The following is a 57,671-nucleotide window of genomic DNA, read 5'->3' on the forward strand; positions in this document are numbered from 1 at the left end:
GGTCGGGGGCGCTTGCCGCCCCCGGGCCGGGCCCGCCCCCGCGCGGGGCGACGAGCCCCCGCTTTGCGGCCCGGCCCGCGGCCGGGACGCCGAGGGGATCGGTGACGCCCCTGGTGCTCCCCGGTGCCTTCCCGTCGAACGTGATCTCGCGCATCACCTGCCTGCGCCGCATCGACCGCCATCCGGCCCAACGGAAGCCGGCGTCGTCGAGAGGCAGTCCTGTCAGCCGTTCGACCAGCGCGACCGTGTCCTCGCGCAGCACCACGGTCCGCGCGAGCCGCTGTTCGTCCTTGCCCGGTCCCTCGTCGAGGACCACGGAGGGGACTTCCTGGCGGGCCAGCGCAAGGGCCAGCGTGAGCCCCACGGGCCCCGCTCCGACGATGATCACCGGGTCCACGGCGCGGTGCCCCCTGCACGGAGCTGTGTCCTGAGGGACGTACGGGAACAGGCAGGTGGAGCAGGGTGCACGATCACAGAACGTATGCAACCCATTGCCGCTGCTTGCGTCAAGTGACGGGGTCAGTGGCGGTCGCGTCACTGACCCCTTCGGTCACACTGATCGACTGATGTTCGGACGATACGTCAGAACGAGGGGGTGGCGTGGCCCCGCATTCCGCCGGCGAACCGCCCTCAGGCTCCGCCGGCACCCGTCGAGGCCGTGCCGGCGACGGCCGCGTCGTTCGGCGAGAGCACCGCGCCGGTCGACTTCTTGCCGCGGCGCAGGCGCCCCTCCAGCCAGGAGGCGAAGCTGGTGATCGCGAAGTTCAGCACGATGAAGATGACGGCGACCACGATGAAGCTCGGAACGACGTTGGCGTAGTTGGCCGCGAGAGTGCTGCGTGCGGTGAGGAGTTCGGCGTAGCCGATCATCACACCGCCCAACGCGGTGTCCTTCACGATGACGACGAGCTGGCTGACGAGCGCCGGGAGCATCACGGTGACCGACTGCGGCAGCAGGATGCTGGTCATCGTCTGGCCCTTGCGCAGCCCGATCGCGTACGCGGCCTCGGTCTGTCCTCTGGGGAGCGCGAGGATGCCCGCCCGTACGACCTCGGCGAGGACCGCGGAGTTGTAGAGCACCAGACCGGTGACGACCGCGTAGAACGGACGGTCCTCGCTCGCGATGTTCGCGGACTTGGCGTAGAGCTCGTTCGCGAACAGCATGAGCAGCAGGACCGGGATGGACCGGAAGAACTCGACCACGGCGCCGACGGGAACCCGCACCCACCGGTGGTCGGACAGACGCGCGATGCCGAGGGCGGCGCCCAGAGGAAGGGCGATCACCATGCTGAGCGCAGCGGCCTTCAGCGTGTTCCAGAGGCCCGGCAGCAGATAGGTGTTCCAGGCGTCGGCCGTGGTGAACGGCTCCCACAGGTCCCACGTGAGCTGGCCCTTGTCGTCCATCACCTGCCAGATCCACCACAGGAGCAGCGCGAGCAGGACGACGAACAGCACCGAGAAGACCACGTTGCGGCGCTTGGCGCGGGGGCCGGGGGCGTCGTAGAGGACGGAGGTCATCGCTTTACCGCCAGTCGCTTGCCCAGCCAGCCGAGGAAGAGGCCGGTGGGGAGGGTCAGGACCACGAAACCGAAGGCGAAGACCGCGGCGATGAGGACCGTCTGGGCCTCGTTCTCGATCATCGTCTTCATCAGGCTCGCGGCCTCGGCCACGCCGATGGCGGCGGCCACGGTCGTGTTCTTGGTCAGCGCGATCAGCACGTTGGCCAGCGGGACGATGACGGAACGGAACGCCTGCGGCAGCACGACGAGCCTCAGGGTCTGTCCGAAGCTGAGCCCGATCGCGCGGGCCGCCTCGGCCTGGCCGACCGGCACGGTGTTGATGCCGGAGCGCAGCGCCTCGCAGACGAAGGCCGCGTGATAGCCGACGAGACTGAGCACCGCGAGCCGGAAGCCCTGGACGTCGAAGTTGTCGGATGCGCCCATCGTCACACCGAAGATGTCCGCGAGGCCGAGCGAACTGAACACGATGATGACCGTCAGCGGGATGTTCCGGACGATGTTCACGTAGGCGGTGCCGAATCCGCGCATGAGCGGGACCGGGCTGACCCGCATCGCGGCCAGCAGGGTGCCCAGGACCAGGGAGCCCAGGGCGGAGATGACGGTGAGCTTCACCGTCATCCAGAACGCCCCCAGGACGTCATAACCTTGAAGAAAGTCGAACACGATCTCCCGCGCTTCCGGGTGGTGGCGTACGTGGCGGACAGGGGGCGCGGCACGCCGCCGCCGTGATCGCGGCGGGCGGCGGCACGCCTGCGCGACCCCGTGTGCACCGCGGATTCCCGCGTCGCCCGAGGTCCCTGCGTTACCTGGTGATGCCCGTGTCGCCGGGCGGTCCCGGCGTTACTTGACGATGACGCCGATCTTCGGGGCCTGCTCGTTCTGGTACTTCGCCGGGCCGAAGTTCTTGTCGACCGCCGCCTTCCAGGAGCCGTCGCTGACCATCTTCTCCAGCGCGGTGTTGATCTTCTTCTCCAGCTCGGCATCGCCCTTCTTGACGCCGACGCCGTAGTTCTCGTTGCTCAGCTTCAGGCCCGCGAGCTTGAACTGACCCTTGTACTTGTCCTGCGCGGCGAAGCCCGCGAGGATCGAGTCGTCGGTGGTCACCGCGTCCACGGCACCGCTCTGCAGGGCGGCGATGCACTCCGAGTAGCCGCTGTACTGCTTCAGGTTGGCCTTCGGGGCGATGGTGTCGTGGATGTTCTGCGCCGAGGTCGAACCGGTCACGGAGCAGAGCTTCTTGCCGTTGAGGTCCGTGGCCTTCGTGATGTTCGCGTCCTTCTTGACCAGCAGGTCCTGGTGGGCCAGCAGGTACGGGCCCGCGAAGTCGACCTTCTGCTTGCGCTCGTCGGTGATCGAGTAGGTGGCCGCGATGAACTTCACGTCGCCACGGGCCAGCGCGTTCTCACGGTCGGCGCTCTTGGTCTCGACGAACTCGATCTGGCTGGGCTTGTAGCCGAGTTCCTTGGCCACGTAGGTCGCGACGTCCACGTCGAAACCGGCGAACGAGCCGTCGGGCTGCTTCAGGCCGAGACCGGGCTGGTCGTACTTGATGCCGACCTTGATCTTGCCGCCGCCCGAGGACGAGGAACCGCTGTCGTCCTTGTCGTCCGAACCGCACGCGGTGGCGGTCGCGGCGAGAGCGAGTACGGCGACCGAGGCGGCGGCTGCCTTGCGGAGCTTCATGATGAACATCCTTTGAGTCAGGGCGAAGTACGGGCCGTCGAGGCGCGGGTGACGTGCGGGGTCCCCGTGGAGCGGGACGTGGTGTCCCCGCGTGGGGAGGTGGGCCCCCCGCACGGAGACATCAGTGGTGGAGGATCTTCGAGAGGAAGTCCTTGGCACGGTCGCTGCGCGGATTGCTGAAGAACTGGTCCGGCACAGCCTCTTCGACGATGCGGCCGTCCGCCATGAAGACGACTCGGTTGGCAGCCGAACGGGCGAAGCCCATCTCATGAGTGACGACGATCATGGTCATGCCGTCCCGGGCGAGCTGCTGCATGACCTCGAGGACCTCGTTGATCATCTCGGGGTCCAGCGCCGAGGTCGGCTCGTCGAACAGCATGACCTTCGGGTCCATCGCCAACGCCCGTGCGATGGCGACGCGTTGCTGCTGGCCGCCCGACAACTGCGCCGGGTACTTGTCCGCCTGGGTGCCGACGCCGACGCGGTCGAGCAGGGTGCGCGCCTTCTCCTCCGCCGCCTGCTTGCCGGTCCCGCGGACCTTGATCTGCCCCAGCATCACGTTCTCGAGCACGGTCTTGTGCGCGAAGAGGTTGAAGGACTGGAAGACCATGCCCACATCGGCGCGGAGCCGGGCGAGCGCCTTGCCCTCCTGGGGCAGCGGCTTGCCGTCGATCGAGATGTCACCCGAATCGATCGTCTCCAGGCGGTTGATGGTGCGGCACAGGGTGGACTTCCCGGACCCCGAGGGACCGATGACCACGACGACCTCGCCGCGCGTGATCGTCAGGTCGATGTCCTGGAGCACGTGCAATGCCCCGAAGTGCTTGTTGACGCTCTTCAGGACGACCAGTTCGTCGGTCCCGGCCATGGCGTCCTTGGCCACCGATGCATCGGTCATCGCTTGTGGGCTCCGTCCTCCTCGTTTCGGAGGACAGTAGTAACCCCTCACGACCAGCGTCATTACATCTGAGGGGAACTTGAGCATCACGATCGGGTAGCAATCGGACACGTGTCGTAGTGGTCGCACGGACGCGCGTACCGGCTGGATAACGGAAGCCCCGGGCAACCCGAAGCCCCTTGACGCCGTCCTTGTCCATCGGCGTGACTTCCATGGTGCACGCGCGCGTGCGCCGCGTTCTCGAAAAGGGACCCTTCGACCGATGAGACCCGAGACCGTACGACCGACCAGACCTGCACGACCGACCAGACCTGTACGACCGATGAACCGGAGGGGGCCGGAATGAGACTGCTCCTCGTCGAGGACGACAACCATGTCGCCGCCGCCCTGTCCGCCGTACTGGCACGGCACGGCTTCGAGGTCACGCATGCCCGCAGCGGCGAGGAGGCCCTTCAGGCCCTCGTCCCGGAGAGCGACGGCTTCGGCGTCGTCCTGCTCGACCTGGGGCTGCCCGACCAGGACGGCTACGAGGTCTGCGGCAAGATCCGCAAGCGGACCGCCACGCCGGTGATCATGGTCACCGCGCGCGCGGACGTACGGTCCCGCATCCACGGCCTCAACCTCGGCGCCGACGACTACGTCGTGAAGCCGTACGACACCGGGGAACTGCTCGCCCGGATCCACGCGGTCAGCCGGCGCAGCGCCCACGACGACGTGTCGGCTTCCGGCGAGACGATGGTGCTGCTCGGCCCCGTACGCATCGAACTCCCCAACCGCCAGGTCACCGTGGACGGTTCGACGGTCCAGCTGACCCGCAAGGAGTTCGACCTGCTCGCGCTGCTGGCCCAGCGCCCCGGGGTGGTGTTCCGCCGGGAGCAGATCATCAGCGAGGTGTGGCGCACGAGCTGGGAGGGAACCGGCCGAACCCTGGAGGTGCACGTGGCGTCGCTGCGCTCCAAGCTGCGCATGCCGGCGCTGATCGAGACCGTACGAGGCGTCGGGTACCGGCTCGTCGCCCCGGCCGCGTAGCGGGCACCCGTGCGTACCCGCCTGCTGCCGCTGCTCATCGTCCTGATGGCCGCCGTGCTGCTCGCGCTGGGCGTCCCGCTCGCGGTGAGCGTCGCGGCGGCGCAGCAGCAGCGCGTGGTCGTCGACCGCATCGACGACACCGCGCGCTTCGCGGCCCTCGCCCAGTACGTCACCGACTATCCGAGCCGTACCCGGGCCGGCTTCCCGGACGAGCGCGGCGAGACCCTGCGCGCCGAACTCACCCGCTACCACGAGGTGTACGGCATCCGGGCCGGCGTCTTCTACCGCGACGACGAGCCGATGGCCAACGCGCCGGAGAGCTGGCTCCTGCCCAGGACCGGCGCGGCCCGTGACGCCTTCAGCGAGGCGCTCGTCAGCCGCCGCAGCCACGACCCCGAACAGGTCTGGCCCTGGCAGGACCACCGTCTCGTCGTCGCCTCCCCGGTCATCAGGGACGGCGACGTCATCGGCGTCGTCGTGACCGACTCGCCCACCGGTCAGATGCGTTCCAAGACCCTGCACGGCTGGCTGGTCATCGGCGCGGGCGAGATCGCCGCGATGCTCCTCGCCCTCGGCGCCGCGCTGCGCCTCACCGGCTGGGTGCTCAGACCCGTACGCGTTCTCGACGCCACCACGCACGACATCGCGACCGGCCGTCTGAAGTCCCGGGTCGCGCCCGCCGGCGGACCGCCCGAGCTCCAGCGCCTTGCACGTTCGTTCAACGAGATGGCCGACAACGTCGAGAGCGTGCTGGAACAGCAGCGTGCCTTCGTCGCCGACGCCTCGCACCAACTGCGCAACCCGCTCTCGGCGTTGCTCCTGCGGATCGAGCTGCTGGCTCTCGAACTCCCCGAGGACAACGAGGAGATCGCGTCGGTCCGCACCGAGGGCAAGCGCCTCACCCAGGTGCTAGACGACCTGCTCGACCTGGCGCTCGCCGAGCACGCCGAGGCCGATACGCGCCTGACGGACATCGGCGCGCTGGCCGCCGAGCGCGTGGCGTCCTGGCAGCCGGTCGCCGACAGCAGGGGCGTACGGCTGGTGGGGACCTGCCCGCCCACGACCGCGTGGGCCGACCCCATCACGCTGTCCAGCGCCCTGGACGCGGTGATAGACAACGCGGTCAAGTTCACGCCCGAGGGGGAGTGCGTCCAGGTGACGGTCGCCTCGAACGGCGCGTCCTCGACCGTCGTGGTCACCGACGGCGGCCCCGGCCTCGGCGACGAGGACCTGGCCCGCATCGGCGACCGCTTCTGGCGCAGCGCGGCCCATCAGAACATCAAGGGCTCGGGCCTCGGCCTCTCCATCTCCCGGGCCCTGCTCGCCGCGGGCGGCGGCTCCATCGCGTACGGCCGCCACGAACCGCACGGCCTGCGGGTGACGGTGACGGTGCCCAGGTCGGAGCCGGTGGCCTGAGAGATCCGGGCCCCAGAGATCCGGGCCTGAGAGATCCGGGCCTGAGAGATCCAGGCTCGAGAGATCCAGGCTCGATGGATCCCCGGGCGCGCCCCGCCGGCGGGGACTCCGCTACGGCTTGATCGACCGGTAGTAGCGGCGCGCGCCCTCGTGCAGTGGCAGCGGGTCCGTGTAGATCGCCGTGCGCAGGTCCACGAGCTGGGCCGCGTGCACCACGCGCCCGATGCGGTCGCGGCTCGCGATCACCGTGCGGGTGAGCGCCTCGGTGAGGTCCGCGTCCGCGTCCTCCCGGGTGATCAGGAAGTTGGCCACCGCCAGCGTCTGCACGGCCGAGCCGCGCTGCGCCTGGGGGTAGGCGTCGGCGGGCATCACGGCCGACCGGTAGTAGCGGGAGGCACCGCCCTGTTCGTGCAGCTTCTCGACGAGGTCGCTGCCGATCGGCACCAGCCGGATGTCGTCGGCCTTGGAGAGCTCCTGGACGGCGTTCGTCGGCAGGCCACCCGACCAGAAGAAGGCGTCGATCTTGTGGTGTTCGAGCAGGCCGGGCATGGTCGCGATGCCGTCGTCGAGGGGCTCGACGTCCGTGTCGGGGTCGAGGCCCGCCGCTTCGAGCACATGGTTCGCGATCAGCCGCACCCCGGATCCGCTCGGCCCCACGGCGACCTTCATGCCCTTCAGATCCGCCACGGACTGAACGGGCGAGGAGCGCGGGACCACCAGGTGCACGTAGTCGTCGTAGAGCCGTGAGCAGCCGCGCAGCCGGTTCGATCCCGGCTTGCCCTGGAGGACGTACGTCTCCACGGCGTCGGCCGCCGCGACGGTGAAGTCGGCCTTGCCCGTGGCCACCCGGCTGATGTTCTCCTGCGATCCGTCGCTGTTCAGCAACCGCACGTTCAGGTCCGGCATGTCCTTGGCGATGGCGCCCTGAAGGAGCTTGCCGTACATCTGGTAGACCCCGGTGGGGGTGCCGGTGCTGAAGGTGATCGTCCCGCTCGGGGACTCCTCGCCCAGCGGCAGCAGCCACCACAGCAGCAGCCCGACGACCGAGAAGACGGCCGCCGAGCCGAACAGCGCGCGACGCCGGCCGATACGGGTCAGTGCCTGGAACATGCGCGCGATCCTGCCAGCCCGGGCCCGGTCCTGGCCAGGGCCGGACCCGCGAGGGGGCGCCGCGGATCGATAGGCTCGCGGAATGCAGTCGCCGTCGCCGTCACAGGTCCCGCCGCCCGGCTCTCCCGTGTCCACGGTCCCGCCGCCCGGCTCTCCCGTGTCCACGGTCCCGCCGCCCGGCTCCGCCGTGTCACAAATCCCGCTGTCCGGCACTTCTGTGTCCACGGTCCCGCCGTCGCCCTCCCCGGCCTCCCTGGTCCGTGAGTTCCACCTCGCCTTCGGCCTCGATGTCCGCGGCACCCCGGCCGAGGTCTCCCCGCAGCTCGCCGCACACCGGGGCGAGCTGCTGGCGGAGGAGGCCGCCGAGGTGGCCGAGGTCTCGGTCGGCGGCCCGCTCGACCGGCTGGCGCACGAGCTCGCCGACGTCGTGTACGTGGCGTACGGCACGGCGCTCGTCCACGGGATCGACCTCGACGCGGTGATCGCCGAGATCCACCGGGCCAACATGACGAAGCTCGGCCCCGACGGGCACGTCGCCCGCAGAGCCGACGGCAAGGTCCTCAAGGGCGAGCACTACCGGGCACCGGACGTGTCCCAGGTGCTGCGACGGCAGGGATGGAACACGCCGGACGCGTAAGACCGGGGCGCCCCCCGGGGGAGGCCGTACAGGCCGTCACCGTCCCACGGCCGCCCCTGGGGGAGGCCGCACAGCCGCCGCCGTGCGGGCACCAGCGATGACAGGAGAGCGCGTGAACGAGCCGGCCGAGCTCGATCTGCCCGTCGAGGGCGGAGCCCTCCGTGTCCTGAGGTTCGGCAGGGGGCCGCGGATCGCGCTGGCGGCACACGGCATCACCGGATCCGGGATGTCCTTTCGCGCCATGGCCCGTCACCTCCCCGACGAGTGGAGCCTGTTCGCGCCCGACCTGCGCGGACGCGGCGGAAGCGCCGACACCCCCGGCCCGTACGGCCTCGAACGGCACGCCATGGACCTGTGCCATCTGGCCCAGGACCTGGGCGGCGGCCGCCCGGTCGCCCTGACCGGGCACTCGATGGGCGCCTACATCGCGCTGAACGCGGCCGCGCTCGGGCCCGCGCTGTTCGACCGGCTGCTGCTCGTCGACGGCGGTCTGCCGCTGCCCGTCCCGCCCGGCACGGACCTCGACGCCGTCCTCGACACGACGCTCGGACCCGCGCTGGCCCGCCTTCGCCGGACGTACGGCACCGACGCGGCCTACGTCGAGTTCTTCCGCGCGCACCCGGCGCTCGGACCGCACTGGAACGCGGACATCGAGTCGTACGTGCGCTACGACGTCACGGGCCCCCGGGGCGCCAGGCGCTCGAAGGCACGGGAGGAGGCCGTGCGGCACGACGGACGCGATCTCCTGACGTCCGCCGAGGTGTTCGCCGCCGCTCTCACGGGACTGTGTGTCCCGGCCCTGCTGCTGCACGCGCCGCGCGGACTGCTCGGCCAGGAGCCTCCGATGCTGGAGGCGTCTGCCGTGGCCCGCTGGACCGGCGGGCGGGGGAACCTCCACGCCGAGCGGGTCGAGGACTCCAACCACTACACGGTCCTGCTCGGAACCGCCGCGAGGACCGTCGCCGAGCGGTTCGTCGCGCTGGCCGGGTGACGGAGGGGTGCGGGCGAGGGGTGCCGGGGGCGTGCGCGGGACGGGTGCCGGAGGCGCTGGGCCGCACGCCGGGTGCCGGAAACCGCACGCCGGGTGCCGGAAACCGCACGTCGGGTGACGGGCGACGGGTGGCCATGGCTCCGGCGTCCGGACGTACTCCCGGCACCGCCTACCCTTGTCCCATGAGCAGCGGCGACCGGAGTCAGGCAGTGGACGTTCAGGAATCCAAGACGTACGAAGTGCGCACCTACGGGTGTCAGATGAACGTCCACGACTCCGAGCGGCTCTCCGGGCTCCTGGAGGACGCCGGTTACGTGCGGGCGCCCGAGGGCGCGGACGGGGACGCGGACGTCGTCGTCTTCAACACCTGCGCCGTCCGCGAGAACGCCGACAACAAGCTCTACGGCAACCTCGGCCGCCTCGCCCCGATGAAGACGAAGCGCCCCGGCATGCAGATCGCCGTCGGCGGCTGCCTCGCCCAGAAGGACCGCGACACCATCGTCAAGCGGGCGCCCTGGGTGGACGTCGTCTTCGGCACGCACAACATCGGCAAGCTGCCCGTCCTCCTGGAGCGTGCCCGCGTCCAGGAAGAGGCGCAGATCGAGATCGCCGAGTCCCTGGAGGCCTTCCCCTCCACCCTGCCGACCCGCCGCGAGAGCGCGTACGCGGCCTGGGTGTCGATCTCCGTCGGCTGCAACAACACCTGCACGTTCTGCATCGTCCCCGCGCTGCGCGGCAAGGAGAAGGACCGCAGGACCGGCGACATCCTGGCCGAGATCGAGGCGCTGGTCGGCGAGGGCGTCTCCGAGATCACCCTCCTCGGCCAGAACGTCAACGCGTACGGCAGCGACATCGGCGACCGCGAGGCCTTCAGCAAGCTGCTGCGCGCCTGCGGGAGGATCGAGGGTCTGGAGCGCGTGCGCTTCACCTCGCCGCACCCCCGCGACTTCACCGACGACGTGATCGCCGCCATGGCGGAGACGCCGAACGTGATGCCGCAGCTGCACATGCCGATGCAGTCCGGATCGGACACCGTCCTGAAGGCCATGCGCCGCTCGTACCGCCAGGACCGCTTCCTCGGGATCATCGAGAAGGTCCGGGCCGCCATCCCGCACGCGGCGATCACCACCGACATCATCGTGGGCTTCCCCGGCGAGACGGAGGAGGACTTCGAGCAGACCCTGCACGCGGTCCGCGAGGCCCGCTTCTCGGCGGCGTTCACGTTCCAGTACTCCAAGCGCCCCGGAACCCCGGCGGCCACCATGGAGGGGCAGATCCCCAAGGAGGTCGTCCAGGCGCGCTACGAGCGTCTCGTCGCCCTCCAGGAGGAGATCTCCTGGAACGAGAACAAGAAGCAGGTCGGCCGCGTCCTGGAGCTGATGGTCGCCGAGGGCGAGGGCCGCAAGGACGGCGCCACCCACCGCCTCTCGGGCCGCGCCCCCGACAACCGGCTGGTCCACTTCACCAAGCCGGACGCGCAGGTCCGTCCCGGTGACGTGGTCACCGTCGAGATCACGTACGCCGCCCCGCACCACCTGCTCGCCGAGGGCGCCGTCCTGGACGTGCGCCGCACGCGCGCGGGGGACGCCTGGGAGAAGCGCAACGCCGCCGCCACCGCCAAGCCGGCCGGCGTCATGCTGGGCCTGCCGAGGATCGGCGCCCCGGAGCCGCTTCCGGTCGCCGCGGGCAGCGGCTGCGGCTGCGACTGACCGCGCCGGCCCCGAAGGCCGGCGCGCCCGCGTCGGCCCACGCGCGGGCCCGCCGCGCCGAAGCGGACCGGCGGTGTGCGGCGTTACGCTGCGGCTCATGCTTGTAGCCGCAGCAGTCTGTCCCTGCCCCCCGCTGCTCGTCCCCGATGTCGCCGCGGGAGCGGCCCCCGAGCTGGACGCCGCGCGCGCCGCGGTCACGGACGCGCTCGGCGTGCTCGCCGCGTCCCGCCCCGACCTGCTGGTCGTCGTCGGCCCGGCGGAGAAGAGCGGTCGCGGCCCCCATCCGGAGGGCACCCGCGGTTCCTTCACCGGCTTCGGGGTCGACCTCGACGTGTGCCTCGGCCGTCCCGACGCGGACGACGTGGACCGCGACACGGACGGTGCGGGTTCCGGGTCCCCGGAACGTGAGCTGCCGGCCTCCCTCGCCGTCGCCGCGTGGCTGCTGGAGCGCACCGGCTGGTCCGACGCCCCGGTGGAGGGGCTCGGGGTCGGGGAACCCCTGGAGGCCGAGCGGTGCCTCCAGGCCGGGGCGCGGATCGGCGGGCGCGCCGGGCGGGTGGCCCTGCTGGTGATGGGGGACGCCAGTGCGTGCAGGACCCTCAAGGCGCCGGGCTATCTCGACGAGCGCGCGAAGGACTTCGACGCGGAGGTCGCGCGGGCGCTCGGGGCGGCCGACGTCGGGGCCCTCAAGGCGCTGGACGCCGATCTGGCGTACGAGCTGAAGGCCGCGGGGCGCGCGCCCTGGCAGGTCCTCGCGGGCGCGGCCGAGGGCGCGGGACTCGGCGGCGCCCTGCTGTACGACGACGCTCCCTACGGGGTGGGATACCTGGTCGCGGCCTGGTCGTAGGCAGGGGCCGGATACCCGTCCGGACGCGGCGGACGGCCTGGGCTCGCTCCGCGGACTCCCCGCTTTCTCCGACCCGGCCGCCGGCACGCCGTCACCGGACGCGGCGGACGGCCGGAAGCAGCCTGAGCTCTTCGCGGCCGTCCGCCGATGCGCGGGTCGTTCAGGACGCCGGGGGAGGGGTCGGCATGTCCGGCGGGCTCGTGTCCCCGCCGCCGTCCTTGTGCGCGAGGCGGTCCACGGCGTCCTTCGCCTTGCCCGTGCCCGAGTGGATCTGGTCGCTGTACTTGTGCTTGGTCTTGTCGTCGACCACCTTCGCGGCCTTGTCGAGACCGTGAGCGACCTTGTGCCCGTGCTGCTGCGCGAGCCCGGAGACCTTGCCCTTGGCGGGCTCCAGCCTGGCTTTCAGATTGTCCATCAGACCCATGGTTCGCCTTCCCTCGCGGGACAGTTACGTGCGGGAGCCCTTGCCGGCCTCGTTGTCGGCGGCCTCTTCGGGGGTCTGCTGCCTGGGAATGCCGACGTCCTCCGCGGCCGCGGTCCCGGCGGTCTCGGCCGTCGCCCCGCCCTCGTTCCCGGACGGACCCTCGGTCTCCACCGCTTCCCGCGCCTCGACGGCCGGCGCCTCCTCGGTGGCCTTCGACCTCCTGAGAAGCCGTTCAAAAACGCCCATATCAGCTCCATACGTTACTCGTGAGGGCGAAATTCCGCGTTGCCCGGTGCGGCCCATTGCGTCAACCGGGTCACCGGTCCTCGGAACCGGCGACCGGAACCTCGCATGAGGGAACGAACACGGAAGCCCGGCGTCACGCGGCTCGTTGCCGTGAGAGGTCCCGGGGTTTGCGAGACTGGGACCGTGAGCAGCGCACCCCCCGCACCCCGGGTCATCGCCGTCGTCGGACCGACCGCCGCAGGAAAGTCCGATCTGGGCGTCTTCCTCGCCAGGCGTCTCGGCGGCGAGGTCGTCAACGCCGACTCGATGCAGCTGTACCGCGGGATGGACATCGGCACCGCCAAACTGACGCTCGCCGAGCGCGGCGGCGTCCCGCACCACCTCCTGGACATCTGGGACGTGACGGTCGCCGCCAGCGTCGCCGAGTACCAGCGGCTCGCCCGCGCCCGGATCGACGCGCTGCTCGCCGAGGGACGCTGGCCGGTCCTGGTGGGCGGCTCCGGACTGTACGTCCGCGGGGCCGTCGACAAGATGGAGTTCCCCGGCACCGACCCCGCCGTGCGCGCCCGCCTGGAGGAGGAGCTCACCCTGCGCGGCTCCGGAGCCCTGCACGCGCGGCTCGCCATGGCCGATCCCGGGGCCGCCCAGGCGATCCTGCCCAGCAACGGCCGCCGGATCGTCCGCGCCCTCGAGGTCATCGAGATCACCGGCAAGCCCTTCACCGCCAACCTCCCCGGCCACGACTCCGTCTACGACACCCTCCAGATCGGAGTGGACGTGGCCCGCCCCGAGCTGGACGAGCGCATCACCCGGCGGGTGGACCGGATGTGGGAGGCCGGGCTCGTGGACGAAGTGCGCACACTGGAGGCGCAGGGCCTGCGCGCCGGGCGCACGGCCTCCCGCGCGCTCGGATACCAGCAGGTCCTCGCGGCGCTCGCCGGGGAGTGCACCGAGGACGAGGCCCGAGCCGAGACCGTTCGCGCCACCAAGCGCTTCGCGCGCCGTCAGGATTCATGGTTCCGGCGCGACCCCAGGGTGCATTGGCTCAGTGGGGCTGCGGCGGATCTCACAGAACTCCCGGAACTCGCACTGGCGTTGGTCGAACGACCGGTCACAGCCTGATCACGTCCTGGCATCGGGACGCTCCGGCCGTCATCCGGGCCTCCGGCGCCGTGCCATCATCAAGCTTCGATCGACCAGTGAAGTCCGAGTTGGGAGGGCGCGTGGCGATGGAGGCCGGCCCTCGCGACACTGCACGAGGCACTGAGTACGGTGCTGATCGGGACGGAGTTCGTCTGAGCATCGATCCGGACGCCGACACCGGCGTCGAGCCGGAGCTGGGCGGAGAGCGACTGAGCTCCGACGGCCCCGAGGACACCCCCGACGGGGTGATCGCCGACGGCCCCGGTCCCGGCGAGATGTCCCCCGAGCCGGAGGTCGAGGTCGAGCTGCGTCCGCAGCGCCTGCTGCGCATCTGGCAGCTCGCGCCCATCGTGGCGCTGGCCGCGACGGGCTCCCTGATGTTCGCCTTCCCGCTCGCCTTCGAGTTCGGCGACGGCGGTGCCGTGGTCGCCATGCTCGGCCTGCTGATCTGCCTGTGCGCCGCGGGCTGGGGCATGATGGCAGCCCGCCGGGTCGGCTACGCGCTGCCCGGCTTCCCGCCGCGCGGCTCCGGCCGACGCGCCGACTGGCGGGTGGTGCTCGCCTACGTCGTGATCGTCGCCGCGGTGGCCGTGCTCGCCGTGGGACGCGTGGCCCGACTGCGCTGACCCCCGGGCCCGCTCCAGGAGGAACCGTCGCGGCCCTGTGCGGACGCCGTCCCGGTACCCGCACCGCGCGGGCGGGGCTGTCGCGGTGACCCCGTACGATCGAGGAATGAGCACGCGGATCGCCTTCCTCAAGGGGCACGGGACCGAGAACGACTTCGTGATCATCCCGGACCCGGAGAACGTCATCGACCTGCCTCCCGTCGCCGTCGCCGCCCTGTGCGACCGCCGCGCGGGCATCGGCGGCGACGGTCTGCTGCACGTCGTGCGGTCCGCCGCGCACCCCGAGGCCGAGGAGATGGCGGCCGAGGCGGAGTGGTTCATGGACTACCGCAACGGCGACGGTTCGGTCGCCGAGATGTGCGGCAACGGAGTGCGTGTGTTCGCGCACTATCTCCACCGCGCCGGATATGTGGCCGAAGGGGACACCGCGATCGCCACGCGCGGTGGCGTGAAGCCCGTCCACATCGCCAAGGACGGAGACGTCACCGTCGGCATGGGCAAGGCACGCCTCCCCGAGGGCGAGGTCACGGTGAGCGTCGGCGAGCGCAGCTGGCCCGCGCGCAACGTGAACATGGGCAACCCGCACGCGGTCGCCTTCGTGGAGGACCTCGCGCACGCCGGTGACCTCTTCACACCCCCGCCGTTCGCCCCGGCCTCCGCCTACCCGGACGGGGTCAACGTCGAGTTCGTCGTCGACCGGGGGCCGCGCCATGTCGCCCTGCGGGTCCACGAACGCGGCTCGGGCGAGACCCGCTCCTGCGGTACGGGTGCCTGCGCCGTGGCCGTCGCCACCGCCCGCCGTGACGACGCCGACCCCGCCGTGACCGGCACCCCGGCGACGTACACCGTCGACGTGCCCGGCGGACGCCTGGTCATCACCGAGCACCCGGACGGCGAGATCGAGATGACGGGCCCCGCCGTGATCGTCGCCGAGGGCGAGATCGACGCGGAGTGGCTGGACGGCGCCGCGCGCTGAGCCGCGCAGGACGGACGTCGTACGTCCTTGCCGTCCCTTCCAGAAAATCGAAACCGTAAACCCAAAAACCTTCGCTCGAATGAGTGATCCGTTTCACGCTCGGCGAGAGGCGGTCAACCGGGTGTGGTGGGGTCGGTAGCATCAAGCACCGGCCCGGACGGGGGATCGACACCATCCCCTGAGCCGAGTACGCCATGGGGCACCCGTCCGCCGGTCTGACGCAGCCGGAGGTGCCCATGAGTGCGGAGGCGACGAATCCCGCGACGCCAGGCCCTGCCACGCCCGCCGCCCAGCGCCCGGCGGCGCTGGAGCCCGGGGTGCCCCCGGCGCACCGCAAGAAGACACGGGCCCGGATCGACCTGCGCCGGCTCGGGCGGGCCGCACTGCTCGGGCCCGCGGCCCGCGACCGGCTGCCGGACGCGATCGGGCACGTGGCGGAGGCGCACCGCGCCCACCACCCCGACGCGAAACTGGAACCCCTGCGCCGGGCGTGGGTGCTCGCCGAGTCCTCGCACCGGGGCCAGATGCGCAAGAGCGGCGAGCCGTACATCACCCACCCGCTCGCGGTGACCCTGATCCTCGCCGAACTCGGCGCGGAGACGACCACGTTGACCGCCTCCCTGCTCCACGACACCGTCGAGGACACGGAAGTGACGCTCGATCAGGTCCGTGAGGAGTTCGGCGACGAGGTCTGCTACCTGGTCGACGGTGTCACCAAACTGGAGAAGGTCGACTACGGCGCCGCCGCCGAACCGGAGACCTTCCGCAAGATGCTCGTCGCCACGGGCAACGACGTCCGGGTCATGTCGATCAAACTCGCCGACCGGCTGCACAACATGCGGACCCTCGGCGTCATGCGCCCCGAGAAACAGGCGCGCATCGCCAAGGTGACCCGGGACGTGCTCATCCCGCTCGCCGAGCGCCTCGGCGTGCAGGCGCTCAAGACCGAGCTCGAAGACCTCGTCTTCGCGATCCTGCACCCCGAGGAGTACGAGCACACCCGGGAGCTGATCGCCGAGAACGCGAGCCGGTCCGACGACCCCCTCGCGGACATCGCCGAGGAGGTACGCGTCGTCCTGCGCGACGCCGGCATCCAGGCCGAAGTCCTCATAAGGCCGAGGCACTTCGTCTCCGTGCACCGGGTGTCGCGCAAACGCGGCCCGATGCGCGGCGCCGACTTCGGACGCCTCCTCGTGCTCGTGAACGAGGACGCCGACTGCTACGGGGTCCTCGGCGAGCTGCACACCTGTCTCACCCCGGTGGTCTCGGAGTTCAAGGACTTCATCGCCGTCCCCAAGTTCAACCTGTACCAGTCGCTGCACACGGCCGTCACCCGCGGCGACGGCCAGGTCGCCGAAGTCCTCATCCGCACCCACCAGATGCACAAGGTCGCCGAGGCCGGCGTCATCGCCCTCGGCAATCCCTACGCCCCGCCGTCGGAGGAACAGCCGGACGGCGGGGGCGAGCGCCCCTTCGACGGCGAGCGCGCCGACCCCACCCGACCCGGCTGGCTCTCCCGGCTGCTCGACTGGCAGCAGGGCGCCCCGGACCCGGACACCTTCTGGTCGACCCTGCGCGAAGACCTCGCCCAGGACCGGGAGATCACCGTCTTCCGTGCCGACGGAGGCTCGCTCGGCCTGCCGGAGGGCGCCAGTTGCGTCGACGCCGCGTACGCGCAGTACGGCGAGGACGCGCACGCCTGCATCGGCGCCCGCGTCAACGGCCGCCTGGCGACGCTGAGTACGGTCCTGAGGGACGGCGACACCGTTCAACTGCTCATGGGCCAGGACCCGGCCTCCGAGCCGTCCAGGGAGTGGCTGGAGCACGCGCACACGGCCGCCGCGCGGATCGCCATCCAGCGCTGGATGGCAACACACCCCGCACCCGGCGACGAGGAGGCGGCCCGGGCCTCCGCCCCCGGCCCCCGGCCGCCCGTCGCGGCCCCGGCCCGTCCCGCCGGGACGCAGACCGCCCGCCCGGCGAGCGCCGTCGCCGACCCGCCCGGCGCCTCCGTACGCATGGCCGGCTGCTGTACGCCCGTACCTCCCGACGAGGTGACCGGCTTCACCGTCCGCGGGGGAGTGGTCACCGTGCACCGCGTCGAGTGCGCAGGGGCGGCGCGCATGAAGAGCGCGGGGCGCCCGGAGGTGGGAGTGCGCTGGGGCGACACCACCGAGTGCCGCGTCACCCTGGTCGCCGAGTCGTTCGGACGCCCGCATCTGCTGGCCGACCTCACCGAAGCCATCGCCGCGGAGGGGGTCGCCGTCGTCTCCGCGACCGTCGAACCCCCGAGCCAGCAGCGCGTACGCCACACCTACACGCTCCAACTCCCCGACGCGGCGCACCTCCCGGGCCTGATGCGCGCGATGCGCAACGTGCCGGGCGTGTACGACGTGAGCCGCGCCCAGCATCCGGCGACCGCGGCACAGTAGACCGGGCTTCACGCGGGCGTACCGCGGCCCGGTCCGAAGCGGCGGCCCGGGCGGCCGGGCACGGGTGCCGGGTGCGGCAGCCGCGCGCCGTCCCCCAAGGAGCCCGGGAACCCACTCGTCCGCGCGGGCCGGATCTCGCGGCCTCGTGCCGCCCGCCAAGGAGCCGGGTAATCCACTCGTCCGGGCGGGCCGGATCTCGCGGCCTCGTGCTGCCCCCCAAGGAGCCGGGTAATCCACTCGTCCGGGTGCACCGGATCTCCCGGGCTCGTGCTGCCCCCAATGAGTACTCGGACCTACTCGTTCGGGTGGGCCGGGTGCGAGTCGGCCACGCGGAGGGGGTACGCGCTGGTAGCCGTGGTCCATGCCGCACAACCCCACCTCCACGCCCGCTCGCCCGAGAAGCCGCCGCGTCACGGCGGCCCTGCTCGCCTCGGCCGTCTCCGTCTGCCTGATCGCCGCGAGCGCCCCGGACCCGGCCGGGCCCCTGGGGGTCGGCGACCGGCTCTTCCCCACGCTCGGCAACCCCGGGTACGACGTCGAGTCGTACGACCTCGACTTCGTCTATTCCGGCAGGAACGACAAACCGCTCACCGCCGTGACCACGATCGACGCCGTGACCACCGAGACGCTCGACCGCGTGAACCTCGACTTCGCGCACGGAAGCGTCCGGTCGGTCGAGATCGACGGGACTCCCGCCCGCTTCACGAAGGCCGGCGAGGATCTGGTGGTGACGCCGGCCGAGCGGCTGCCCGCCGGGAGCCCGCTGCGCATCACCGTGCGGCACACCAGCGACCCGGTGAGCGCGAAGGGCCAGGACGGCGGCTGGGTACGGACCAAGGACGGACTCGCGATGGCCGGACAGGCCGACGCCGCGCACCTGGTCTACCCGTGCAACGACCACCCCTCCGACAAGGCCATGTTCACCGTCCGCGTCACGGCCCCGGACGGCTACACGGTCGTCGCCAACGGACTGCCCCGGGGCACCCGCCGGGCCGGCGGCGCCACGACCTGGACGTACCGGACCGAGCACCCCATGGCCACCGAGCTGACCCAGGTGTCCATCGGCCGCTCGGCCGTGCTGCACCGGCAGGGGCCGCACGGCCTGCCCGTACGGGATGTGATCCCCAGCGCCGACCGCGCGGCCCTCGAACCGTGGCTGCGCAAGACTCCCGGCCAGATCGCCTGGATGGAGAGCAAGGTCGGCCGGTACCCCTTCGAGACCTACGGGCTGCTGATGGCCCAGGCGCAGACCGGCTTCGAGCTGGAGACGCAGACCCTCTCGCTGTTCGAGAAGGAGCTCTTCACCCAGCCCGCCTACCCGAAGTGGTACGTCGACTCGATCATGGTGCACGAGCTGTCGCACCAGTGGTTCGGCGACAGCGTCAGCCCCCGGGCCTGGTCCGACGTCTGGCTCAACGAAGGACACGCCACCTGGTACGAGGCCCTGTACGCCGAGGAGAAGGCGCACAAGCCCATGGAGAAGCGGATGAAGGCCGCCTACCGGCTGTCCGACTCCTGGCGGGCCGCCGGCGGTCCGCCCGCGAGGCCCAAGGGACCCAAGCCCGGCCAGAAGATCAGTATCTTCCGGCCGAACGTCTACGACGGCGCGGCCCTGGCCCTGTACGCGCTGCGCCAGGAGATCGGGCGCCCCGCCTTCGAGCGCCTGGAGCGTACGTGGGTGAGCCTCAACCGCGACGGCGTGGCCTCGACGGCCGACTTCGTGGACCTCGCCTCCGCGGTCGCCGCACGTGATCTGAGCGGCTTCTTCAAGGCGTGGCTGTACGCCGCGAAGACACCGTCGATGCCGGGGCACCCGGACTGGAAGAGCGACGCACCGAAGGCACGCAAGCACGCGTGATGCCCGTGCGGGCGGCCCCCGGAGCGACGGGGGCGTCCCCCGGGTGACGGGACCGGACGGGCCGCGGCACCCCGCGGGCAGCGATGCCCGCGGGTGCCCGGCGGCTCACGATAAGTCGCGTGACGGGCCAGGTCGTGCCGTGCGACCATCTTCGAGCCGGCCGCGCGGCGCCCCTTCGGAGGGTTGGTCCGGCCGGAACCGGGAATCTCCCGGTGGCCACGAACGTTGTTCCCTGTGTGGGGCGGCATCCGTCGGCCCGCGGCTCACCCGATCTATGTAAGGATCCAATGACCTCCTCTTCTTCCCCTTCCCAGGACGCGCAGAATTCCGCGCAGAACTACCCCGAAGGTCTTCGGGCCGATGCCCTGATGGAAGAGGACGTCGCCTGGAGCCACGAGATCGACGGAGACCGGGACGGCGAGCAGTTCGAACGCTCCGAGCGCGCGGCCCTGCGCCGTGTGGCGGGCCTCTCCACCGAGCTCGAGGACGTCACCGAGGTCGAGTACCGACAGCTCCGTCTGGAGCGCGTCGTCCTCGTCGGTGTCTGGACCTCGGGGACCATCCAGGACGCGGACAACTCGCTGGCCGAGCTGGCCGCGCTCGCGGAGACCGCGGGAGCGCTCGTGCTCGACGGCGTCGTCCAGCGCCGTGACAAACCCGACGCGGCCACGTACATCGGTTCCGGCAAGGCCATCGAGCTCCGGGACATCGTGATCGAGACCGGTGCCGACACCGTGATCTGTGACGGTGAACTGAGCCCCGGCCAGCTGATCCACCTCGAGGACGTCGTCAAGGTCAAGGTCATCGACCGTACGGCCCTGATCCTCGACATCTTCGCCCAGCACGCCAAGTCCCGTGAGGGCAAGGCGCAGGTGGCGCTCGCGCAGATGCAGTACATGCTGCCCCGGCTGCGAGGCTGGGGTCAGTCGCTGTCCCGTCAGATGGGCGGCGGCAAGGGCGGCGGCCTCGCCACCCGTGGTCCCGGTGAGACCAAGATCGAGACGGACCGGCGCCGCATCCGCGAGAAGATGGCGAAGATGCGCCGGGAGATCGCGGAGATGAAGACCGGCCGCGAGATCAAGCGCCAGGAGCGCCGCCGCAACAAGGTGCCCTCGGTCGCCATCGCCGGTTACACGAACGCCGGCAAGTCGTCCCTGCTCAACCGCCTCACGGGCGCGGGCGTCCTCGTCGAGAACGCGCTGTTCGCGACCCTGGACCCGACCGTGCGCCGGGCCGAGACCCCGAGCGGGCGGCTGTACACGCTGGTCGACACGGTCGGATTCGTCCGCCATCTGCCGCACCACCTGGTCGAGGCGTTCCGTTCCACCATGGAGGAGGTCGGCGACTCCGACCTGATCCTGCACGTCGTGGACGGTTCGCACCCGGCACCGGAGGAGCAGCTGGCCGCGGTCCGCGAGGTCATCGGTGACGTCGGCGCGACCAAGGTGCCCGAGATCGTCGTGATCAACAAGGCGGACGCGGCGGACCCGCTGGTCCTCCAGCGCCTGCTGCGGATCGAGAAGCGTTCCATCGCGGTCTCGGCGCGCACGGGCCAGGGCATGGACGAACTGCTCGCGCTGATCGACAACGAGCTGCCGCGTCCCTCGGTCGAGGTCGAGGCGCTCGTTCCGTACACGCACGGCAAGCTCGTCGCCCGCGCCCACACCGAGGGCGAGGTGATCTCCGAGGAGCACACCGAGGAGGGCACCCTGCTCAAGGCGCGGGTGCACGAGGAACTGGCCGCCGACCTCGCCCCGTACGTCGCGGCGCCGGCCCTCCGGTAGACCTCCGGACCGGCACGCCGGCGGGCGACCGCTCGGCACACGCGAAGGCCCGCCCCCTCCCGAGGGGGCGGGCCTTCGCGCGTACCGGCCCATCACGCCGTGCGTGTCACCGTCCGGCGAACTTCGCGCTCACCGAGTCGTACACACCCTTGGCCACATCGCCCAGCCGCGGGCCCGCCAGCCAGCCGAACTTGACCGGGCCGATCGAGGTGTTGGAGACCAGAGCCGGCTTGCCGTCCGAACCCGTGGCCACCCAGCCGCCGCCCGAGGAGCCGCCGGTCATCGTGCAGCCGATGCGGTACATGGTCGGGTCGGACTGCGCGACCGACAGCCGTCCCGGCTTGTCCGTGCACTGGTACAGCCTCTGGCCGTCGAACGGCGCCGCGGCCGGGTACCCGGTGGCCGTGATGCTCGACACCTGGGGCACGGCCGGAGCGTTGAAGTTCACCGGCAGCGCCGAACCCACCGTCTCCTCAAGGGACTTGCCGTTGCCGCCCTTCTCCGGCGTCACATGCAGCACCGCGTAGTCGTACGAGGCTCCCTGGCCGCCCGTGGAACCGCCCTGCTCGATCCACTGGTCCGAGGTCTGCGCCCAGTCGCTCCACCAGACACCGTACGGAGCGACCTCCTCGCGCGGGGCGCTCTCCAACTGCGCCTCCGTCCTGCCGGCGTCGTTGTACGAGGGCACGAAGGCGATGTTGCGGTACCAGCCGCCCTTCTTGCCGGCGTGCACGCAGTGGCCCGCGGTCCACACGAGGTTGGACTTGCCCGGGTGCGCCGGGTCCTCGACCACCGTCGCCGAGCAGACCATGGTGCCCTCGGGGGCGTCGAAGAACACCTTGCCCGCCTCGGGCACGACCGCGTGGTACGACGCCTTCACGGCCCGAGCCGTCACCGGGGCCGGTTCCGGGTCGGTGACGCCCTGGTCACCGCTGAGGTCGGCGTCGTCGACGCCCTTGTTCTTGTCCGGGTCGTCGGCGCCGCGCATGCGGGCCGGGTCCCAGAGGTCCTTGATGATCGGGTTGATGAAGTCGTCGGCCTGGCGCAGCCATTCGTCCCGGTCCCAGTTCTTCCAGGCGCCTTTCTTCCACTTGTCGACATCGATGCCGTGCTCTTTGAGCCTGTTCTTGATGTCGTCCGGGATCTGGATCTTTCCGTCACCGCCCTGGGACGCGGAGGCGGTCGGCTCACCGCTCGCCGTGTCGCTGCCCGAGTCACAGGCGGTGGCCGTCAGCGTCAGGGCCGCGGCGAGGCCGACGGCGGCCAGCACGGGGGACGTTCTGCGGCGCGCGCTCCTGCCTCGACGGGTGGCGAAGGGCGGGCGTATGGATCGCATGGTGTAACTCCCCCTGAAATCATGGGAACGGTGCGGTGCGGTGTGTCTGCGGGCGCCTGAGCGGCTCGTTCGGCGGGGCCGAACGGCATCACAGACTATGCGGTCGCCATGCGGGACGCCTGACAGAACGGCAACGGTTCCGCTACGGGGGCGCTCCCGCGCTGCCCGAGGGTCTCTGACGGAGCGCCACCGGGAGCGCCGCCGATCCATCCGGCGAGGAACCGGCGAGGAACCTCGGATTCACCCGCTTCCCAACGCGACCGGCGTCGTTGGTACGTACGGGGGGCCTGCCGCCTGGATCCGGACCCTTCTGCCAACTCGCCTCTGAACTGCGGGAGGACCTGAAGTCGTGGCCGTGACCGAGTCAGCGGTGGTGCCGGTGGGGGCGCCAGGGACATCCGAGGAGGCGCGGGCCACCGGCGCCGAAACGCCCGAGCGGGCGCGCGCCGCGCACGAAGGCATTCTGCGGCGCCAGTCGGCGCGCGAATCGGCGGCCCGCACCTACGCGCGCGCCCTTCCGATCGTTCCCGTACGGGCCCGCGGGCTGACGATCGAGGGTGCCGACGGGCGCCGCTATCTCGACTGCCTCTCCGGAGCCGGGACCCTGGCGCTCGGACACAATCACCCCGTCGTCCTGGAAGCGATCAGAAAGGTCCTCGACTCGGGGGCGCCCCTGCACGTCCTGGACCTCGCGACACCGGTCAAGGACGCCTTCACCACCGAGCTGTTCCGCACGCTTCCGCCGCGGTTCGCCGAGCGCGCGCGGGTCCAGTTCTGCGGACCGGCCGGGACGGACGCCGTGGAGGCCGCGTTCAAACTGGTGCGCGCGGCCACCGGCCGCACCGGCATGCTCGCGTTCACCGGCGCCTACCACGGGATGACAGCGGGGGCGCTCGACGCGTCAGGCGGCGCGACCGACGTGCGCGTCGCGCGCCTGCCCTATCCGCAGGACTACCGCTGCCCGTTCGGCATCGGCGGCGACCGCGGCGCCGAACTCGGCGCGCGCTGGACGGAGTCCCTGCTCGACGACACCAAGTCGGGCGTTCCGCTCCCCGCCGGCATGATCTTCGAGCCCGTCCAGGGCGAGGGCGGGGTCATTCCCGCGCCGGACGCCTGGACACGGCGGATGCGCGAGATCACACGGACCCGGTCCATCCCGCTGATCGTGGACGAGGTCCAGACGGGAGTGGGGCGGACCGGCGCCTTCTGGGCGGTGGAACACAGCGGGATCACCCCGGACGTGATGGTGCTGTCCAAGGCCATCGGCGGCAGCCTGCCCCTGGCCGTCATCGTCTACCGCGACGACCTCGACGTCTGGGAGCCCGGCGCCCACGCCGGCACCTTCCGCGGCAACCAGCTGGCCATGGCCGCCGGCACGGCCACCCTGGCGTACGTCCGCGAGAACGGCCTCGCCGAACGCGCGGCGACCGTCGGGGCCCGCATGCTGGACCGGCTGCGCGCCCTCGCCACGGAGTTCCCCTGCGTCGGCGACGTACGCGGCCGTGGTCTGATGATCGGCCTCGAACTCGTCGATCCCGTAGGGCCGCCGCAGCCCACCCCCGACGGCCCCACGCCCGACGGCCCCCGCCCGGCCGCCCCCGAACTCGCCGCCGCCGTCCAGCGGGAGTGCCTGCGCCGAGGTCTGATCGTGGAACTCGGCGGCCGCCGGTCCAGCGTCGTACGACTCCTTCCTCCTCTGACGATCAGCGACGAACAGGCGTCGGCCGTGCTCGACCGGCTCGCGGACGCGGTGAGCGCGGTGAGCGCGGTGAGCGCGACGATCCTGCGTGACGGGAGACCCGGAAGGGACAGGTCTCGGGGTGCCGACGGTCCCGAGTGACGGCCGGCCTCCTCCGCACCGGGCGTACGCAATCCGGTGGGACCCGCCGGAACACCCGCCCGAGGACACCACGGAACCGGCGGGCCGGGCCGGCGAGGAACCGGCCGGGCCCACCGACCTCCCCGCCCCACCGACCGACCAGGAACACCGAGTGCGCGACGCACCCCGGCTCCGCCCCGGTCCCGTCGCCGCACGAGCCCGAACGACCCGCAAGGAACTCCTCGTGAACACCACACCCGCGTCCGACAGCCCGCCCTCCCCGTACGAGCGAACGGCCGTCGGCAGCCCGGCCCCGCGCCTGCCCGGACCGGAGTCCGTTCCCCGGCAGACGGAGGCGGACCGGGCGCCGGCGCGGCCGGGCGGGGCCACCGTCGACCTGCTGGACCTCCTCGACCACCCCGACCTCCGGACGGCGGCTCAGGCGGCGGCGGTCGAGAACCTGCTGCGCTGCTGGGTACGGGAGAACAACCTGGCCGCCCCTCACGACGGCACCCTGCGCATCCCCCTGCCGGCCAGCGGAGCGACCCTGCTCGTTCCCGTCCACCACTGGTCCCCCTCCGGCTGGCACCGCTTCGGGCTTCCCCTCCTCGCCGGAGCCCCCGCACAGGCACCGGCCGTCGACGCGGTGACCCTGGCGGCCCTCTTCGCCCGGCAGTCGGCCCCCGCGGCACCGGCAGCGGAAACGCGACTCCCCGCGCCCCCGGCCCCCCGCGGCGAACCGGCGGCGGCCGGGCCGGGCGAGGCCGGCGCCCGGGACACGGACAGCCCGGCCGGTGAGGGCGCCGACCTCGTCGGCCGCGTGGCCGACTCGGTCCGGCGCACCGCCGTGTTCATCAGGGACCGCAGGGAACACCCCGCCGACCCACCCGACCTCTTCCTCGCCGCGGAACAGGCGCTCCTCCTCGGCCACCCCCTGCACCCGACCCCGAAGGGGCGCGACGGCCTCTCCGACGCGGAGGGCAGGCTCTACTCACCCGAGTTGCGCGGCTCCTTCCCCCTGCACTGGATGGCGGTCGCCCCCTCGGTGCTGGCCTCCGACTCGGCCTGGACGGAACGCGGCCGCCCCGTGTCGGCGGAGCAGCTGACCATGCGGCTGGCCGGGCCCGGAATGGCCCTCCCCGAGGGCTACGCCGCCGTACTGCCCCTGCACCCCTGGCAGATGCGCGAGGTCCGGCACCGCCCCGGGACCGCGGCCCTGCTGGATGCCGGACTGCTCCGCGACCTCGGTCCGCGGGGCGCCCCGTGGCACCCCACGTCCTCCGTCCGCACGGTCTACCGCTCCGGTGCCCCCGCGATGCTGAAGCTGTCACTGGGCCTGCGCATCACCAACTCCCGTCGGGAGAACCTCCGCAAGGAACTCCACCGCGGCGCGGAGGTCCACCGCCTGCTGCGCGGCGGCCTGTTCGAGCAGTGGCACTCCGTCCACCCGGGCTTCGACATCGTCCGCGACCCGTCCTGGCTCGCCGTCGACGACCGGGACGGCAACCCGCTTCCCGGGCTCGACGTGATGATCCGCCACAACCCGTTCCGGCCCACGGACGACGTCGGCTGCGTCGCGGGGCTGGTCTCACCCCGGCCGTACGCGCGACTGGGCACGCACAACCCGGCCGAGCGCGGTCCCTTCATGCGCTCCCGGCTCACCGAGATCGTCACCGGGCTCGCGGGCCGGACCGGCCGTCCGCGCGGCGCCGTCGCCACCGAATGGTTCCTGCGCTACCTCGAACAGGTCGTACGACCCGTGCTCTGGCTGGACAGCGAGGCGGGCATCGCCCTGGAGGCGCACCAGCAGAACACTCTGCTCCTGCTGGACGCGCACGGCTGGCCCACCGGCGGCCGCTACCGTGACAACCAGGGCTACTACTTCCGCGCGTCCCGGCGCGCGGAACTCGACCACCGGCTGCCCGGCATCGGCGCGCGGAGCGACACCTTCGTCTCCGACGAGATCACCGACGAGCGCTTCGCCTACTACCTGGCCATCAACAACGTGTTCGGCCTCATCGGAGCCTTCGGCTCCCAACGGCTCGCCGACGAGAACCTGTTGCTCGCCGCGTTCCGGCGCTTCCTCGGCGGCGTGGCCACCGGACCGGCCCGGCTGCGCACGCCGCTGCCCGCGCTGCTGCTCGACTCACCCGTCCTGCGCTGCAAGGCCAACCTGCTCACCCGGCTGCACGGCCTCGACGAGCTCGTCGGTCCCGTCGACACCCAGTCCGTCTACGTCACCATCGCCAACCCCCTTCATTCCTGAGGGACTTGACCCACCCCGTCTCCCGAGAGGAGCGTCGTCGTGCCTCCCACCGATGAGAGCACCGACGCCGGCACCGCCCGCGCCGCCCGAACCGACCGAGGATCCGCGCCAGGATCCCGCGCGGGCACCGGCTTCGACCCAGGCGCCGCCTCGGACTGCGAGGACACGCTCGACCTGCGCCTCTCGGACGAACTGATCGCCCTGTTCGCCGGGGACACCGCCTCTCGGGACAGGACCGCGGGCGGGACCGCTCACAGGACCACGGCGGGCACGGTCCACGGGGCTCCGGGCGGATCCTGGGAGGAGACCCCGGGCGCGGACGATCTGCTCGACCGTGTCGGCGACTGGGGGCCGGCCAGGACGACCGCGGGCGCCCTGCACCTCGTTCCGGTGCGCGGCGACCGCGACCTGGCCCTCGTCCACCGCTGGATGAACGATCCCGCCGTCGCGGAGTTCTGGGAGCTGGCGGGGCCCGAGTCCGTGGTCGAGGAGCATGTGCTCCGGCAGCTCGACGGCGACGGACGCAGCGTCCCGTGCATCGGGGTGCTCGACGGCACCCCGATGAGCTACTGGGAGATCTACCGCGCGGATCTGGACCCCCTGGCACGCCACTACCCCGCCCGCCCCCACGACACCGGGATCCACCTCCTCATCGGCGGTGTCGCCGACCGAGGGCGAGGCCTCGGGTCCACCCTGCTCAGAGCCGTCGCCGACCACGTGCTGGACCGGCGCCCCTCGTGCGCTCGGGTCGTCGCGGAACCCGATCTCCGCAACACCCCCTCCGTGTCCGCGTTCCTGAGCGCCGGATTCCGGTTCTCGGCCGAGGTCGATCTGCCCGGCAAAAGAGGGGCTCTCATGATCCGGGACCGGTCCTTGCGCGATCTGCTGTAGAGCGGTCGCTCCCGGCCCAGCGATGACTTGTGGCCGAGCCGTCTCTCGTGGTCCGCCGGCCGCCGTGGCTCGCGGGCCACCGGCCGCCCGCCGACCACTCGCCCCGATCCGGTCCCGCCCCGATCCGGTCCCGCCGTCCCGTCGAGGAGTTTCCGTGTCCCCTCCATCCGCTGTCCCGGACGCCCGGGAGACGCCCGCCTCTGACGACCCACCCGAGCCGCACACCGATGACGCGGCCAGGCCGGAACGGCGGCCTGCCGCGCCGGGACGGCGGTCTGCCGTGTCAGGACGGTGTCCTGTCGCGCCGGGACGGGTGCCGCGACCGTCCGGCGCGGCCGCGCTCCGCCGTCCACGGCACCGTCCCCGGACGCTTTCACCAGCCTCGATCCCCCATCCCGCGCCCGCCATGATCACGGCGTCGGTTCCGGACTTGATCGCTCGGTTGTCAGTGGCGCCCCGTAGGCTGGCAGCGCTATGACAAAGCCCTCACTCCCCGAACTCCTGCATGCTGCCGTCACCGCTGTCGGCGGCACGGAGCGCCCCGGCCAGGTGACGATGGCCGAATCCGTCGCCGCCGCCATCGACGACAATTCCCACCTCCTGATCCAGGCGGGCACCGGCACCGGAAAGTCGCTCGGCTATCTGGTGCCCGCGCTCGCGCACGGTGAGCGGGTGGTCGTGGCCACCGCCACCCTGGCGCTCCAGCGCCAGCTCGTGGAGCGGGACCTGCCGCGCACCGTCGACGCGCTGCACCCGCTGCTGCGGCGCCGCCCCGAGTTCGCGATGCTGAAGGGCCGGTCGAACTACCTGTGCCTGCACCGCCTGCACGAGGGCGTGCCGCAGGACGAGGAAGAGGGCCTCTTCGACCCGTTCGAGGCCGCCGCGCCCACCAGCAAGCTGGGACAGGACCTGCTGCGGCTGCGCGACTGGTCGGACGAGACCGAGACCGGTGACCGGGACGACCTCACACCCGGTGTCTCCGACCGGGCCTGGGGCCAGGTGTCGGTGTCCTCCCGGGAATGCCTCGGCGCCACGAAATGCGCCTACGGAGCGGAGTGCTTCGCCGAGATGTCCCGCGAGCGGGCCAAGCTCGCCGAGGTCGTCGTCACCAACCACGCGCTGCTCGCGATCGACGCCATCGAGGGCGCGCCGGTCCTGCCGCAGCACGAGGTGCTGATCGTCGACGAGGCCCACGAGCTGGTCTCCCGGGTCACCGGCGTCGCCACCGGCGAGCTCACACCGGGACAGGTCAACCGTGCCGTGCGCCGCTCCGCCAAGCTCGTCAACGAAAAGGCCGCCGACCAGCTCCAGACCGCCGCCGAGGGCTTCGAACGCCTGATGGAGCTGGCTCTGCCGGGCCGCCTGGAGGAGATCCCCGAGGACCTCGGATACGCGCTGATGGCGCTGCGCGACGCCGCACGGACGGTGATCACCGCCCTGGGGTCCACCCGCGACAAGTCCGTCCAGGACGAGGACGCCGTACGCAAGCAGGCCCTGGCGTCCGTCGAGGCCGTGCACTCCGTGGCGGAGCGCATCGCCAACGGCTCCGAGTGGGACGTCGTCTGGTACGAGCGTCACGACCGTTTCGGAGCCTCGCTCCGGGTCGCTCCGATGAACGTGTCCGGGCTCCTCAGGGAGAAGCTGTTCGCCGACCGCTCGGTCGTCCTGACGTCCGCGACCCTCAAGCTCGGCGGCGACTTCAACGGCGTGGGAGCGTCGATGGGGCTCGCCCCCGAAGGCACCGAGGGCGAGGACCTCCCCCAGTGGAAGGGCGTCGACGTCGGCTCGCCCTTCGACTACCCCCGGCAGGGCATCCTGTACGTCGCCCGGCATCTCTCGCGCCCCGCGCGGGACGCCGACCGAGGGGACATGCTCGACGAGCTCACCGAGCTGATCCAGGCCGCCGGCGGCCGTACGCTCGGTCTGTTCTCCTCGATGCGCGCGGCCCAGCTCGCGGCGGAGGAACTGCGGACCCGCATCCCCGAGTACCCGATCCTGCTCCAGGGCGAGGAGACGCTCGGCGAGCTGATCAAGAACTTCTCGGCCGACCCGAAAACCTGTCTGTTCGGCACGCTCTCGCTCTGGCAGGGCGTGGACGTGCCGGGCCCCAGCTGTCAGCTGGTCGTCATGGACAAGATTCCCTTCCCGCGCCCCGACGACCCGCTGATGAGCGCACGCCAGAAAGCGGTCGAGGAGAACGGGGGGAACGGCTTCATGGCCGTCGCCGCCACCCACGCCGCGCTCCTCATGGCCCAGGGCGCCGGGCGTCTCGTCCGCGCCTCGGGGGACCGGGGGGTCGTCGCCGTGCTGGACCAGCGACTGGCCACGGCCCGCTACGGCAGTTATCTGAAGGCCTCGCTCCCCGGCTTCTGGTACACCACCGACCCGAACCAGGTCCGTCGATCCCTCGCGGCGATCGACGAGAAGGCCCGGATGACCGAAGAGGCGGCGGCGCGAGCCGACGACGCGGCAGTCCAGGCGGACGAGACCGAGATCGAGGCGGAGGACGCGTAGCGCGCCTCCGCGGGTCCGTCCGGCCGCCCGGTGACCGGACGGGACCGGCGGGCGAACGAACAGGACCCCGGAACCGGCGCAGTTGGTTCCGGGGCCCGGTCAGGGGCGGGGGCGGTGGACCGCCCGTCGCGGTGTCACACCCGGCGCAGCACGGCGACGACCTTTCCGAGGATGGTCGCCTCGTCGCCGGGGATCGGCTGGTACGCCGAGTTGTGCGGCAGCAGCCACACGTGTCCGTCCTCGCGCTTGAATCGCTTCACCGTGGCTTCGCCGTCCAGCATCGCGGCGACGATGTCGCCGTTCTCGGCGACCGGCTGGCGGCGGACCGTCACCCAGTCCCCGTCGCAGATGGCGGCCTCGATCATCGAGTCACCGACGACCTTGAGGACGAACAGCTCCCCGTCGCCGACGAGCTGGCGGGGGAGAGGGAACACGTCCTCCACCGACTCCTCGGCGAGGATCGGGCCACCGGCGGCGATCCGGCCGACGAGCGGCACATAGGACGCGGCCGGCTTGCCGGCCGTGTCCGTCGGCTGCACCGACGACTGGTCGGAGCCCCGTACCTCGTAGGCGCGCGGGCGGTGCGGGTCTCGCCGCAGGAAGCCCTTGCGCTCCAATGCCATCAGCTGATGTGCGACGGAGGAGGTGCTGGAAAGGCCGACGGCCTGCCCGATCTCCCGCATCGACGGCGGGTAGCCGCGCCGCTGCACGGAGTCCCGGATCACCTCGATCACCCGGCGCTGCCGGTCCGTGAGTCCCGAGCTGTCGGCCCGGATGCCTGGAGGTCGGCCAGGCAAGGAGCGCTTTGGCCCCTCATGATTCGCGGCTTCGTTCATCACATGCACCGGCTCGAGTCGGCCCTGGGAGCGGTCCTGGGCGGTGATGGTGGCGCTGTCTGCGGTCGTGGTCACGTCGGCCCCTCTCGATGGTCTCCCTGCTGGACAACGGTAGTTGCTTTCGAAAGGTTGCGCCAAACACACGTTCGAGTGAAAAACCGCGAATTGCCTGACGTGGGCATGTGTCCGGGTGTATGGCTGGGCGATGTGCGTGACGGGTGAAAGGGTCCGTCGCTGTACCCTTCACCGCCGGAGGCGGCGGCCGTACCGGCTGACCTGGGCCGCCGTCCAGTCTGCCATCCGCCGGCCGAACGGCCGGGAAGCGGCCCTCTTCCGTGTGCCGCCCACGCTATCCCCGTGTGTCCGGGATGGGTATGCCTGTGCGGCACGTGCCCTTACGTGTACGACACGCGCGTCGTGGGCGAATTCACGAGCCGATCCCCACATCTAGTGGTTGGATTGCCAAGGCATCCCAGAAGTTGTGGTCCCCCGGGTCTCAGGACCCTCGGGCATCGCCTATGCTTGAGGCTGCTTCGAGGGACCGGTGAGGTCTCGCGAGGTCCCTGAGTCGTGCTGTGAAGGAGGGTTGGAGCCATGCACTGCCCCTTCTGCAGGCACCCGGACAGCCGCGTCGTCGACAGTCGTACGACCGACGACGGCACGTCGATCCGCAGGCGCCGCCAGTGCCCCGACTGCTCCCGTCGTTTCACGACCGTGGAGACGTGCTCGCTGATGGTGGTGAAGCGCTCCGGTGTGACCGAGCCCTTCAGCCGCATCAAGGTCATCAACGGCGTGCGCAAGGCGTGCCAGGGGCGGCCCGTCACCGAGGACGCGCTCGCCCAGCTCGGCCAGCGGGTCGAAGAGGCCGTGCGAGCCACCGGAAGCGCCGAGCTGACCACCCACGACGTGGGGCTGGCCATACTCGGACCCTTGCAGGAACTCGACCTCGTGGCCTACATGAGGTTCGCGTCCGTGTACCGGGCCTTCGACTCGCTCGACGACTTCGAAGCCGCCATCGCGGAACTCAGGCAGGTGAATCAGCGCCCCGCCGAGGACGACGACGTCCCGGACGCGGTGCGCCAGGAGACCGACCGCGGGCGCGGCGGAACCGTGGAGGTTCCCGTGCCCGCCACCGCCGCCGACTGACCGAGGGCCGGACCCTCAGGGACGTCCGGCCCCGCCCACGGGCGGCGACCACAGACCTGCTGCGTCAGGCCGCGTCAGCGGCACCCGCAGCATCAGACACAGACGGTGCCACGGGAAGTTCGCGGCACTTCAGCGCGTTTTAGCCTGTTACTGGGAGGCGGCATGACAGAGACGGCGAGCGGTCCGGCACGAGGTTCCCGCGCGAAGAGCGGAGCCAAGGCCAGCAAGGGACTGCGCATCGAGCGCATTCACACCACCCCCGGCGTGCACCCGTACGACGAGGTGGAATGGGAGCGCCGTGACGTCGTCATGACCAACTGGCGCGACGGCTCGGTCAACTTCGAGCAGCGTGGCGTCGAGTTCCCCGGCTTCTGGTCGGTGAACGCGGTCAACATCGTCACCAGCAAGTACTTCCGCGGTGCCGTCGGCACCCCGCAGCGCGAGGTGAGCCTGAGGCAGCTCATCGACCGCATCGTGAAGACGTACCGGAAGGCCGGCGAGGACTTCAAGTACTTCGCTTCGCCCGCCGACGCCGAGATCTTCGAGCACGAGCTGGCGTACGCCCTCCTGCACCAGATCTTCAGCTTCAACAGCCCGGTCTGGTTCAACGTCGGGACCCCCCAGCCCCAGCAGGTCTCCGCCTGCTTCATCCTGGCCGTCGACGACTCCATGGAGTCGATCCTCGACTGGTACAAGGAAGAGGGCATGATCTTCAAGGGCGGCTCCGGTGCCGGCCTGAACCTCTCCCGCATCCGCTCCTCCAAGGAGCTCCTCTCCTCGGGCGGCAACGCCTCGGGTCCCGTCTCCTTCATGCGCGGTGCCGACGCCTCCGCAGGAACGATCAAGTCGGGCGGCGCCACCCGCCGCGCGGCCAAGATGGTCATCCTCGACGTCGACCACCCCGACATCGAGGACTTCATCGAGACCAAGGTGAAGGAAGAGGAGAAGATCCGCGCCCTGCGCGACGCGGGCTTCGACATGGACCTGGGCGGCGACGACATCACGTCCGTCCAGTACCAGAACGCCAACAACTCGGTCCGCGTGAACGACACGTTCATGAAGGCGGTCGAGGACGGCGGGAAGTTCGCTCTCACCTCGCGCATGACCGGAGAGGTCATCGAGGAGGTCGACGCCAAGTCGCTCTTCCGGAAGATGGCCGAGGCCGCCTGGGCCTGCGCCGACCCGGGCATCCAGTACGACGACACGATCAACCACTGGCACACGTGCCCGGAGTCCGGTCGTATCAACGGCTCGAACCCGTGCAGCGAGTACATGCACCTGGACAACACGTCCTGCAACCTCGCCTCGCTGAACCTGATGAAGTTCCTGAAGGACGACGGCAAGGGCCACCAGTCCTTCGACGTCGAGCGCTTCGCCCAGGTCGTCGAGCTGGTCATCACCGCGATGGACATCTCCATCTGCTTCGCCGACTTCCCGACCGAGAAGATCGGCGAGAACACCCGCGCCTTCCGTCAGCTCGGCATCGGCTACGCCAACCTCGGCGCCCTCCTGATGGCGACCGGCCACGCGTACGACTCCGACGGCGGCCGCGCGCTCGCCGGCGCCATCACCTCCCTGATGACCGGCAGGTCGTACAAGCGCTCCGCCGAGCTCGCCGCGGTCGTCGGCCCGTACGACGGCTACGCCCGCAACGCGCAGCCCCACCAGCGCGTCATGAAGCAGCACGCCGACGCCAACACCTCGGCCGTCCGTGTGGACGACCTGGACACCCCGATCTGGGCCGCCGCCACGGAGGCCTGGCAGGACGTGATCCGCCTCGGCGAGAAGAACGGCTTCCGCAACGCGCAGGCCTCCGTCATCGCCCCGACCGGCACCATCGGTCTCGCGATGTCCTGCGACACCACCGGCCTCGAGCCCGACCTCGCGCTGGTCAAGTTCAAGAAGCTGGTCGGCGGCGGCTCGATGCAGATCGTCAACGGCACCGTGCCGCAGGCCCTGCGCCGCCTGGGTTACCAGGAGGAGCAGATCGAGGCGGTCGTCGCCCACATCGCCGAGAACGGCAATGTCGTCGACGCCCCGGGCCTCAAGCACGAGCACTACGAGGTCTTCGACTGCGCCATGGGCGAGCGTTCCATCTCCGCGATGGGCCACGTCCGCATGATGGCCGCGATCCAGCCGTGGATCTCCGGCGCGCTCTCCAAGACGGTCAACCTGCCGGAGACGGCGACCGTCGAGGACGTCGAAGAGGTCTACTTCGAGGCGTGGAAGATGGGCGTCAAGGCGCTCGCGATCTACCGCGACAACTGCAAGGTCGGCCAGCCCCTCTCCGCCAAGACCAAGGAGAAGGAGAAGACCGAGGTCACGGCCAAGGCCGAGGAGACCATCCGTACCGCGGTCGAGAAGGTCGTCGAGTACCGCCCGGTCCGCAAGCGTCTGCCCAAGGGCCGTCCCGGCATCACCACGTCCTTCACGGTCGGCGGCGCCGAGGGCTACATGACCGCCAACTCCTACCCCGACGACGGTCTCGGCGAGGTCTTCCTGAAGATGTCGAAGCAGGGTTCCACCCTCGCGGGCATGATGGACGCCTTCTCGATCGCCGTCTCGGTCGGCCTCCAGTACGGCGTGCCGCTGGAGACGTACGTCTCGAAGTTCACCAACATGCGCTTCGAGCCGGCCGGCATGACGGACGACCCGGACGTGCGGATGGCGCAGTCGATCGTCGACTACATCTTCCGCCGCCTGGCGCTGGACTTCCTGCCCTTCGAGACGCGCTCCGCGCTCGGCATCCACTCCGCCGAGGAGCGTCAGCGTCACCTGGAGACGGGTTCCTACGAGCCCTCCGAAGACGAGCTCGACGTGGAGGGTCTGGCCCAGTCCGCGCCCCGCGCGCAGGAGCTGAAGGCCGTCGCCGCCCCCAAGGCCGTCGTGGCGGAGCCCGCCCCGAAGCAGGTCCACACCAGCGCCGAGCTGGTGGAGATGCAGCTGGGCATCCAGGCCGACGCCCCGCTCTGCTTCTCCTGCGGCACGAAGATGCAGCGGGCCGGGTCCTGCTACATCTGCGAGGGTTGCGGTTCGACCAGCGGTTGCAGCTGACACCGGGCGCCGGTCCGGCGAGCGGTCGCGGCTGACACCGAGCGCCTGTCGGGCGTGAACAGCTGATCAGGGCGGTGGAGCGAGCAGTCGGCTCCACCGCCCTCGGCGTTGCCGGCGGGTACCGCCGGGTCCGGAGGCGGATCCGGCGAAATTCGCCTTTCCCCCGAAACGATCAACGGCTAGTCTCCCTCCGCGCGCACGGAGCGCGCAGGGGGAGGGCGGGGGACATGGCCGACAGGGTGGCGGGATCGAGGAGAGGCCTGAACGCGGGGGTTCAGGCCGTCGCGGCGGTGGTGCTGGTCGCGGGCGTCACGGGGGGCATATGGGGGCTTTCGGGGGCTCTTCCGAACAACAACGGCACGGGCGACCCGGTCAGGTGCTCCGACCGGGTCGGCACCCCGCCGCCGAAGCGCGTCTCCGGTGAGCAGCTGTGCCAGGCACTCAACCGCGCGGACCTGCCGGCCCTCCTCGGGACGCCCGACGAGCGCGCGCGGACGGCCGACGGCCACGACAGCTGGATCACCCTCGACGGCGGCACCAGGATCGCCAGCCCGGAAGCGAACGTCACGCTGAAGACGTACTCCGTGAAGCTGTCGGCCTCCGACGACCGGCTCTCCGTCTCCCAGGGTCTCGATCTGCTGCCGAAGGCGGAGCCGAGGCAGATCCTGGGCCACCCGGCGGTCCTCTACTCGGACCGGACGATCGCCCTCACCTTCGGCTCCGGCAAGGCCGAGAGCGGCCCCGGCGGCATCGCCCGCAGTCTGCTGGTCGCCAAGGACCCGAAGGACGGCGGCGGTTCGTTCGAGATCGCCATCTGGCGTCAGGACGACGTGGTGCCCGACGACGCGGCGCTGTTCCGCGTCGCCGAGCTGGTGCTGCCGACGGTCCCGGGCTGGAAGACCGGCTGAACACCCGGCGCCCGGCGAGCGCGGAACCGACGGCCGGCACAGCGCGGACGCGAAGACACCGGGCTGTGCCTCACGCCTCCTGCGGGCTGCCCATGACCCGCGCGAAGGTCGCCGGATCGGTGTCGAAGCCGTGGATGCCCGGGTGGAACGTCCATTCCCCGGAGTGGTCGCGCACGAACTCCCCGATGGTCGCCGCCGTCGAGCCCAGGACGTCGCCGAAGTCGCCCTCGGTCAGGACGGTGTAGCCCTCGCGCAGGCGGAAAGCGGGGTTGAGGACACCGACGAAGGTCCTGGACTCGGTGCGCTGCTGGATGAGGACACCGACGACCACGCGCCCGTAACGGCTGTCCAGGCGATCGAGTTCCAGGGTCATGACCTCGTCCCAGCCGAAGCCCTTGCCGTCCTTGCTGTCGCGGTCCAGATAGATGGTGCCGTCCGGAGAACGGCTGCCGAAATACACTACGTAGTCCGGGTTTCCATGTGGCGCGGACGCCAGATACGTCGCCGCGACGATGTCGAGATCGGTCGCGGGCTCACCCGCGGGACTGGGATCCCACTTGATCGCCAACTCGGCTTTGCGGATTCCCTTGTTGAGACCGTTCACCGGATGTCCCCTCCCCGTTCCTCAACAGCGGCCAAACCAACTCCCCTGAGAGTAGGGCCGGTTGTCCATCGTGCCATGCACGCCGGGGCGTGCGCCCGGATCCACTCCGCCCGAGCGTGACCGGCGCCACGTTCCGGGGCCTTACGATGGCGCGGTGCTGGTCAAGTGGATTCGCTGCACCGTGGTCGACCGCCGCGGTTTCGAACGGGGGCAGCGAAAGTGGGCGGGGCTTCTGGGAGAGCCGGGATTCCGGGGACAGGGCGGAGGATGGAGCGCGGGACGGTCCGGAGTCGCTCACATCTTCTCCTTCTGGGAGAGCCGCGCCTTCTACGACTCCTTCATGGCCCGGTCCCATGACCGGCTCGCCGCATCGCAGTCGGGCACGTTCAAGGACTCCCAGGTCAAGCTGTTCGACTACCGCTTCGACGTGAAGACGGGCTTCGAGCCGCGCTTCACGGACTCCGACGTGGTCCGGGTCGCGCACTGCCGTGTCCACGAGGAGCGCGCGGAACACTTCGCGCTCATGCAGGAGAAGGTCTGGAACCCGGCGATGGCCGGTTCGCCCGGCATGATCCGGGGCATGTTCGGCGAGGCGCCCGGCAGCGAGTTCCTGGTCCTGTCCATGTGGAGGTCGGCCGCCGAGCACGGCAAATACCGCGCCGAGCGGCTGGAGAGGCTCGCGCTGCGCGCCCAGCTGGACGCCGACATAGCCGCCCTCGCGGGGGACGTCGTACAGCTGGAACCCGGCTGGATCGTCTGACGGCACCCTCCCGCCGGGCGAACTGATGTGCGGGAACGGTGTGACCTGCGCCTTATGAGAGCGTACGACCGCTCGAACTGCGCCGGCACGATCTAGGGTTTTGGCATGGCACGACCACGGCGCATCGTCCTTGTCCGGCACGGCGAGTCGGTGGGCAACGCCGACGACACCGTGTACGAACGCGAGCCCGACCACGCTCTGGCGCTCACGGAGACGGGGTGGCAGCAGGCGGAGAACACCGGCAAACAGCTGCGCGAACTCTTCGGAGGGGAGCGCGTAAGCGTTTACGTCTCGCCCTACCGTCGTACCCACGAGACGTTCCAGGCGTTCCACCTCGACCCCGGGCTCGTCCGGGTGCGCGAGGAACCGCGACTGCGCGAGCAGGACTGGGGCAACTGGCAGGACCGTGACGACGTACGTCTTCAGAAGGCGTATCGCGACGCGTACGGGCACTTCTTCTACCGGTTCGCGCAGGGCGAGTCGGGCGCCGACGTGTACGACCGGGTCGGCGGCTTCCTGGAGAGCCTGTACCGGAGCTTCGAGGCCCCCGACCACCCGCCGAACGTGCTCCTGGTGACCCATGGCCTGGCCATGCGGCTGTTCTGCATGCGCTGGTTCCACTGGTCGGTCGCCGAGTTCGAATCGCTCGCCAACCCGGGGAACGCGGAGGTGAGGATGCTCGTTCTGGGGGAGGACGGCCGCTACACCCTCGACCGTTCCTTCGAGCAGTGGCGTGATCCGGAAATCGTACGGAGCCACCGGATAGAGTGGCAGGGCGATGATCGCTGACTCCTCTCCCGACGGGCGCTTCGAGCGCGCCCTCGCCAGCCTGCGCGGAATCGCGGTGGGAGACGCGCTGGGCTCGCAGTTCTTCGTGCCCGCGAACTACCCGCTGCTCAAGCGCCGAGAGCTGCCGCCCCGACCCTGGCAGTGGACCGACGACACCGAGATGGCCTGCTCCGTGGTCGCCGTCCTGGCCACGCACCACCGCGTCGACCAGGACGCGCTGGCGCACTCCTTCGCCCACCACCACGACTTCGACCGGGGCTACGGCCCGGCGGTCAACCGGCTGCTGCGGCTGATCCGGGAGGGCGGAGACTGGCGCGAGCTCGCGTCGGCCCTCTTCAAGGGGCAGGGCTCCTGGGGCAACGGCGCCGCGATGCGGATCGCCCCGCTGGGCGCCTGGTACGCCGACGACCCGGAGCAGGCGACCCACCAGGCGGAGATCTCCGCCTATCCGACGCACCAGCACCGCGAGGCCGTGGTGGGCGCCATGGCCGTCGCCGCGGCCGCCGCGCTGGCCGCTGATCCGGCGGGCCCGCCCAGCGCCGAGGCGCTGCTGGACGGCGTCATCGCGCTCGTACCGCGCAGCGCGGTGGGGGCCGGGCTGAGGCGCGCCCGCGACATGCTCGACTACGGGGACGCCGCGACCGTGGCCGCCGTGCTCGGCTGCGGCCGGCGTACGTCGGCGCACGACACCGTGCCCTTCGCCCTGTGGTCCGCGGCCCGCGCCCTCGGTGACTACGAAGAGGGCTTCTGGACCACCGCCCAGGTCGGTGGCGACGTGGACACGACGTGCTCCATCGTGGGCGGCGTGGTCGCCGCCTCCGGGAAGGCGGGAGCGCCCCCGGCGGCATGGCTGGACGCCACGGAGACGCTGCCGGAATGGCTGCCGGGCCTCCCGTCCCGGAGTGGCGCGGGCGGCGCGTAGGACGCACGGCAGGGGGGCTCCTGGGCCCTTGGCCGCGGGAGGGCCGCGCGCACCCTGGGCGCGGAGGGGTGCTGGGCTGTGTCACAGGCTTGCTACAGCGCCGCAGCGCCCTCGTGGACCGCTTTGCCCCCGGCTACCGTGTGCGCCACGCCGCCCGTTGATCATGGCGGGCGTGTGCCGACGAAACACCGGCCGACAGCCTCCCCGCCCCAGTGGCGCAGTCAGGGCTGCCCGGTGACCGGCTGGGAGGGGATCCCTTGTCCGACATACCGTCCACGCCCGAGCCAGTGGAGCCCGTAGAGGGGGCATCGGCGCAGCGGAAGAGCCCGGAGGCGGGCGCGGGGAGTCCGGGAGCCGGGTCCCGGCCCGCGCGGACACCGGATTCCGCGGACTCCACGGGCCCGGCCGAACCGGGACCCACGGTGCGGCGACCGGAATCCGGTTCGGACGCGCCGGCGAAGCCGGCCGAACCGGGGGGTGCGGGTGACTCCGGGGGCGGAGACGTGCCCGGGGGTGCGGGCGCATCCGAGGGCGGGGATGTGCCCGGGGGTGCGGACGCGCCGGGGGATGTGGACGAGCCTGAAGGCGGGGCCGAACGGGAGGGTGCGGGCGCATCCGAGGGTGCGGATGTGTCCAGGGGTGTGGACGGACCCGGTGGTTCGGACGCCTCCAGTGGTGACGAGGTGACCGGCGGCGGGCAGGAGCAGGGCGCGCGGGCCTCGTCCGAGCGGGTGGCCGGGGCCGGCGGCCGATCGCGGTCCCATGCCTCGCGATCGCCGCAGGCGAGGACCGGTAGGCCGGCCCCGTCGGCCGCCCCCGACCTGTGGTCACCGGAGCTGTGGGCCACGGCGCCCGCCCCGGTGCGTACACCCACGCTGTGGGCCGTGCTCGCGACCGGTGTGCTGAGCATGCTGCTCCTCGACGGCGGTCTGGCGATCAACCTTCTGCTGGTCGCGATCCCGGCGGCGCTCGCCGCGTACTTCGCGGGCCGGGACGCGGGGCGCCGCACGCGCGCGTGGAGCGTGGTCTGGGGCGTCGGCGGTATCGGTCTGCTGGCCGTGCCCGCTCTGCGGGACGCGGACTGGCCGTCGTTCCTGGCGGTCGCGACGGCGATCGGGCTCGGCTCGCTCGCGCTCAACGGCGGCCGCACCTGGCCCGCGGTCCTGCTCGGTCCCGTCGGCGTCGTCAACTCGGTGGTCACGGGCGTCGCCTGGGGCTGGCGCGGACTGCGGGAACGATTCGGCGGAGCCCGTCGGGGGCTGGGCGTCGGGCTCCGCGCGTTCGTGGTGAGCGCCGTCCTGCTGCTCGTCTTCGGGGCGTTGTTCGCCGGAGCCGACGCCGCCTTCGCCGATCTGCTCGGCGAACTGGTGCCGGACACCTCGGTCACCGGTGGACCCTGGCGTGTGGTGCTTCTGGTGTCGGGCCTGGTCGTGGCAGTGGCCGTGGCCCACACGGCGGCCGCACCGGTGCGACTGGACCGGGTCGTGGTGCGGCCCGGCCGCCCGCGCAACCGTGTCGAGTGGGCCCTTCCGCTGATCGTGCTCACCGTGCTCTTCGCGGCCTTCAACGCGGTGCAGCTCGTCGTGCTCCTCGGCGGTTACGACGCCGTGCTGAAGAAGACCGGCCAGTCGTACGCCGAGTACGCGCGCCAGGGTTTCTGGCAGCTGCTGTTCGTCACGCTGCTGACCCTGCTCGTCGTGGTGTTCGCGCTGCGCTGGGCACCGCGGGACGGCGCCGGCGACCGGACGCTGGTGCGGGCTGTGCTGGGAACCCTCTGCGGCCTGGCGCTCGTTGTCGTGGCATCCGCCGTGCGACGTATGGACATGTATGTGGAGGCCTATGGGCTGACGCGACTGAGGATCTCGGTGCTGGCCGGGGAGCTGTGGCTGGGCCTGGTCATCGTGCTCATCATGGCGGCCGGTGTGTGGGGCGCCCGTTGGCTGCCCCGCGCCGTCGCGGCCAGCGCTGCGGCCGGCGTCCTCGCGTTCGGGCTGATGTCGCCCGACAGCCTCATCGCCGAGAAGAACGTCCAGCGGTACGAGGACACGGGCAAGTTCGACATCCTGTACGCCCGCGATCTGTCGGCCGACGCCGTACCCGCCCTCGACAAGCTCAAGGAGCCGATACGTTCCTGCGTGCTGAGACCGATCGCCGACGAACTGGGTCAGGACGACGCGCCCTGGTACGCGACCAGTTGGGGTGAGGCCCGGGCCTGGGACATCCTCCGGGACCACCCGCCCGCCGAGTCCATCAGCGAGAGTGAGTGCAACTCGTTGACGGAGTTCCCCGAGTACCGCTGATCGCGTTGCTCCGGCGCGTCCACGTCAGTGTCCACGTCCACGTCGAGGTCCATGGGTCTGGTCACCGGCTTCGTGTCGCGGACGGCCGGACCGCGGTCACCCGGGTCTACCTGACCCGGACCACGGTCCGGCCCGCGGGGCCGTCGCCGGCCGCCCCTCGGCCCGCGGCCGGTCCCGCCGTACCGGCGAGAGCGTCCAGGTCGCTCTTGCGGACCTTGATCACCAGTGTCGCGGTGGTCAGGGCCAGCAGAGCCATTCCCACCGCCGGTATGAAGGCGGTCGAAATGCCGTGGGCGAGCACGTCGTGACCCCAAGGGGCGGGCAGCTGCTGGGTCTTGGCGAACTCCGCCTTCTGCTCGGCCGAGCCGTCCGCCAGGAACTTCGGTACCTGCTTCTGCGCCTCGTCGCGGCTGGCCGTGCCGAAGACCGTGGTGAGGATGGAGAGGCCGAGCGAACCGCCCACCTGCTGCGTGACGTTGAGCAGGCCGGAGGCCGCCCCCGCCTCGTGCTGGGCGACACCGGAGACGGCGGTGACCGTCAGCGTCACGAAGTTCAGGCCCATGCCGAAGCCGAACAGCAGCATCGGGCCGAGGACTCCGCCGGCGTAGGAGTCGTCGGGGCCGATGAAGGTCAGCCAGCCGAGTCCGAGGGCGACGAGTGACGAGCCGGTGACCATGAACGGCTTGGGGCCGAGCACCGGCAGGAAGCGCTGCGACAGACCCGCGCCGACCGCGATCGCGACCGTCACCGGGAGGAAGGCCACACCGGCCGAGATCGGGGTGTACCCCAACACGTTCTGCACGAAGAGCACGATGTAGAAGAACATGCCGAACATCGCGGCGGCGAGGCTCAGCATGATCAGATACGTGCCCGAACGGTTGCGGTCGGCGAACATCCTCAGCGGGGTGATGGGTTCCCTCGCGCGCGTCTCGATGATCCCGAAGGCCAGCAGCAGGGCCGCGGCCGCGGCGAACGAACCGATCGTGAGACCGTCCCGCCAGCCGTACTCCGCCGAGCGGATGAAGCCGTAGACCAGGGACGCCATGCCGGCCGTCGAGGTGAAGGCACCCGCGAAGTCGAAGCGTCCCGGGTGGCGCTGGGACTCGTTGATGTACAGCGGCGCGAGAACGGCGATCAGGATGCCGATGGGCACGTTGACGAAGAGGACCCATCGCCAGTCGAGCCACTCCGTGAGCATGCCTCCGGCGAGCAGGCCGATGGCGCCGCCGCCGGCCGAGACCGTCGCGAAGACCGCGAACGCCCGGTTCCGCTCCGGGCCCTCGGGGAAGGTCGTCGTGATCAGGGCCAGCGACGTCGGCGAGGCGATCGCGCCACCCATGCCCTGAAGGGCCCGAGCCGCCAGCAACTGCCAGGGCTCCTGGGCGAGTCCGCCGAGCAGCGAGGCGAAGGTGAACAGCAGGATGCCGGTCATGAAGACCCGGCGCCGGCCGAGGATGTCGCCCGCCCGCGCGCCGAGAAGCAGCAGGCCACCGAAGGTGAGGGTGTAGGAGCTGATCACCCATGTCAGGTCGGTGGTGCTGAAATTGAGGGCGTCTTGAATGTGCGGGAGTGCGATGTTCACAATCGTCGCGTCGAGTACCACCATGAGTTGGCAGGCCGCGATGACGGTGAGTGCGATGCCGGGATGTCCCTCCCGGCGGGCCGCTCCCGGTTCGCTGTCCTTAATCAACTGAGAGGTTGTCACTATGCTTCCCCCACAAGTGAGTTAGTGAACGCTCGCGTTCACTTGCACGTCAACGGTAGTGACTCCCCGTCAGTGAACGCAAGCGTTCACTGAAGTCGCTGCCCGGTGGCGACGAGCCGGTCATCCGTCCCGCACGAAGGCCCGGCTCCCCGAATACCGCTCCCCCGTACGACGGAGACACTCTGATGGCTACTTCGCGTTGGACGGCCGCCCCCGCTCAGGCGCCCCCCTCGCGCCGGCGCGGCGCCGTGCTCGAGCGCGCGATCCTGGAAGCCGCGCTGGAACAGCTCGGCGCGGTCGGCTGGAACGGCCTCACCATGGAGGGGGTGGCCGCCGGGGCGCAGACCGGCAAGGCCGCGGTCTACCGCCGCTGGCCCTCGAAGGTTGACCTGGTCGCGGACGCGCTCCAGGCCGGACTGCCGGACCTGACCCGGGCTCCCGACCTCGGCAGTGTCCGGGAGGACCTGCTGGAGGTGTGCCGGCGGGTACGTGAGGCGATGTTCTCGCCGCCGGGAATCGCGCTTCGCTCGGTGCTTCACGAATGCGATGTGAGGCAGGCCGAACGCTTCAACCTCGTCATCCGCGGTGGGGTCGTCGAGCCCACCCTGCACCTGCTCCGCGAGGTCGTTCAGCGCGGGATCGAGCGGGGTGAGGTGCGTCCCGACGCGGCGAACTCGTATGTCTTCGACGCCGTCCCGGCGATGATGATGTACCGCTCCAAGGTGTGCGCGAGCGAATGGAGCGAGCTCGATCTCCAGGAGATGATCGACCAGATGATGGTCCCGCTGCTGTGCGTGCGGGCCGGCTGACGGGCCCGTGCGGGTTGGCCGACGGGTCTGCGCGGGTTGGCCGGCCGGTGTGCGCGGGCCGGCCGGTGTACGTGGGTTGGCCGGTGCACGTGGGTTGGCCGAGCGGCCTGCGCTGGCCGGTCGGCGGGTGTGCGCGGGCAGGTCGGCCGGCCTGGTTGGTGTGCGAGCGTCGGCCGGCCGGTGTTCGAGGGCCGGTCTGTCGGTCAGGGAGGGTCGGCCGGCGGCTGTCCGCGGACAGGTCGGGCGGGTGTGCGAGGGCTGGCCGGCTGGTTGGTGTGTGAGGGCCGGATGGTGAGTGCGCGCGGGCGGGCCGGCTTGTGTGTGGGGGCGGGACGGCTGGTCCGTGAGGGAGCTCCTGTCGGTTCGCGAGGGGTGGTCGGTCGGCGTGCGCGGGGCTGCTCCGGCGGCGCCGGGGAGGGCTTTCTGGCGGCCCGGGGACCTGGGTGTCGCGAGGGGCCGCGGGCGGCGTAGTCTGAGTGCGCCATGCCGTACGAACCCCCCACTCATACCGTCGAGCGCTCCCTCCGCGCCACGACCGGTGCGAAGGTCATCGCCGGTGTCGACGAGGTGGGGCGCGGTGCCTGGGCCGGCCCTGTCACCGTCTGCGCCGCCGTCACCGGACTGCGCCGCGCGCCCGAAGGCCTCACCGACTCCAAGCTCCTGACCGTCAAGCGCAGGACCGCGCTCGCCGTGGAGTTGGAGAAATGGGTGACGGCGTACGCCCTCGGGCACGCCTCCCCGGAGGAGATCGACCGACTGGGCATGACGGCCGCGCTGCGCCTCGCGGCCGGACGCGCCCTGGACGCCTTGCCGGTCCGCCCCGACGCGGTCATTCTCGACGGGAAGCACGACTATCTCGGCGCTCCCTGGAGGGTCCGCACGGTGATCAAGGGCGACCAGTCCTGCATCGCCGTCGCGGCGGCCTCGGTGATCGCCAAGGTGCAGCGCGACAAAATGATGGCCGAACTGGGTATCGACCATGCAGACTTCGGCTTTGCGGCCAACGCCGGGTACCCGTCGCCGGTCCACAAAGCCGCGCTGGAGGAGCGGGGCCCCACCCCGTACCACCGGTTGTCGTGGGCGTATCTTGATGCGCTGCCCCAGTGGCGGCACCTCAAGAAGGTCCGCAGCTTGGCGGATGGAAGCGTTCCGGAGATCGAGGGCCAGCTCGGCTTCGATTTCTGACGATTCCGTTCGCACTCATGTGCCACCCGCCGGGGCGAATCGCACCGGCGTTTGATAGACATCAGCTCATGCCTCTCATTCCCGAGGAGCCTCAGATTCACGAGAGTGCCCAGGGTCCCCGCGTCACTCCGGCCAGTGGCCGTACCGCGCCGACCCCTCGCCCTGTACCCGGTCCCCGTCCCGCGGCCCCGCCGCGTCCCGGCCGTCCGGGTCCTGTCCGGCCCATGCCGGCCCAACGCACCCCGCGCGAGCCGGTCGTGGCCGCGCCGGGGCCGTCCCCCGAGCCGGTCGCACCCGTGGCCGGCACCGCGCAGATCCAGCTCGTCCCGGCCTCGGCCGACGGTGCGCTGGACGCCGCGGAAGAAGCCGTCGACCTGCTGCTGGAGTCGGGCCGCGCTCCCGGTGAGGTGCTGGTGATCACCACCGGCGATCCGCACCCGTGGGCCGCGCACGAACTCTCCTTCGGCGAGGCCGCCTACTGGGCGCAGCACGACGCCGGCGACGACGTCTTCTACGCCGACGCCGCTGCCGCCGGCCGTGTCGCTTCCCGTCCCGTGGTCGTGGTCGCGGTCAACGGTGGTTCCGGCGCGGTCGCCGCGACCGCCCTGCCTCTGGCCCTCGGCCGGGCCGGTGCCCTGCTGATCGTCTGCGGTGACCCGCAGCAGATCAACTCGGTCCTGGCCGCAGGCGTCTGAGCACGTTCCGGACCCGGTCCGGAACGCGCCCGGCGGAACGCTGAGGGTGCCGCCACGGCGGCACCTGCACGGCGGTCGCCTCGGCGTACCCGTATGCGTTCGCACCCGCGGGCCGCTCGCCTGTCGTTCGTCCATGTGATGTCGAGGCGGCATGGCGTCGGCCTGTCCCTCACCCGAGGGCCTTCCGGCTCCGGGCGGGTGTCACCGCGGCTCACGGTGGTGGTGTCACCGCGGCGCACGGCGGATGTCACCGACGTGCTCGGTGCCTGTCACCGGACGGAGGCCGGCCGCCCTTCACATGCGCCGTCCAGGTTGGTCGCGTGTGCGCGCAGGAGTGCCTCGTCCCGCACACGCACGGTCATCCAGCGTGCGCCCTGCTCGATGCGCGCCTCCCGGCCGCCGAGCGTGGGTGCGCTCCGGAGCCGAGCCGCACATTCGTGACGCACCGGCGCCTGAGTGGTACCACCCCTGTGCCGCCCGGCCGAGCGTGTGCGGTCCGCCTCCCCCCGGGGCGGGCCGCCGCCCGCGACTCACCCGCCTCTCAGCGGGCGGCCGCCCGGCGCATCACCTCGGACGCGACGCCTCCGGTGCGAGGCAGCGGCGGCATCACCTCACCCACGTAGAACTCCGGCGCCGAGTCGGAATTGGGGCGGCGTCCGCCGCGGCCCTCGCCCAGAACCTGCCAGCCGTCACGTGTCAGCGTGATGTACGCGCCGCATCGCAGCCCGTGGAGCGTGCAGGCATCGCGCAGTCCCCACATCCAGGCCCCGTCCTCCTCCGTCCAGCGCGCGTCCCCTTCCCGGCAGTACAGCAGTACGGCCGTGCGCGCGGGAGTGCGGCGCCGCAGATCGTGCGGGATGACCCGGCGCAACTGCGCGAGCAGTGCGTTGCGGAACATCCAGCCGTCGGCGGGTGCCGGACGCCGGGTGAAGGACGCGCTCGCCATCAGCCGCTCGTCGTGGTCGAGCACCGCGACGACCGCGGTCGACGGTCTGGGCCGGTGCCGGGCGTGAAGGCCGCTCACGACCTCACGGGGATCGCGCAGAAGCGGAATTCCGGCCGAGGCCCATTCGGCGGGTTCCAGCATGCGGGTCAGTGGGTTGGTGGAAGCGGCGGACAGGTCGGGAGACGTCGACATGGTTGCCGCCGAGGACGGAGCGAATCCGAAGGTCACGGTCCTCCCTTCGGCTACGTGCCCAGACAGCGGGCGGGGTCGGACTGGGGGAATGGCACGCCGCAGCAGAGCCCTACCGGACCACGGGCAAACCGTGCGGGGAGCGGAGCTCAATTCTTCCTGTCGAACTGGGTTGCGGCAACGAGCAATTGGGGCCGCAGACCGGTTTCGGGTGATTAGCGCCCTATATACCTGCCCGGTGTTCCGAATCGCGACACACGAGTCAGGCCTGTACGGCGAGGACCAGCGGCAACACTGCCTGGGCGCCCGCTCTGCGCAGCATCCGCGATGCCACCGCCAGCGTCCAGCCCGTGTCCGTGGCGTCGTCCACCAGCAGTACCGGACCCTCCGCCTCTCTCAGGACGTCGGCCAGCCGCGGTGGCACGGTCAGGGCCCCGTCCAGCGCCTTCAGTCGCTGTGCGCTGTTGCTCCGGGAGATCTGGGTCGCCTCGCCGACGTACTCCACGGATCCCAGCAGCGGCAGCCGGCCGATCTCCGCGATCCGCGCGCCGAGCGAGTGGATCAGCTGCGGCCGCGAGCGCGAGGCGATGGTCACCACGCCGACCGGGCGCGGCTGTGCGTCGGGCTGCCCCGAGGCCCAGCCGCCGGGGCCTTTCGCCCAGTCGGCCAGGACACCGACCACGGCTTGGGCGACATCGTCCGGAACAGGCCCGTCCGGGGCCTGCGGGGTGAGCATCGGCCGCAGCCGGTTGCCCCAGCCGATGTCCGAGAACCGCCCCAGGGCGCGCCCCGTAGCGGCCTGTTCGCCGGCCGGGATGCGGCCCTTCAGCTCGACGCCGACCGCGGCCAGCCCGGTCGGCCACATCTTCCGGGGCTCGACCTCGACGCCCGCGCGGTCCAGCTCGCCGTTCGCCGCGTCCAGCGCGGCGGCGGACACGGACGCCTGGAACCGCCCGCCGGCACAGTTGTCGCAGCGCCCGCACGGCGCGGCGCCCTCGTCGTCCAGCTGCCGTCGCAGGAACTCCATGCGACAGCCGGTCGTCGACACGTAGTCCCGCATCGCCTGCTGTTCCGTCGCCCGCTGTTTGGCCACCCAGGCGTAGCGCTCCGTGTCGTAAGTCCAGGGCATGCCCGTGGAGATCCAGCCGCCCTTGACCCGGTGCACGGCCCCGTCCACGTCGAGCACCTTGAGCATGGTCTCCAGGCGGGACCTGCGCAGCTCGACCAGCGGTTCCAGCGCGGGCAGGGAAAGGGGGCGCTCGGCCCGGGCCAGTACGTCCAGAGTGCGTCGCACCTGCTCCTCCGGGGGGAAGGCGATCGAGGCGAAGTACTCCCAGATCGCCTGGTCCTCCTTGCCCGGCAGGAGCAGCACCTCCGCGTGCTCCACACCGCGGCCCGCGCGTCCCACCTGTTGGTAGTAGGCGATCGGGGAGGAGGGGGAGCCCAGGTGCACCACGAAGCCCAGGTCGGGTTTGTCGAAGCCCATGCCCAGCGCCGACGTGGCGACCAGCGCCTTGACGCGATTGGCGAGCAGGTCCTCCTCGGCCTGCTGGCGGTCGGCGTTCTCGGTCTTCCCGGTGTACGACGCCACGGTGTACCCGCTCTGGCGCAGGAACGCGGTGACCTCCTCGGCCGCGGCCACGGTCAGCGTGTAGATGATCCCCGAGCCCGGCAGGTCGTTCAGGTGCTCGGCGAGCCAGGCCATCCGGTGCGCGGCGTCCGGCAGCCGCAGCACCGCGAGACTCAGGCTCTCCCGGTCCAGCGGGCCGCGCAGAACCAGCGCGTCGGTGCTCACGCCCGTGCCCAGTTGCTCCGCGACATCGGCCGTCACGCGCGCGTTCGCCGTCGCGGTGGTGGCCAGCACCGGGGTGTCGGGCGGGAGGTCGGCGAGCATGGTGCGCAGGCGGCGGTAGTCCGGCCGGAAATCATGGCCCCAGTCGGAGATGCAGTGCGCCTCGTCAACCACCAGCAGACCGGTGGCCGCGGCCAGTTTGGGCAGCACCTGGTCTCGGAAGTCGGGGTTGTTCAGCCTTTCCGGGCTCACCAGCAGGACGTCGACCTCGCTCGCCGCCACCTCGGCCTGGATGGTCTCCCACTCCTCCGTGTTGGAGGAGTTGATCGTCCGTGCGCGGATTCCGGCGCGGGCCGCCGCCTCCACCTGGTTGCGCATCAGCGCGAGAAGCGGCGAGACGATCACCGTCGGCCCGGCGCCCAGTTCGCGCAGCAGCGCGGTCGCGACGAAGTAGACCGCGGACTTGCCCCAGCCGGTGCGCTGGACGACCAGCGCTCTGCGCTTGTCGGCCACCAGCGCCTCGATCGCGCGCCACTGGTCCTCGCGCAGCCGTGCCTCCCCGGCCCGCGCGCCGACCAGCCGGGCCAGGACGGCGTCGGCCGTGGCGCGGAGGGTGTCGCGGGAGGCGTCGTGTGCGGTGTCGGGGGCTGTCGTGGGTCGCGGGTCTTCGTTGGTCATGGCTCCATGCAACCGGATGGGTCCGACAAAGCGCGAACGAGACGTCGAGCTGTGGACAACTTCTGTCGTGATCATGCTGACCGTTATCCACAGGCTCAACCGGAATCTTGTGATCCGCGAGATGGTCGCCGCATGACGAATCACGACGAATCGGCCGGTACGTCCGGCGACAAGAACATCAGCGCGGTCGGTGGACGCGGCGGGAACCCCGGGTGCGACCGATCCGGCGGCGGAGGCGATCAGGGCGGCCGCAACGGGCCGGGCGGGCGCGCCGCAGACGGCTGGGACGCTTTGGACACCCCGTCGGCGGACGCGTGGAACGGTCCGGACGGCGAGTCCGGCGAGGGGTGGGACGGTCCGGACGGTCTGACCGGACGTGGGGGCCGGGACCGGCCGTTCCGTCAGGCCGGCCCGGAGGTCCGTGACGGTACGGCCGTTCCCGGCGTGCTGCGCCACGGGGGCGGCGGGGGCCGTGCCCGCGACCACCGGCACGCGGGCGGTGTGAGCCTCCCGGGCGGGGAACATCAGGTGACTCTCCGTACCCCGGCGGAGCTGGCTGACGCGCTGCCCTATCTCCTCGGGTACCGCCCCGAGGACAGCATCGTGCTGGTCGCCCTGCACGACCGGGAGCGGCGGGGCCGGTTCGGCGGCCGGGCCCGACTCGGCATTCCGGCCCACGCCGAGGACTGGCCGTCCGCCTCCGATGAGCTCGCCCAGGGACTGGTGAAAGGGAGCGAGCGCCGGGGCGCCCGCCCCGGGAGCATGGTGGCGTACCTGTGCCAGGAACCCGGGAAGGGGGAATCGGGACGGGACGTGATGGAACGTCTGCGCCCGCTCGCACAACTGCTGCGGACGGCCTGCGGACGTCTCGACGTTCCCGTGATCGAGGCTCTCTGCATCTCCGACGGCCGTTTTTGGACCTACACCTGCCCAGGTCAGGGATGCTGCCCGGCGGAAGGCACCTCGATGGGACTGCCGGGCACGTCCGTCCTCGCCGCCGCCGCGACGTACGCGGGCCTTCAAGTGCGCGGATCCCTGAAGGACCTGACGGCCAGGTTTCTTCCCTGGGAGTCGGCCGCCGCGCTGGGCCAGGAGGTGGCCCTCGACACGGCCAGCATGGCTCTCGTACCGAGGATCCTGGAGGACGACAGCCGGGCCGAGGTGGCCGAGGAGGCCCTCGCGCTGGCCCGGCGGATCAAGGACCGGCTCGCGGCGGCCTTCCCCGTGTCGGGCACGCGTCCGTCGGACCTGCGCGACGACGGACTCCTCGAGAACGACGAGGCCGCCACGCTGATCCTCGGCCTGCAGGACCGCACGACCCGTGACCGAGCCGCGCAGTGGATGGAGGGCGACGAGGCAGCCCCTGCGCTGCGCCTGTGGCGGGCACTGGCCCGTCGCTGCGTCGGCCCCTACCGCGAGCACGCGGCGGCACCCCTCACCCTCGCGGGATGGGTCGCCTGGTCCATGGGAGACGAACTGGAGGCACGAGAAGCGCTCGCCATGGCGCTCGGCGCCGATCCCGACTATCTGTTCGCCCGTCTTCTCCACCAGGCATGCAATGAAGGGCTGGATCCGGAATCCGTCCGGCGCTGTCTGCGTGCCCAGCGCACGGACCACGGCCCGACCGACACGGAGCGACCGACCGACTCCGGCACACCGCTTCCGGAGGACGGCCTGATGACGCCCGGTTCCGCCGGGGAGCCGTCAGACCTGATGACGCCCGGTTCCGTCGGTGAGCCGTCAGGCCTGACGACGCGCGGTTCCGCCGGGGAGCCGTCCGGCCAGAAGATCCCTGGCTCCGCTCGGGAGGTGCCCGGACCGAAGACCCTTGGTTCCCGCGCGTCGGACACCTCGCACTCGGCGCCTGGCACCCGACGCCGCCGCAGGCCCCGACCGGCCACGATCGGCGGCAGCCGACCGGGCCGTCGCGGCCCCGGCGCTTCGAACAACCAGGGGTGCCGCCCGGCAGGCGATGCCTCACGGGCAGGGGACCCGCCGAGGCGGGTGGCGGACCGGGCGGACGACCGGCCGCGCAGGCGGGGCGACAGTGAGCCGCACGGTGGCGGGGAGGACACGTGAGTGGCTGGGGCGCAGCACGGCGGGACAGATCGGGGACGAAGACCGGCCGGCACGCTCGGCCGAGGCGGGCCGGGGTTCCCGGTCCGCCCAGGCCGGGCCGCGTCCCGAGCCGACCACTGCCGGACGGCACGTTGCCCGGCGGGCCAGGCCGGCTTCCGCGCGGTTGGCGACCGGTCGACCGGTGCTCGTGCGATCGGTGGGCCGTCCCACCGCCATTCGGTCGGCTTCCTGGGCACATGCGTGACCCCGGACAGGGCTGTCCCGTTCACCTGAGTGGCGGAATCCCTGGCCGGATTGCGCCGCCGCAACGCCCGCGACCCCGCGGAGCCCCCACCCGGAGCCGAGCGCGCTCCAGGCGCACCGAGCGCGGAGGAAGCCACCCCATGTCCATGCCTCATCCGTCCTCGGCGCCCGACGGTCGCCGTCCGACCGGGCACGAGCCCGCACAGCCCGCCGGACGCGGGGGCGCTCCGGCTGCCCCACGACCGGGCCGCGAAGCGGGTGCGCCCTTCTTCCCGGCAGGACGCGGACCCGGCACTCTCCGGACGGCCCTTCCCGTGCCGGGCCGGCCGGCGGACTTGCCGCCGGCCCACACCACCCTGATCTGCGCCGCCCTTCCCGGACTGGCGATCTCGACGGAGGAAGGACAAATGACCGGCCGCGGCCTCGAGGGCTTCTACATGGCGGGCCGGCGGACTCTGTCCCGCTGCCTGGTCCGGGTCGCGGACCGGGAACCGCTCGCGATGCAGGCCCGGATGCTCGCGGCCGACCGGGCCCGCTTCGTGGGCGCGCTGCGCGCGGCCCCCGACACCGGCCCGGATCCGGACGTGGTCGTCGAGCGAACCCGCCATGCGGAGGGCATCGAACGGATCACCCTGCGCAGCTCGGCTCTTCGGGCCCTGCGCCTGCCCCTCGAGGTCGCCCTCGGGACGGACCTCGCGGAACTGGGCGACGTCGCCTCGGGACGAGGAGGGCCTGAACTGCCCGCCACCGTCCACGCCGCCGGCCTGCGCTGGTCCTGCCCCACGGGCCACGTGACCGTCTCCGCCGACCCGCCGCCCACCGACGCCCTGGCCTCGGCGGGGATGCTGCGCTGGGAACTCGAACTGCCACCGGGCGGCACCCTCACGGTGGAACTGCGCGTCAGACCGGAGGGGCAGGGGCCGGTCAGGGGGGTGGGCCGCGGCGCGGCGAGCCCGTTCGCCGAGGCCGGGGTGCTGAGTGACGAGCCCGGGGCCGAAGCGCTCCTGAGCACCTGTGCCGATGACCTTCGCGCCCTGCTGCTGCGCGACCCCCGGCATCCGGCCGACACGCACCTCGCGGCCGGGGCCCCCTGGCGCTGCGGACTGGCTCCGGCCGAGGCACTGGCCGCGGCCCGGATGACCCTGCCGCTCGGCACACGTCTCGCCGCGGGCACGCTGCGAACCCTCGCCCGCACCCAGCTCACCGGTCCGGGACCGCACTCCGGGCTGATTCCGGGACCGCTCCGGGACAGCGGGCCGCACCTGCCGCCGGGCTGCACAGCGACCGAGGCGACCCTGTTGTTCCCGGTCCTGCTGGCGGAGGCCTGGCGCTGGGGCCTGGCCGAGCGGGAGGTGGAGGAACTGCTGCCCGCGGCCGAGCGCTGTCTGGAATGGCTGCGGACCGCGGTCGGCGACGGCACGTATCTGCCCGACCCGCAGCCGGGCGGACCGTTCCGCTGCGAGACGCAGGCACACGCGCATCGCGCGGCCCTGCTCGGTGCCGGTCTGCTCGACGGTCACGGTCGGACCGGTGGCACGGGGCTGCGGCAGTGGGCCCAGGCCATGCGGGCGGCGTTCCGTGACGACTTCTGGGTCGAGGACCTGGCCGGTGGCCGACCAGCCGCCGCTCGTACCCAGGACGGGCGGCTCCTGCCCCAGCTCGGCTCGGGCACCGCCCATCTCCTCGACACCGGCTTGTCGGGTTCGGGAGAGACGGCACCCGGTCTGCTCGACAAGGTACGGACCGAACAGCTCGCGCGGCTCCTCGGCGGCCCGGCCATGGACTCGGGCTGGGGGCTGCGCAGCCTCGGGGCGAACGAGGCGGCGTACAACCCGTTCGGTCATCGCAGCGGGGCGGTGCGTGTCCACGAGACGGCCGTAGCCGTCACCGGGCTCGCCGCCGCGGGCCACGAGAAGGAGGCCGGCTCGCTGCTGCGCGGCGTCCTGGCGGCGGCCGAGTCCTTCGGCGGCAGACTGCCCGAGATGTACGCGGGGGAGCAGCGCACCCGGGGGAGCGCGCCGCTTCCCCATCCGGCCGCCTCCCGGCCCGCGGCCACCTCGGCCGCCGCCGGGGTGCTGCTGCTCTGCTCCCTGGCCGGGATCCGCCCCGATGCCCCCGCGGGCACGGTGACCCTGCGGCCGTTCCGGGCCGCGCCCCTGGGAGAGATCGTGCTGACGGGCCTGAGGATCTCGGGCGCCCCCTTCTCCGTGCGCGTCAGCAGACTCGGGCTCGCCATGGTCGAGGAAGCGGGCGACGGACTGCAGCTGGGGGTGTGACGCCGCGGTAAGCGTCCTTGACCGGTTGCCCCGCCCGGCGGGGGAGCCGTACGGGACGGAAGTCGATCAACCATGGACCGGGCTCCCGAAGGAGGTGTTTATCGTCAGGCAGACGACTATGATCGCGGCATGCCCTACGACCCGTCAGCCTTTCCGCCCTTCGCCGTGACCGTGGACCTGGTCGTGCTGACCGTGCGCCGCCATGCCCTGTGCGCGTTGGCGGTACGGCGGGGCGAGCAGCCGTTCCAGGGGCGATGGGCACTGCCCGGCGGCTTCGTACGCACCGACGAGGACCTGGCCCAGGCCGCGGCACGCGAGCTGGTCGAGGAGACGGGCCTGTGCGCCCACGACCCCTCCGTGCCCGCCCAGGACAACGGCGCCCACCTGGAGCAGCTCGCGACCTACGGCGACCCCAAGCGCGACCCCCGGATGCGTGTGGTCAGCGTCGCGCATCTCGCCCTCGCCCCCGACCTCCCCGCCCCCCGCGCGGGCGGGGACGCGAACAGCGCGCGCTGGGCACCGGTCGAGGAACTGCTGCAACAAGGCGGGTACGGGCGGGACGGGGAGCAGGCGGCGCCCCTCGCCTTCGATCACGCGCAGATCCTCTCGGACGGCGTGGAGCGCGCCCGGTCCAAGATCGAGTATTCGTCGCTGGCGACCGCCTTCTGCCCCACCGAGTTCACCGTCGGCGAGCTGCGCCGCGTCTACGAGGCCGTCTGGGGCGTGGCGCTCGACCCGCGCAACTTCCACCGCAAGGTGACCGGAACGCCGGGCTTCCTCGTGCCCACCGGGGGCACGACCACGCGCCAGGGCGGCCGCCCCGCCCAGTTGTTCCGCGCGGGCGGCGCCACGCTGCTCAATCCGCCGATGCTGCGCCCCGAGGTCTGAGGGAGGCGGCGGACACGCTTCCGGGCCCACGGGTCTCGGCGTACTCGCCGGACCTGCGAGGCCTATCGGAGGTGAGCCGCATGGCGCCCGGAAAATCCGAAATGTCGCGCTATCTTGCTGTGAGTGATCCAGGCCATCGGACTGACCAGCAACATGCGCAAGGCGCGTCCGCCCGCCGTCGACGACGTCTCCTTCGAGGCGCGCGCGGGCCACGTCACAGCGCTCGTCGGAGCCCAGGGCGCGGGCAAGACGACGGCGCTGAGGCTCATGCTCGAACTCCAACAGGGCCGCGGAATCACCTACTTCCGAGGCAGGCCGCTGCATCGCATCGCCCATCCCTCGCGTGAGGTCGGCGTACTCCTGGGCGAGGTGCCGGGCCATCCGGCGCGCACGGTCCGCGGCCAGCTCCGCATGCTGTGCGCCGCCGCCGGGGTACCCGTGCGCCGCGCGGACGAAGTCCTCGAAGTGGTCGGGCTCGTCAGCCTGCGGGACGAGAGTCTGGGCACGCTGTCCCGCGGCATGGACCGCCGGCTCGGACTGGCCTGCGCGCTCCTGTCCGACCCTCACACCCTCGTGCTCGACGGCCCCGCGGACGGCCTCTCCGTCAGGGAAGGCCGATGGCTGCACGGGATTCTGCGCGCCCACGCGACCCAGGGCGGCACGGTGCTGTTCACCACGGACGACCCCAAGGAGGCCGCGCGAACCGCCGACCGGGTCGTCACGCTGGAGCAGGGACGGCTGGTCGCCGACCAGGAGGTCGTGGAGTTCGCCCGCACCCGGCTCCGGCCGCGAGTGGCCGTCCGCAGTCCGCACGCCGCCCGGCTCGGCTCCCTCCTGACCAAGGAAGCCCGCACGGCGCGGCGCTCCGTGGAAGTCGTGCGTGAGGAGGGCAACCGGCTCTCGGTGTACGGCAGCACCTGCGCCGACGTCGGCGAGACGGCCTTCCGGCACGGCATCCTCGTACACCAACTCGCCGACGAGACGGGGGACATGGGTCCCACGCAGGCCGTGGCGTTCTCGGACGAGGACGGGCGCCCCGCCGACGAGCCGGGCCCCGCCGATCCGCCGGCCGCGGACGCTCTGCCTGACCTTCCGCCCCCCATCGCCGTACGCCAGGCCCGGAGCCCGCTGCGTCCTCTGCGTTACGAACTGCGCAGAGCCGCCGGTGTCAGCACCGGTTACCTGACCGCCGCCGCCGTTCTCGTCACCTCGGTCCTCCTGTCCGTCCTCCTGGCCAGAATCGGGCACACGCCTCAGCCGCGACTGCTGGCCGCGTGGCCGCGCGAACTCCCGCTTCCGCCCGCCGCGCTCGGTGCCGGGCTGCTGGGCGCCGTCGCCTTCGGCGAGGAGTTCCGTCACCCTGCCCTGGCCGCGGACCGCGGCACCGTCCCGCGCCGGCTGGGACTGCTGACCGCCAAGCTCCTCGTCGCCTCGGCCACCGCGGCGATGCTGGCGTTCCTCACCGTGGGATGCGACCTCGAAATGCTCTACCTCGTCTACGGACGGGAGCTCACCGGAGTTCCGTCGGACTGGCTCTCGCTGAGCGCGAGTTGGTTCGGCCTCGTGACGGGCTGTGCGTGGGCGGGCGTACTGGCGGCCGGCATCTTCCGCTCCACCGCCGCCGGGCTCGCGGCGGTCCTCGCCGTGCCGGTCGTCGTCGTACCGCTCGTACAAAAGGTCCTGCGGGGGCCGTCTGTGCGGTCGGCGGCCGGATTCCCGGAGCGGCTCCGGGAAGTGCTTCTCGTGCAGTGGCCGTTCGGCGGCGAGCGCTACCTGCTGGCCGGTGTGCGGGTGCTGGCCCAACCCGTGGGCGGAGCACTGCTGTTGTCGCTGGCCGCACTGCTCTGCGCATATCTGCTCACGACCCTGCGGAGCCGGGTCCGATGACGACCGTCCGCTCCCTTCCGTTCCCCCTGTGCGCACAACTCCCCGAAGAACGCCCATTTCTTTCCGATAAGGCGTCAATTGCGACGGTGTGAGCGATCACCCTTTCGTGTGCTTTTCACCAAAGACCTCAAGGCAGTTGGAGTAGGCGCCGACAAAAGACCCGTGAGTACCCTTGCGCAGACCATGATGACCGCCGCCCGTTCCTCAGACTCCGGCCTCGCCGGACCGGGCGAACTCGACCGTTACCCCTATGTCGACGCGTCCGGAGCCGACCGCGTCGGTCCCCCCGTGTGGGACAGCGCCGAGCCCGAGCTCGGCCGTGTCGGCCGACGTGCCACCGGCAGTCGCGGACGCGGACTGCACGGCCAGCTCGTCCAGCAGCTCGGCCAGATGATCGTCTCCGGCGACCTCGGCGCGGACCGTCCGCTGGTGCCCGAGGAGATCGGCCAGCGGTTCGAGGTCTCCCGGACCGTCGTCCGGGAGTCCCTCCGCGTTCTGGAGGCCAAGGGGCTGGTCAGTGCCCGCCCGAACGTCGGCACGCGCGTGCGTCCTGTCAGCGACTGGAACCTCCTCGACCCGGACATCATCGAATGGCGGGCCTTCGGGCCGCAGCGGGACGACCAGCGGCGCGAGCTGAGCGAGCTCCGCTGGACCATCGAGCCGCTCGCCGCGCGCCTCGCGGCCGGACACGGACGTGAGGACGTGCAGCAGCGGGTCGGCGACATGGTCGAGATCATGGGCCACGCCATGGCGCAGGGCGACGCCCTCACCTTCGCGCGCGCCGACGCCGAGTTCCACTCGCTGCTCATCCAGCTCGCGAGCAAC

Annotated in this window: 43 protein-coding genes and 2 pseudogenes (1 of these 45 only partly in view); 31 read left to right on the forward strand and 14 right to left on the reverse strand. The window is 71.6% G+C overall.

Annotated elements, in window-relative coordinates; genetic code table 11:
• The 5 genes and pseudogenes from ACF07B_RS29805 to ACF07B_RS29825 form a co-directional block, all read right to left on the reverse strand.
• Positions 1 to 340: pseudogene (locus tag ACF07B_RS29805) on the reverse strand (monooxygenase); the annotation flags it as partial.
• 290 nt (positions 341 to 630) lie between these two features.
• The gene (locus tag ACF07B_RS29810; RefSeq protein ID WP_392181238.1) at positions 631 to 1,518 is read right to left on the reverse strand and encodes an amino acid ABC transporter permease; all 888 of its coding nucleotides are present in this window, start codon (positions 1,516 to 1,518) and stop codon (positions 631 to 633) included.
• Positions 1,515 to 2,183, reverse strand: coding sequence for an amino acid ABC transporter permease (locus ACF07B_RS29815; protein ID WP_369479479.1), 669 nt, complete (start codon positions 2,181 to 2,183; stop codon positions 1,515 to 1,517). The genes ACF07B_RS29810 and ACF07B_RS29815 overlap by 4 nt, the downstream gene beginning before the upstream one ends.
• A 177-nt stretch (positions 2,184 to 2,360) precedes the next feature.
• A complete protein-coding gene (locus ACF07B_RS29820; RefSeq protein ID WP_369479480.1) occupies positions 2,361 to 3,203 on the reverse strand; it encodes a glutamate ABC transporter substrate-binding protein in 843 nt (280 codons plus the stop codon).
• A 121-nt stretch (positions 3,204 to 3,324) separates the two neighbouring features.
• The gene (locus tag ACF07B_RS29825; protein ID WP_392181239.1) at positions 3,325 to 4,101 is read right to left on the reverse strand and encodes an amino acid ABC transporter ATP-binding protein; all 777 of its coding nucleotides are present in this window, start codon (positions 4,099 to 4,101) and stop codon (positions 3,325 to 3,327) included.
• Positions 4,102 to 4,443: 342 nt separating this feature from the next.
• Here ACF07B_RS29825 and ACF07B_RS29830 point away from each other — a divergent pair, with 342 nt between their 5' ends.
• Together ACF07B_RS29830 and ACF07B_RS29835 are read left to right on the forward strand one after the other, a co-directional pair.
• Positions 4,444 to 5,130: a response regulator transcription factor gene (locus ACF07B_RS29830; protein ID WP_326785114.1), complete on the forward strand. Its 687-nt coding sequence runs from the start codon at positions 4,444 to 4,446 to the stop codon at positions 5,128 to 5,130.
• A gap of 9 nt (positions 5,131 to 5,139) precedes the next feature.
• Positions 5,140 to 6,546, forward strand: coding sequence for a sensor histidine kinase (locus ACF07B_RS29835; protein WP_369479482.1), 1,407 nt, complete (start codon positions 5,140 to 5,142; stop codon positions 6,544 to 6,546).
• Positions 6,547 to 6,657: 111 nt separating this feature from the next.
• On the opposite strand, the gene ACF07B_RS29840 is transcribed toward ACF07B_RS29835, so the two are convergent.
• On the reverse strand, positions 6,658 to 7,656 hold the full coding sequence (locus ACF07B_RS29840; RefSeq protein ID WP_369479483.1) for a TAXI family TRAP transporter solute-binding subunit: 999 nt from the start codon (positions 7,654 to 7,656) through the stop codon (positions 6,658 to 6,660).
• Between the two features lie 187 nt (positions 7,657 to 7,843).
• On the opposite strand from ACF07B_RS29840, the gene ACF07B_RS29845 reads away from it, so the two are divergent.
• The 4 genes from ACF07B_RS29845 to ACF07B_RS29860 all read left to right on the forward strand — a co-directional run bounded on the left by ACF07B_RS29845 (position 7,844) and on the right by ACF07B_RS29860 (position 11,840).
• The gene (locus ACF07B_RS29845; RefSeq protein ID WP_392181376.1) at positions 7,844 to 8,293 is read left to right on the forward strand and encodes a MazG nucleotide pyrophosphohydrolase domain-containing protein; all 450 of its coding nucleotides are present in this window, start codon (positions 7,844 to 7,846) and stop codon (positions 8,291 to 8,293) included.
• A 112-nt stretch (positions 8,294 to 8,405) separates the two neighbouring features.
• Positions 8,406 to 9,284, forward strand: a complete 879-nt coding sequence (locus ACF07B_RS29850; RefSeq protein WP_392181240.1) for an alpha/beta fold hydrolase — start codon at positions 8,406 to 8,408, stop codon at positions 9,282 to 9,284.
• A gap of 182 nt (positions 9,285 to 9,466) precedes the next feature.
• A complete protein-coding gene (gene miaB, locus ACF07B_RS29855) occupies positions 9,467 to 10,993 on the forward strand; it encodes a tRNA (N6-isopentenyl adenosine(37)-C2)-methylthiotransferase MiaB (protein WP_369479486.1) in 1,527 nt (508 codons plus the stop codon).
• 97 nt (positions 10,994 to 11,090) lie between these two features.
• Complete coding sequence (locus ACF07B_RS29860; protein WP_392181241.1) at positions 11,091 to 11,840, forward strand: class III extradiol dioxygenase subunit B-like domain-containing protein; 750 nt, start codon at positions 11,091 to 11,093, stop codon at positions 11,838 to 11,840.
• A 160-nt stretch (positions 11,841 to 12,000) separates the two neighbouring features.
• Here the strand turns inward: ACF07B_RS29860 and ACF07B_RS29865 are convergent, their stop codons facing one another.
• On the reverse strand, positions 12,001 to 12,264 hold the full coding sequence (locus ACF07B_RS29865; protein ID WP_369479488.1) for an antitoxin: 264 nt from the start codon (positions 12,262 to 12,264) through the stop codon (positions 12,001 to 12,003).
• Between the two features lie 24 nt (positions 12,265 to 12,288).
• Positions 12,289 to 12,510 (reverse strand): hypothetical protein, encoded by a 222-nt coding sequence (locus tag ACF07B_RS29870; protein ID WP_392181242.1) that lies wholly within the window; start codon positions 12,508 to 12,510, stop codon positions 12,289 to 12,291.
• Between the two features lie 183 nt (positions 12,511 to 12,693).
• On the opposite strand from ACF07B_RS29870, the gene miaA reads away from it, so the two are divergent.
• From miaA to hflX, 6 genes are all read left to right on the forward strand, one after another.
• A complete protein-coding gene (gene miaA / locus ACF07B_RS29875; RefSeq protein WP_369479490.1) occupies positions 12,694 to 13,632 on the forward strand; it encodes a tRNA (adenosine(37)-N6)-dimethylallyltransferase MiaA in 939 nt (312 codons plus the stop codon).
• Positions 13,633 to 13,739: 107 nt separating this feature from the next.
• Positions 13,740 to 14,279: a hypothetical protein gene (locus ACF07B_RS29880; RefSeq protein ID WP_384239504.1), complete on the forward strand. Its 540-nt coding sequence runs from the start codon at positions 13,740 to 13,742 to the stop codon at positions 14,277 to 14,279.
• 106 nt (positions 14,280 to 14,385) lie between these two features.
• A complete protein-coding gene (gene dapF, locus ACF07B_RS29885; protein ID WP_392181243.1) occupies positions 14,386 to 15,255 on the forward strand; it encodes a diaminopimelate epimerase in 870 nt (289 codons plus the stop codon).
• A gap of 236 nt (positions 15,256 to 15,491) precedes the next feature.
• Positions 15,492 to 17,687 (forward strand): RelA/SpoT family protein, encoded by a 2,196-nt coding sequence (locus ACF07B_RS29890; protein WP_392181244.1) that lies wholly within the window; start codon positions 15,492 to 15,494, stop codon positions 17,685 to 17,687.
• 361 nt (positions 17,688 to 18,048) lie between these two features.
• Positions 18,049 to 19,545, forward strand: a complete 1,497-nt coding sequence (locus ACF07B_RS29895) for a M1 family metallopeptidase (RefSeq protein WP_384242147.1) — start codon at positions 18,049 to 18,051, stop codon at positions 19,543 to 19,545.
• A gap of 287 nt (positions 19,546 to 19,832) precedes the next feature.
• On the forward strand, positions 19,833 to 21,329 hold the full coding sequence (gene hflX, locus ACF07B_RS29900; protein WP_369479494.1) for a GTPase HflX: 1,497 nt from the start codon (positions 19,833 to 19,835) through the stop codon (positions 21,327 to 21,329).
• 106 nt (positions 21,330 to 21,435) lie between these two features.
• Here hflX and ACF07B_RS29905 read toward each other — a convergent pair whose 3' ends face one another.
• On the reverse strand, positions 21,436 to 22,665 hold the full coding sequence (locus tag ACF07B_RS29905; protein WP_369479495.1) for a serine protease: 1,230 nt from the start codon (positions 22,663 to 22,665) through the stop codon (positions 21,436 to 21,438).
• Positions 22,666 to 23,014: 349 nt separating this feature from the next.
• Between ACF07B_RS29905 and ACF07B_RS29910 the strand changes: the two genes are divergently transcribed.
• The 4 genes from ACF07B_RS29910 to ACF07B_RS29925 all read left to right on the forward strand — a co-directional run bounded on the left by ACF07B_RS29910 (position 23,015) and on the right by ACF07B_RS29925 (position 30,155).
• Complete coding sequence (locus ACF07B_RS29910) at positions 23,015 to 24,505, forward strand: diaminobutyrate--2-oxoglutarate transaminase family protein (RefSeq protein WP_392181245.1); 1,491 nt, start codon at positions 23,015 to 23,017, stop codon at positions 24,503 to 24,505.
• Between the two features lie 223 nt (positions 24,506 to 24,728).
• Positions 24,729 to 26,750 (forward strand): IucA/IucC family protein, encoded by a 2,022-nt coding sequence (locus tag ACF07B_RS29915; RefSeq protein ID WP_392181246.1) that lies wholly within the window; start codon positions 24,729 to 24,731, stop codon positions 26,748 to 26,750.
• Positions 26,751 to 26,789: 39 nt separating this feature from the next.
• Entirely contained in the window at positions 26,790 to 27,641 is an 852-nt protein-coding gene (locus ACF07B_RS29920) for a GNAT family N-acetyltransferase (RefSeq protein ID WP_392181247.1), read from the forward strand.
• 474 nt (positions 27,642 to 28,115) lie between these two features.
• The gene (locus ACF07B_RS29925; RefSeq protein WP_392181248.1) at positions 28,116 to 30,155 is read left to right on the forward strand and encodes an ATP-dependent DNA helicase; all 2,040 of its coding nucleotides are present in this window, start codon (positions 28,116 to 28,118) and stop codon (positions 30,153 to 30,155) included.
• A 134-nt stretch (positions 30,156 to 30,289) separates the two neighbouring features.
• Here ACF07B_RS29925 and lexA read toward each other — a convergent pair whose 3' ends face one another.
• Positions 30,290 to 31,066 carry a transcriptional repressor LexA gene (gene lexA / locus ACF07B_RS29930; RefSeq protein WP_103549644.1) on the reverse strand — a complete coding sequence of 259 codons (777 nt, stop codon included), beginning with the start codon at positions 31,064 to 31,066 and terminating at the stop codon, positions 30,290 to 30,292.
• Between the two features lie 519 nt (positions 31,067 to 31,585).
• On the opposite strand from lexA, the gene nrdR reads away from it, so the two are divergent.
• From nrdR to ACF07B_RS29945, 3 genes are all read left to right on the forward strand, one after another.
• Positions 31,586 to 32,137, forward strand: coding sequence for a transcriptional regulator NrdR (nrdR, locus tag ACF07B_RS29935; protein WP_362394681.1), 552 nt, complete (start codon positions 31,586 to 31,588; stop codon positions 32,135 to 32,137).
• A gap of 162 nt (positions 32,138 to 32,299) precedes the next feature.
• Positions 32,300 to 35,191 (forward strand): vitamin B12-dependent ribonucleotide reductase, encoded by a 2,892-nt coding sequence (locus tag ACF07B_RS29940; protein ID WP_392181249.1) that lies wholly within the window; start codon positions 32,300 to 32,302, stop codon positions 35,189 to 35,191.
• 227 nt (positions 35,192 to 35,418) lie between these two features.
• Complete coding sequence (locus ACF07B_RS29945; RefSeq protein WP_392181250.1) at positions 35,419 to 36,099, forward strand: DUF6215 domain-containing protein; 681 nt, start codon at positions 35,419 to 35,421, stop codon at positions 36,097 to 36,099.
• A gap of 70 nt (positions 36,100 to 36,169) precedes the next feature.
• Here the strand turns inward: ACF07B_RS29945 and ACF07B_RS29950 are convergent, their stop codons facing one another.
• Positions 36,170 to 36,703, reverse strand: a complete 534-nt coding sequence (locus tag ACF07B_RS29950) for a TerD family protein (protein ID WP_392181251.1) — start codon at positions 36,701 to 36,703, stop codon at positions 36,170 to 36,172.
• A gap of 154 nt (positions 36,704 to 36,857) precedes the next feature.
• Here ACF07B_RS29950 and ACF07B_RS29955 point away from each other — a divergent pair, with 154 nt between their 5' ends.
• The 4 genes and pseudogenes from ACF07B_RS29955 (at position 36,858) to ACF07B_RS29970 (ending at position 41,474) form a co-directional block, all read left to right on the forward strand.
• On the forward strand, positions 36,858 to 37,463 hold the full coding sequence (locus ACF07B_RS29955) for a YdbC family protein (RefSeq protein ID WP_326785093.1): 606 nt from the start codon (positions 36,858 to 36,860) through the stop codon (positions 37,461 to 37,463).
• A gap of 105 nt (positions 37,464 to 37,568) precedes the next feature.
• Positions 37,569 to 38,229 (forward strand): annotated as a pseudogene (locus ACF07B_RS29960) (histidine phosphatase family protein).
• Between the two features lie 12 nt (positions 38,230 to 38,241).
• The gene (locus ACF07B_RS29965) at positions 38,242 to 39,174 is read left to right on the forward strand and encodes an ADP-ribosylglycohydrolase family protein (protein WP_392181252.1); all 933 of its coding nucleotides are present in this window, start codon (positions 38,242 to 38,244) and stop codon (positions 39,172 to 39,174) included.
• An 821-nt stretch (positions 39,175 to 39,995) separates the two neighbouring features.
• Complete coding sequence (locus tag ACF07B_RS29970) at positions 39,996 to 41,474, forward strand: DUF4153 domain-containing protein (protein WP_392181377.1); 1,479 nt, start codon at positions 39,996 to 39,998, stop codon at positions 41,472 to 41,474.
• Positions 41,475 to 41,580: 106 nt separating this feature from the next.
• Here ACF07B_RS29970 and ACF07B_RS29975 read toward each other — a convergent pair whose 3' ends face one another.
• The gene (locus ACF07B_RS29975; protein WP_392181253.1) at positions 41,581 to 43,179 is read right to left on the reverse strand and encodes an MFS transporter; all 1,599 of its coding nucleotides are present in this window, start codon (positions 43,177 to 43,179) and stop codon (positions 41,581 to 41,583) included.
• 185 nt (positions 43,180 to 43,364) lie between these two features.
• Here ACF07B_RS29975 and ACF07B_RS29980 point away from each other — a divergent pair, with 185 nt between their 5' ends.
• The 3 genes from ACF07B_RS29980 to ACF07B_RS29990 all read left to right on the forward strand — a co-directional run bounded on the left by ACF07B_RS29980 (position 43,365) and on the right by ACF07B_RS29990 (position 45,868).
• The gene (locus tag ACF07B_RS29980) at positions 43,365 to 43,988 is read left to right on the forward strand and encodes a TetR/AcrR family transcriptional regulator (protein ID WP_384234066.1); all 624 of its coding nucleotides are present in this window, start codon (positions 43,365 to 43,367) and stop codon (positions 43,986 to 43,988) included.
• Positions 43,989 to 44,471: 483 nt separating this feature from the next.
• Positions 44,472 to 45,173, forward strand: a complete 702-nt coding sequence (locus ACF07B_RS29985; RefSeq protein ID WP_392181254.1) for a ribonuclease HII — start codon at positions 44,472 to 44,474, stop codon at positions 45,171 to 45,173.
• 68 nt (positions 45,174 to 45,241) lie between these two features.
• Positions 45,242 to 45,868, forward strand: a complete 627-nt coding sequence (locus ACF07B_RS29990; RefSeq protein WP_392181255.1) for a hypothetical protein — start codon at positions 45,242 to 45,244, stop codon at positions 45,866 to 45,868.
• A gap of 541 nt (positions 45,869 to 46,409) precedes the next feature.
• Here ACF07B_RS29990 and ACF07B_RS29995 read toward each other — a convergent pair.
• Both ACF07B_RS29995 and ACF07B_RS30000 read right to left on the reverse strand, forming a co-directional pair.
• Positions 46,410 to 47,042 carry a hypothetical protein gene (locus tag ACF07B_RS29995; RefSeq protein ID WP_392181256.1) on the reverse strand — a complete coding sequence of 211 codons (633 nt, stop codon included), beginning with the start codon at positions 47,040 to 47,042 and terminating at the stop codon, positions 46,410 to 46,412.
• A 223-nt stretch (positions 47,043 to 47,265) separates the two neighbouring features.
• The gene (locus ACF07B_RS30000) at positions 47,266 to 49,473 is read right to left on the reverse strand and encodes a RecQ family ATP-dependent DNA helicase (RefSeq protein ID WP_392181257.1); all 2,208 of its coding nucleotides are present in this window, start codon (positions 49,471 to 49,473) and stop codon (positions 47,266 to 47,268) included.
• Positions 49,474 to 49,605: 132 nt separating this feature from the next.
• On the opposite strand from ACF07B_RS30000, the gene ACF07B_RS30005 reads away from it, so the two are divergent.
• The 5 genes from ACF07B_RS30005 to ACF07B_RS30025 all read left to right on the forward strand — a co-directional run.
• Positions 49,606 to 51,552 carry a DUF4192 domain-containing protein gene (locus ACF07B_RS30005; protein ID WP_392181258.1) on the forward strand — a complete coding sequence of 649 codons (1,947 nt, stop codon included), beginning with the start codon at positions 49,606 to 49,608 and terminating at the stop codon, positions 51,550 to 51,552.
• A gap of 650 nt (positions 51,553 to 52,202) precedes the next feature.
• On the forward strand, positions 52,203 to 54,071 hold the full coding sequence (locus tag ACF07B_RS30010; RefSeq protein WP_392181259.1) for a glycogen debranching N-terminal domain-containing protein: 1,869 nt from the start codon (positions 52,203 to 52,205) through the stop codon (positions 54,069 to 54,071).
• A gap of 129 nt (positions 54,072 to 54,200) precedes the next feature.
• Positions 54,201 to 54,959, forward strand: coding sequence for an NUDIX hydrolase (locus ACF07B_RS30015; protein ID WP_351121542.1), 759 nt, complete (start codon positions 54,201 to 54,203; stop codon positions 54,957 to 54,959).
• Positions 54,960 to 55,082: 123 nt separating this feature from the next.
• Positions 55,083 to 56,846 (forward strand): ATP-binding cassette domain-containing protein, encoded by a 1,764-nt coding sequence (locus ACF07B_RS30020; protein ID WP_392181260.1) that lies wholly within the window; start codon positions 55,083 to 55,085, stop codon positions 56,844 to 56,846.
• Positions 56,847 to 57,008: 162 nt separating this feature from the next.
• On the forward strand, positions 57,009 to 57,671 hold the 5' portion of the coding sequence (locus tag ACF07B_RS30025; protein ID WP_369479510.1) for a FadR/GntR family transcriptional regulator. It continues 225 nt past the right edge of the window; only the first 663 of its 888 coding nucleotides appear in the window; the start codon lies at positions 57,009 to 57,011; the stop codon falls past the right edge of the window.

This window comes from Streptomyces sp. NPDC015532 (assembly GCF_043078065.1).
Classification (GTDB): domain Bacteria; phylum Actinomycetota; class Actinomycetes; order Streptomycetales; family Streptomycetaceae; genus Streptomyces.

Bases quoted from the DNA above. Each gene is read 5' to 3' on its own strand.
- ACF07B_RS29810 (WP_392181238.1), bottom strand. From the start codon at position 1,518: ATGACCTCCGTCCTCTACGACGCCCCCGGCCCCCGCGCCAAGCGCCGC.
- ACF07B_RS29820 (WP_369479480.1), bottom strand. From the start codon at position 3,203: ATGAAGCTCCGCAAGGCAGCCGCCGCCTCGGTCGCCGTACTCGCTCTC.
- ACF07B_RS29825 (WP_392181239.1), bottom strand. From the start codon at position 4,101: ATGACCGATGCATCGGTGGCCAAGGACGCCATGGCCGGGACCGACGAA.
- ACF07B_RS29830 (WP_326785114.1), top strand. From the start codon at position 4,444: ATGAGACTGCTCCTCGTCGAGGACGACAACCATGTCGCCGCCGCCCTG.
- ACF07B_RS29840 (WP_369479483.1), bottom strand. From the start codon at position 7,656: ATGTTCCAGGCACTGACCCGTATCGGCCGGCGTCGCGCGCTGTTCGGC.
- miaB (WP_369479486.1), top strand. From the start codon at position 9,467: ATGAGCAGCGGCGACCGGAGTCAGGCAGTGGACGTTCAGGAATCCAAG.
- ACF07B_RS29860 (WP_392181241.1), top strand. From the start codon at position 11,091: ATGCTTGTAGCCGCAGCAGTCTGTCCCTGCCCCCCGCTGCTCGTCCCC.
- ACF07B_RS29865 (WP_369479488.1), bottom strand. From the start codon at position 12,264: ATGGGTCTGATGGACAATCTGAAAGCCAGGCTGGAGCCCGCCAAGGGC.
- ACF07B_RS29870 (WP_392181242.1), bottom strand. From the start codon at position 12,510: ATGGGCGTTTTTGAACGGCTTCTCAGGAGGTCGAAGGCCACCGAGGAG.
- ACF07B_RS29880 (WP_384239504.1), top strand. From the start codon at position 13,740: ATGGAGGCCGGCCCTCGCGACACTGCACGAGGCACTGAGTACGGTGCT.
- dapF (WP_392181243.1), top strand. From the start codon at position 14,386: ATGAGCACGCGGATCGCCTTCCTCAAGGGGCACGGGACCGAGAACGAC.
- ACF07B_RS29890 (WP_392181244.1), top strand. From the start codon at position 15,492: ATGAGTGCGGAGGCGACGAATCCCGCGACGCCAGGCCCTGCCACGCCC.
- ACF07B_RS29895 (WP_384242147.1), top strand. From the start codon at position 18,049: ATGCCGCACAACCCCACCTCCACGCCCGCTCGCCCGAGAAGCCGCCGC.
- hflX (WP_369479494.1), top strand. From the start codon at position 19,833: ATGACCTCCTCTTCTTCCCCTTCCCAGGACGCGCAGAATTCCGCGCAG.
- ACF07B_RS29905 (WP_369479495.1), bottom strand. From the start codon at position 22,665: ATGCGATCCATACGCCCGCCCTTCGCCACCCGTCGAGGCAGGAGCGCG.
- ACF07B_RS29925 (WP_392181248.1), top strand. From the start codon at position 28,116: ATGACAAAGCCCTCACTCCCCGAACTCCTGCATGCTGCCGTCACCGCT.
- nrdR (WP_362394681.1), top strand. From the start codon at position 31,586: ATGCACTGCCCCTTCTGCAGGCACCCGGACAGCCGCGTCGTCGACAGT.
- ACF07B_RS29940 (WP_392181249.1), top strand. From the start codon at position 32,300: ATGACAGAGACGGCGAGCGGTCCGGCACGAGGTTCCCGCGCGAAGAGC.
- ACF07B_RS29945 (WP_392181250.1), top strand. From the start codon at position 35,419: ATGGCCGACAGGGTGGCGGGATCGAGGAGAGGCCTGAACGCGGGGGTT.
- ACF07B_RS29965 (WP_392181252.1), top strand. From the start codon at position 38,242: ATGATCGCTGACTCCTCTCCCGACGGGCGCTTCGAGCGCGCCCTCGCC.
- ACF07B_RS29980 (WP_384234066.1), top strand. From the start codon at position 43,365: ATGGCTACTTCGCGTTGGACGGCCGCCCCCGCTCAGGCGCCCCCCTCG.
- ACF07B_RS29985 (WP_392181254.1), top strand. From the start codon at position 44,472: ATGCCGTACGAACCCCCCACTCATACCGTCGAGCGCTCCCTCCGCGCC.
- ACF07B_RS29990 (WP_392181255.1), top strand. From the start codon at position 45,242: ATGCCTCTCATTCCCGAGGAGCCTCAGATTCACGAGAGTGCCCAGGGT.
- ACF07B_RS30000 (WP_392181257.1), bottom strand. From the start codon at position 49,473: ATGACCAACGAAGACCCGCGACCCACGACAGCCCCCGACACCGCACAC.
- ACF07B_RS30005 (WP_392181258.1), top strand. From the start codon at position 49,606: ATGACGAATCACGACGAATCGGCCGGTACGTCCGGCGACAAGAACATC.
- ACF07B_RS30010 (WP_392181259.1), top strand. From the start codon at position 52,203: ATGACCGGCCGCGGCCTCGAGGGCTTCTACATGGCGGGCCGGCGGACT.
- ACF07B_RS30015 (WP_351121542.1), top strand. From the start codon at position 54,201: ATGCCCTACGACCCGTCAGCCTTTCCGCCCTTCGCCGTGACCGTGGAC.